Source organism: Microbacterium sp. SORGH_AS_1204, assembly GCF_030818935.1.
Classification (GTDB): Bacteria; Actinomycetota; Actinomycetes; order Actinomycetales; family Microbacteriaceae; genus Microbacterium.
Window position 1 is genome coordinate 227,938 of sequence record NZ_JAUTBD010000001.1, and the last position, 56,820, is coordinate 284,757.

Annotated in this window: 54 protein-coding genes (2 of these 54 cut by a window edge); 23 read left to right on the forward strand and 31 right to left on the reverse strand. The window is 68.6% G+C overall.

Features of this window, described 5'->3' with window-relative positions; translation table 11 throughout:
* From hemE to QE410_RS01020, 5 genes are all read left to right on the forward strand, one after another.
* Positions 1-930, forward strand: the 3' portion of a protein-coding gene (gene hemE, locus QE410_RS01000; RefSeq protein ID WP_307326820.1) for a uroporphyrinogen decarboxylase. The gene continues 171 nt to the left of window position 1, outside the view; the window shows 930 of its 1,101 coding nt (coding positions 172-1,101); its start codon lies off the left edge, out of view; its stop codon occupies positions 928-930.
* Positions 923-2,428 (forward strand): protoporphyrinogen oxidase, encoded by a 1,506-nt coding sequence (gene hemG / locus QE410_RS01005; protein ID WP_307326822.1) that lies wholly within the window; start codon positions 923-925, stop codon positions 2,426-2,428. The genes hemE and hemG overlap by 8 nt, the downstream gene beginning before the upstream one ends.
* Positions 2,429-2,539: 111 nt before the next feature.
* Positions 2,540-2,941 carry a hypothetical protein gene (locus QE410_RS01010; protein ID WP_307326824.1) on the forward strand — a complete coding sequence of 134 codons (402 nt, stop codon included), beginning with the start codon at positions 2,540-2,542 and terminating at the stop codon, positions 2,939-2,941.
* Between the two features lie 5 nt (positions 2,942-2,946).
* Entirely contained in the window at positions 2,947-3,357 is a 411-nt protein-coding gene (locus tag QE410_RS01015) for a phage holin family protein (RefSeq protein WP_307326826.1), read from the forward strand.
* Positions 3,347-3,625: a hypothetical protein gene (locus QE410_RS01020; RefSeq protein ID WP_307326828.1), complete on the forward strand. Its 279-nt coding sequence runs from the start codon at positions 3,347-3,349 to the stop codon at positions 3,623-3,625. Before QE410_RS01015 ends, QE410_RS01020 begins: the two co-directional genes overlap by 11 nt.
* A gap of 85 nt (positions 3,626-3,710) precedes the next feature.
* Here the strand turns inward: QE410_RS01020 and QE410_RS01025 are convergent, their stop codons facing one another.
* A complete protein-coding gene (locus tag QE410_RS01025) occupies positions 3,711-4,787 on the reverse strand; it encodes an Ldh family oxidoreductase (RefSeq protein ID WP_307326829.1) in 1,077 nt (358 codons plus the stop codon).
* 73 nt (positions 4,788-4,860) lie between these two features.
* Here QE410_RS01025 and QE410_RS01030 point away from each other — a divergent pair, with 73 nt between their 5' ends.
* Positions 4,861-5,169, forward strand: a complete 309-nt coding sequence (locus tag QE410_RS01030) for a putative quinol monooxygenase (protein WP_307326832.1) — start codon at positions 4,861-4,863, stop codon at positions 5,167-5,169.
* Here QE410_RS01030 and QE410_RS01035 read toward each other — a convergent pair.
* Positions 5,166-5,867 (reverse strand): GntR family transcriptional regulator, encoded by a 702-nt coding sequence (locus QE410_RS01035; protein ID WP_307326834.1) that lies wholly within the window; start codon positions 5,865-5,867, stop codon positions 5,166-5,168. The genes QE410_RS01030 and QE410_RS01035 overlap by 4 nt on opposite strands.
* Before the next feature lie 93 nt (positions 5,868-5,960).
* Here QE410_RS01035 and QE410_RS01040 point away from each other — a divergent pair, with 93 nt between their 5' ends.
* The 3 genes from QE410_RS01040 to QE410_RS01050 are packed head-to-tail and all read left to right on the forward strand — an operon-like array spanning position 5,961 to position 9,565.
* On the forward strand, positions 5,961-7,394 hold the full coding sequence (locus QE410_RS01040; RefSeq protein WP_307326836.1) for a CitMHS family transporter: 1,434 nt from the start codon (positions 5,961-5,963) through the stop codon (positions 7,392-7,394).
* Positions 7,395-7,419: 25 nt separating this feature from the next.
* Positions 7,420-8,826 carry an NAD-dependent succinate-semialdehyde dehydrogenase gene (locus QE410_RS01045; protein ID WP_307326838.1) on the forward strand — a complete coding sequence of 469 codons (1,407 nt, stop codon included), beginning with the start codon at positions 7,420-7,422 and terminating at the stop codon, positions 8,824-8,826.
* A 4-nt stretch (positions 8,827-8,830) separates the two neighbouring features.
* A complete protein-coding gene (locus QE410_RS01050; RefSeq protein WP_307326840.1) occupies positions 8,831-9,565 on the forward strand; it encodes a cupin domain-containing protein in 735 nt (244 codons plus the stop codon).
* A gap of 55 nt (positions 9,566-9,620) precedes the next feature.
* Here the strand turns inward: QE410_RS01050 and QE410_RS01055 are convergent, their stop codons facing one another.
* Complete coding sequence (locus QE410_RS01055) at positions 9,621-10,043, reverse strand: MerR family transcriptional regulator (RefSeq protein ID WP_307326842.1); 423 nt, start codon at positions 10,041-10,043, stop codon at positions 9,621-9,623.
* A gap of 117 nt (positions 10,044-10,160) precedes the next feature.
* On the opposite strand from QE410_RS01055, the gene QE410_RS01060 reads away from it, so the two are divergent.
* Positions 10,161-11,096 carry an aromatic alcohol reductase gene (locus tag QE410_RS01060; protein WP_307326844.1) on the forward strand — a complete coding sequence of 312 codons (936 nt, stop codon included), beginning with the start codon at positions 10,161-10,163 and terminating at the stop codon, positions 11,094-11,096.
* Between the two features lie 21 nt (positions 11,097-11,117).
* Here the strand turns inward: QE410_RS01060 and QE410_RS01065 are convergent, their stop codons facing one another.
* A complete protein-coding gene (locus QE410_RS01065) occupies positions 11,118-11,531 on the reverse strand; it encodes a nuclear transport factor 2 family protein (RefSeq protein WP_307326846.1) in 414 nt (137 codons plus the stop codon).
* A gap of 171 nt (positions 11,532-11,702) precedes the next feature.
* A complete protein-coding gene (locus QE410_RS01070) occupies positions 11,703-12,650 on the reverse strand; it encodes a sugar kinase (protein ID WP_307326848.1) in 948 nt (315 codons plus the stop codon).
* Positions 12,651-12,774: 124 nt separating this feature from the next.
* Between QE410_RS01070 and QE410_RS01075 the strand changes: the two genes are divergently transcribed.
* The 3 genes from QE410_RS01075 to QE410_RS01085 are packed head-to-tail and all read left to right on the forward strand — an operon-like array spanning position 12,775 to position 15,199.
* Positions 12,775-13,797, forward strand: a complete 1,023-nt coding sequence (locus QE410_RS01075; protein ID WP_307326850.1) for a zinc-binding dehydrogenase — start codon at positions 12,775-12,777, stop codon at positions 13,795-13,797.
* Positions 13,794-14,555, forward strand: coding sequence for an SDR family oxidoreductase (locus QE410_RS01080; RefSeq protein ID WP_307326852.1), 762 nt, complete (start codon positions 13,794-13,796; stop codon positions 14,553-14,555). Before QE410_RS01075 ends, QE410_RS01080 begins: the two co-directional genes overlap by 4 nt.
* A complete protein-coding gene (locus QE410_RS01085; RefSeq protein WP_307326854.1) occupies positions 14,552-15,199 on the forward strand; it encodes a bifunctional 4-hydroxy-2-oxoglutarate aldolase/2-dehydro-3-deoxy-phosphogluconate aldolase in 648 nt (215 codons plus the stop codon). The genes QE410_RS01080 and QE410_RS01085 overlap by 4 nt, the downstream gene beginning before the upstream one ends.
* A 4-nt stretch (positions 15,200-15,203) precedes the next feature.
* Here QE410_RS01085 and QE410_RS01090 read toward each other — a convergent pair whose 3' ends face one another.
* On the reverse strand, positions 15,204-16,049 hold the full coding sequence (locus QE410_RS01090) for an amidohydrolase (RefSeq protein WP_307326857.1): 846 nt from the start codon (positions 16,047-16,049) through the stop codon (positions 15,204-15,206).
* Positions 16,046-17,035, reverse strand: coding sequence for an aldo/keto reductase (locus QE410_RS01095; protein WP_307326859.1), 990 nt, complete (start codon positions 17,033-17,035; stop codon positions 16,046-16,048). Before QE410_RS01095 ends, QE410_RS01090 begins: the two co-directional genes overlap by 4 nt.
* Positions 17,036-17,077: 42 nt before the next feature.
* Between QE410_RS01095 and QE410_RS01100 the strand changes: the two genes are divergently transcribed.
* Positions 17,078-17,407, forward strand: coding sequence for an L-rhamnose mutarotase (locus QE410_RS01100; RefSeq protein ID WP_307326861.1), 330 nt, complete (start codon positions 17,078-17,080; stop codon positions 17,405-17,407).
* A gap of 21 nt (positions 17,408-17,428) precedes the next feature.
* Here the strand turns inward: QE410_RS01100 and QE410_RS01105 are convergent, their stop codons facing one another.
* The 6 genes from QE410_RS01105 to QE410_RS01130 all read right to left on the reverse strand — a co-directional run bounded on the left by QE410_RS01105 (position 17,429) and on the right by QE410_RS01130 (position 22,597).
* Positions 17,429-18,187, reverse strand: coding sequence for a FadR/GntR family transcriptional regulator (locus QE410_RS01105; RefSeq protein ID WP_307326863.1), 759 nt, complete (start codon positions 18,185-18,187; stop codon positions 17,429-17,431).
* 10 nt (positions 18,188-18,197) lie between these two features.
* Positions 18,198-18,503, reverse strand: coding sequence for a hypothetical protein (locus QE410_RS01110; protein ID WP_307326865.1), 306 nt, complete (start codon positions 18,501-18,503; stop codon positions 18,198-18,200).
* Positions 18,500-19,363 (reverse strand): mandelate racemase/muconate lactonizing enzyme family protein, encoded by an 864-nt coding sequence (locus QE410_RS01115; RefSeq protein WP_307326867.1) that lies wholly within the window; start codon positions 19,361-19,363, stop codon positions 18,500-18,502. Before QE410_RS01115 ends, QE410_RS01110 begins: the two co-directional genes overlap by 4 nt.
* Positions 19,364-19,394: 31 nt before the next feature.
* On the reverse strand, positions 19,395-20,285 hold the full coding sequence (locus tag QE410_RS01120) for a carbohydrate ABC transporter permease (RefSeq protein ID WP_307326869.1): 891 nt from the start codon (positions 20,283-20,285) through the stop codon (positions 19,395-19,397).
* Complete coding sequence (locus QE410_RS01125) at positions 20,272-21,147, reverse strand: carbohydrate ABC transporter permease (RefSeq protein WP_307326871.1); 876 nt, start codon at positions 21,145-21,147, stop codon at positions 20,272-20,274. The genes QE410_RS01120 and QE410_RS01125 overlap by 14 nt, the downstream gene beginning before the upstream one ends.
* A gap of 79 nt (positions 21,148-21,226) precedes the next feature.
* Positions 21,227-22,597 (reverse strand): ABC transporter substrate-binding protein, encoded by a 1,371-nt coding sequence (locus QE410_RS01130; RefSeq protein ID WP_307326873.1) that lies wholly within the window; start codon positions 22,595-22,597, stop codon positions 21,227-21,229.
* A 242-nt stretch (positions 22,598-22,839) separates the two neighbouring features.
* Between QE410_RS01130 and QE410_RS01135 the strand changes: the two genes are divergently transcribed.
* The 3 genes from QE410_RS01135 to QE410_RS01145 all read left to right on the forward strand — a co-directional run bounded on the left by QE410_RS01135 (position 22,840) and on the right by QE410_RS01145 (position 28,490).
* On the forward strand, positions 22,840-25,587 hold the full coding sequence (locus tag QE410_RS01135) for a hypothetical protein (RefSeq protein WP_307326875.1): 2,748 nt from the start codon (positions 22,840-22,842) through the stop codon (positions 25,585-25,587).
* Entirely contained in the window at positions 25,574-27,277 is a 1,704-nt protein-coding gene (locus tag QE410_RS01140; protein ID WP_307326877.1) for a cadherin-like beta sandwich domain-containing protein, read from the forward strand. Before QE410_RS01135 ends, QE410_RS01140 begins: the two co-directional genes overlap by 14 nt.
* A gap of 124 nt (positions 27,278-27,401) precedes the next feature.
* Complete coding sequence (locus QE410_RS01145; RefSeq protein ID WP_307326879.1) at positions 27,402-28,490, forward strand: LacI family DNA-binding transcriptional regulator; 1,089 nt, start codon at positions 27,402-27,404, stop codon at positions 28,488-28,490.
* Positions 28,491-28,792: 302 nt separating this feature from the next.
* On the opposite strand, the gene QE410_RS01150 is transcribed toward QE410_RS01145, so the two are convergent.
* The 4 genes from QE410_RS01150 to QE410_RS01165 form a co-directional block, all read right to left on the reverse strand.
* The gene (locus QE410_RS01150) at positions 28,793-29,437 is read right to left on the reverse strand and encodes a hypothetical protein (protein ID WP_307326881.1); all 645 of its coding nucleotides are present in this window, start codon (positions 29,435-29,437) and stop codon (positions 28,793-28,795) included.
* Between the two features lie 949 nt (positions 29,438-30,386).
* On the reverse strand, positions 30,387-32,600 hold the full coding sequence (locus QE410_RS01155) for a LamG-like jellyroll fold domain-containing protein (protein ID WP_307326883.1): 2,214 nt from the start codon (positions 32,598-32,600) through the stop codon (positions 30,387-30,389).
* 316 nt (positions 32,601-32,916) lie between these two features.
* Positions 32,917-35,835, reverse strand: a complete 2,919-nt coding sequence (locus QE410_RS01160) for a ricin-type beta-trefoil lectin domain protein (RefSeq protein ID WP_307326885.1) — start codon at positions 35,833-35,835, stop codon at positions 32,917-32,919.
* A gap of 285 nt (positions 35,836-36,120) precedes the next feature.
* A complete protein-coding gene (locus QE410_RS01165; RefSeq protein WP_307326887.1) occupies positions 36,121-36,909 on the reverse strand; it encodes a DUF4239 domain-containing protein in 789 nt (262 codons plus the stop codon).
* Positions 36,910-37,047: 138 nt separating this feature from the next.
* On the opposite strand from QE410_RS01165, the gene hemQ reads away from it, so the two are divergent.
* The 6 genes from hemQ (at position 37,048) to cofD (ending at position 42,998) form a co-directional block, all read left to right on the forward strand.
* On the forward strand, positions 37,048-37,719 hold the full coding sequence (hemQ, locus tag QE410_RS01170; protein WP_307326889.1) for a hydrogen peroxide-dependent heme synthase: 672 nt from the start codon (positions 37,048-37,050) through the stop codon (positions 37,717-37,719).
* On the forward strand, positions 37,716-38,714 hold the full coding sequence (gene hemC, locus QE410_RS01175; RefSeq protein ID WP_307326891.1) for a hydroxymethylbilane synthase: 999 nt from the start codon (positions 37,716-37,718) through the stop codon (positions 38,712-38,714). The genes hemQ and hemC overlap by 4 nt, the downstream gene beginning before the upstream one ends.
* The gene (locus QE410_RS01180; RefSeq protein WP_307326893.1) at positions 38,711-39,523 is read left to right on the forward strand and encodes a uroporphyrinogen-III synthase; all 813 of its coding nucleotides are present in this window, start codon (positions 38,711-38,713) and stop codon (positions 39,521-39,523) included. Before hemC ends, QE410_RS01180 begins: the two co-directional genes overlap by 4 nt.
* Positions 39,520-40,503, forward strand: a complete 984-nt coding sequence (gene hemB / locus QE410_RS01185) for a porphobilinogen synthase (RefSeq protein ID WP_307326895.1) — start codon at positions 39,520-39,522, stop codon at positions 40,501-40,503. The genes QE410_RS01180 and hemB overlap by 4 nt, the downstream gene beginning before the upstream one ends.
* A gap of 177 nt (positions 40,504-40,680) precedes the next feature.
* Complete coding sequence (hemL, locus tag QE410_RS01190) at positions 40,681-42,021, forward strand: glutamate-1-semialdehyde 2,1-aminomutase (protein ID WP_307326897.1); 1,341 nt, start codon at positions 40,681-40,683, stop codon at positions 42,019-42,021.
* Positions 42,018-42,998, forward strand: a complete 981-nt coding sequence (cofD, locus tag QE410_RS01195; protein ID WP_307326899.1) for a 2-phospho-L-lactate transferase — start codon at positions 42,018-42,020, stop codon at positions 42,996-42,998. The genes hemL and cofD overlap by 4 nt, the downstream gene beginning before the upstream one ends.
* Positions 42,999-43,142: 144 nt before the next feature.
* Here the strand turns inward: cofD and cofC are convergent, their stop codons facing one another.
* The 14 genes from cofC to QE410_RS01265 all read right to left on the reverse strand — a co-directional run.
* Positions 43,143-43,778: a 2-phospho-L-lactate guanylyltransferase gene (gene cofC, locus QE410_RS01200; protein ID WP_307326902.1), complete on the reverse strand. Its 636-nt coding sequence runs from the start codon at positions 43,776-43,778 to the stop codon at positions 43,143-43,145.
* 709 nt (positions 43,779-44,487) lie between these two features.
* Entirely contained in the window at positions 44,488-45,498 is a 1,011-nt protein-coding gene (fgd, locus tag QE410_RS01205; protein WP_307326904.1) for a glucose-6-phosphate dehydrogenase (coenzyme-F420), read from the reverse strand.
* Between the two features lie 8 nt (positions 45,499-45,506).
* Positions 45,507-46,337 (reverse strand): carbon-nitrogen hydrolase family protein, encoded by an 831-nt coding sequence (locus QE410_RS01210; protein ID WP_307326906.1) that lies wholly within the window; start codon positions 46,335-46,337, stop codon positions 45,507-45,509.
* A complete protein-coding gene (locus QE410_RS01215) occupies positions 46,334-47,701 on the reverse strand; it encodes an aminotransferase class III-fold pyridoxal phosphate-dependent enzyme (RefSeq protein WP_307326908.1) in 1,368 nt (455 codons plus the stop codon). Before QE410_RS01215 ends, QE410_RS01210 begins: the two co-directional genes overlap by 4 nt.
* Positions 47,698-48,258, reverse strand: coding sequence for an amino acid synthesis family protein (locus QE410_RS01220; protein ID WP_307326910.1), 561 nt, complete (start codon positions 48,256-48,258; stop codon positions 47,698-47,700). Before QE410_RS01220 ends, QE410_RS01215 begins: the two co-directional genes overlap by 4 nt.
* Positions 48,255-49,106 (reverse strand): nitrilase family protein, encoded by an 852-nt coding sequence (locus tag QE410_RS01225; protein ID WP_307326912.1) that lies wholly within the window; start codon positions 49,104-49,106, stop codon positions 48,255-48,257. Before QE410_RS01225 ends, QE410_RS01220 begins: the two co-directional genes overlap by 4 nt.
* 55 nt (positions 49,107-49,161) lie before the next feature.
* Entirely contained in the window at positions 49,162-50,304 is a 1,143-nt protein-coding gene (locus tag QE410_RS01230) for an ABC transporter substrate-binding protein (protein ID WP_307326914.1), read from the reverse strand.
* 81 nt (positions 50,305-50,385) lie between these two features.
* Complete coding sequence (locus tag QE410_RS01235) at positions 50,386-51,141, reverse strand: ABC transporter permease (protein WP_307326916.1); 756 nt, start codon at positions 51,139-51,141, stop codon at positions 50,386-50,388.
* Between the two features lie 50 nt (positions 51,142-51,191).
* Positions 51,192-51,986: an ABC transporter ATP-binding protein gene (locus QE410_RS01240; protein WP_307326918.1), complete on the reverse strand. Its 795-nt coding sequence runs from the start codon at positions 51,984-51,986 to the stop codon at positions 51,192-51,194.
* Complete coding sequence (locus tag QE410_RS01245; RefSeq protein ID WP_307326920.1) at positions 51,983-52,831, reverse strand: ABC transporter permease; 849 nt, start codon at positions 52,829-52,831, stop codon at positions 51,983-51,985. The genes QE410_RS01240 and QE410_RS01245 overlap by 4 nt, the downstream gene beginning before the upstream one ends.
* Before the next feature lie 258 nt (positions 52,832-53,089).
* Positions 53,090-53,911, reverse strand: coding sequence for an IclR family transcriptional regulator (locus QE410_RS01250; protein ID WP_307326922.1), 822 nt, complete (start codon positions 53,909-53,911; stop codon positions 53,090-53,092).
* On the reverse strand, positions 53,908-54,915 hold the full coding sequence (locus QE410_RS01255) for an LLM class flavin-dependent oxidoreductase (RefSeq protein WP_307326924.1): 1,008 nt from the start codon (positions 54,913-54,915) through the stop codon (positions 53,908-53,910). Before QE410_RS01255 ends, QE410_RS01250 begins: the two co-directional genes overlap by 4 nt.
* Positions 54,916-54,936: 21 nt before the next feature.
* Complete coding sequence (gene hydA, locus QE410_RS01260; protein ID WP_307326926.1) at positions 54,937-56,361, reverse strand: dihydropyrimidinase; 1,425 nt, start codon at positions 56,359-56,361, stop codon at positions 54,937-54,939.
* Between the two features lie 126 nt (positions 56,362-56,487).
* Positions 56,488-56,820 carry the 3' end of an NAD(P)/FAD-dependent oxidoreductase gene (locus QE410_RS01265; RefSeq protein WP_307326928.1) on the reverse strand. 1,191 nt of this gene lie beyond the right edge of the window, so 333 of the gene's 1,524 nt are visible here — the last part of the coding sequence; its start codon lies beyond the right edge, outside the window — the gene reads right to left on this strand; the stop codon is at positions 56,488-56,490.

Below are 56,820 nucleotides of genomic sequence, written 5' to 3' on the forward strand. Positions count from 1 at the left end.
ACGCTGCAGCCGATCCGTCGTCACGACGTGGATGCCGCCATCTTCTTCAGCGACATCGTCGTGCCGCTGCGCTTGGCCGGTGTCGACGTGGTCATCGAGCCCGGCCGCGGCCCGGTCTTCGCCGATCCCGTCCGCACGGCCGACGATGTGGCGCGCATCACCGCGATCGACCCCGCCGACGTGGCCGCGGCCGCCGAGCCCGTCCGCGAGGCCGCCCGCCGCGTGGTCGCCGAGCTGAGCGACTCGGTGCCCCTCATCGGCTTCGCCGGCGCGCCGTTCACGCTCGCCGCGTACCTCGTCGAGGGCGGACCAAGTAAGGAGCATCTGCGCGCTCGGGGCATGATGCACGCCGACCCGACGTCGTGGCATCGCCTGGCCGGCTGGCTCGCGAAGGTGTCGCGCGCGTTCCTCGACGCGCAGATCGACGGCGGGGCGCAGGCCGTTCAGCTGTTCGACTCGTGGGCCGGGTCGCTTTCTCCGGCCACCTTCCGCGAGTTCATCGCGCCGCACTCGCACGAAGCGCTCGAGGGCATCGAGGTGCCCCGCATCCACTTCGGCGTCGGCACGGGCGCGTTCCTCGACGACATGCGCCTCGGCGGTCTCGCCGATGCGGTGGGTGTCGACTGGCGGATGCCGCTCGACGAGGCCGCGGCCCTCGTCGGCCCCGACGTGACGCTGCAGGGCAACATCGACCCCGCGCTGCTCGGCGCTCCCTGGCCCGTGCTCGAAGCCCACGTCGACGACGTGCTCGCGCGCGGCCGCGCGGCGCGCGCCCACATCCTCAACCTCGGTCACGGCGTGCCGCCCGACACCGACCCCGACGTGCTGACCCGCATCGTCGCGCATGCGCACGGGCGTGACCCGGCCCCTCGCGCCGACGCTCTCGCCGCCGGCGACGACACGGTCGGCGGGGCACGCACGCATGAGTGAGGCGCTCGAGCGGCTGGTGCAGCGCGCGCACGAGACGCGCGTCATCGTCGTCGGCGGCGGGATCGCCGGACTCGTCGCCGCCCGCGAGTGCGCCAAGGTCGGACTGCAGGTCACCGTGCTCGAGGCCTCCGACGTGTTCGGCGGGGTCCTGCGCACCGCCGAGGTGGGCGGACTCACGCTCGACGTGGGTGCCGAGAGCTACGCCACCCGCGGCGGCGTCGTGCGGAAACTGCTCGCCGAGGTCGGCCTCACCGACAGCATCGTGTCGCCGAATCCTGCGGGGGCCTGGGTCGCCGGTGTACCCAAAGTGGGTGCGGCGCCGCTGCCGAAGGGCGGAGTGCTCGGCATCCCCGACAACCCCTTCGCTCCCGACGTGCGGCGCATCATCGGCTGGTCGGGCGCGTGGCGGGCGTACGTCGACCGGGTGCGGCCCCCGCTCACCATCGGCCACGCGCACAGCCTCGGCAAGCTCGTGCGCTCGCGCCTGGGCGCGCGCGTCCTCGACCGCCTCGTCGCCCCCGTCACCAGCGGCGTCTATTCCGCACGCCCCGACGACATCGACGTCGACCTCGCCGCCCCCGGCCTGAACGCCGCGCTCACCCGCACCGGCTCGCTCACGGGCGCCGTCGCCGAGCTCCGCGCACAGCGGGCGGGAGCGCGGCCCGCCGATGCCCCGGCATCCGATGTGCCGGTCGCCTCCGGCTCGGCGAAGGCCCCGGCCCCGGGCGGTGCCGTCGAGGGTCTCGCGGGCGGGATGTCGCGCCTGGTCGATGCGCTCGTCGCGGGCCTCCGCGACAGCGGCGTCGATCTCCGCACCGGAGTCGGCGCCGAGAGCCTCACCCGCACCGATGTCGGGTGGTCCGTCGCGACCTCGGTCGACGACGCGCCGCTCGCCGCCCGCGCCGTGATCGTGGCCCTCCCCGAGGGGCCGGCGCGCGCGCTCCTGGCCCCGGTGGTCGCCGGACTCGAGGCGGGCGAGCCGGTCGCCCCGGTCGTCGAGGTGGTGACCCTGGTGGTGAACGCCCCCGTGCTCGACCGCGCCCCGCGGGGAACCGGCGTGCTGACGGTGCCCGGCAGCCACACCGCCAAGGCCCTCACCCATTCGAGCGCGAAGTGGGACTGGGTTCGGGATGCCACCGAGCCCGGCATCCATGTCGTGCGCGTCTCGTTCGGCGCGCAGGGCGAAGAGCCCGCGACCGCCGCCCTCGACGACGACGGTGCGGCACGCCTCGCCCTGGCGGAGGCCGCCGCACTCCTGGGCGTCGAGCTGCCGGCATCCGCCCTCGTCGCCTCCCACCGCTCGCGTTACGTGCAGTCGCAGCCGGCCGCCACCATCGGACGCGCCGCCGTCACCGCCGCCGCACGCGGTGCGGTGCGCGCCGTGCCCGGCCTCGGCGCGACGGGCGCGTGGATCGCCGGGACGGGGTTGGCCCAGGTGATCCCCGACGCGCGCGACGAGGCCGATCGCGTGCGCAGCGCCGCGCTCTGGCAGAGCTGAGCACCGTCGCGATCGACCATGCGCGCGCCGGTGTCAAGGGTGGATGCCGGAGACGGCATACATGACTACTGTGAGATTCGACCAGCACTCGATCGAGCGTGAGGAGACCCCATGAGGGGCAAAGCAGCACTCGTCGTCGGACTCGTGGCGGGCTACGTGCTCGGAGCACGCGCCGGCCGCCAGCGGTACGAGCAGATCAAGGAGCAGGCCGACAAGGTCTGGAGCCAGCCCGCCGTCCAGGGACAGGTCGAGAAGGTGAAGGCGCTCGGCGTCTCCGCCCTCACGTCCGTCCCCGGTGTGGTGTGGAAGGGCGCCAAGTCGGTCACAGGCGCAGCGTCCGGCTCGGGCACCGTCCAGGAGCGCGCCGAGCGCGCCGGACGCGCGGCGAAGCGGTCGGCCCACGAGGTCGCCGACGTCGTGGAGGATTCCGTCGACGACGCCAAGCGGGCCCAGAAGACGGCCACCGCGCGGGCCAAGGCGGCCCAGAGCGGCTCCGACGCGTCGGGAAGCTGACGCGCATGACCACTCCTCGCGGATTCCGCGACCGTTCCGACGACAGCATCTTCGAGCTGATCGGCGACATTCCCGAACTCGTGCGCAACCTCGTCGTCGCCGAGATCAACGGCGCCAAGGCCTGGGCGCAGCGCACCGCGAAAGATGCCGGGATCGGTGCCGGCTGGTTCGTCGGCGCTCTTGTGGTGCTCTTCTGGGCCGTGCCGGTGTTCTTCGCCTTCGTCATCGCGGGGCTGTCGTCGTGGTGGCCCGTGTGGCTGTCGGCGCTGGTCGTGTTCGGCGTCATGGTCGTGATCACCGCGATTCTGGCGCTGCTGGGCTACCTGCGGTTCAAGAAGCTGTCGAATGGCGAGAACCCGGGCAAGGCCATCGCCGAAGACGTTCGCATCGTCAAGGAGGCCCGCGATGAGTATTGATCGTCCCGTCCCCGTGCCCCGCACCGCCGTGCCCCTGGGCATCAGCGATCCCGTCGAGTCGGCTCGCGCCGAGCTCAAGGCGGCGTTGGCGGCCATCGAGGTCAAGGCGAACGTGCCCCGCCGCGCGAGCGACGCCGTCGACCGCACCGTGCACGAGGTGCGCGCCAAGGCGCAACGCAACCCCGGTGCCGCCGCCGCGGCCGTGGCGGGTGTCGCGGCCGCCGTCGGCTTCGCCGTGTGGGGGATTGTCCGCGCGTACACGCGCTGAGCATTCGAGAAGCGGTCCGTCTCCGAGGGGGCGGACCGCTTCGTCGTCCCGCCGGCCGGGCCGGGGGTCCGGCCGGCGCCGGAGATCAGGCGATCGGCGACACGTTCTGTTCGAGACCGACGCGTCGAAGGTCCTCGACGGTCTGCTCCGGGAGCAGCAATCCGCCTGCGGCGACGACGGCGGCGGCGGCACGGTCCTCGATTTCGCCGGGGTAGAACACTTCGCTTTGTCCGTGAGCGAGCGGGACGGCCTTCACTTCGTCGACGAGGGTGGCGACACGTTCGTCGTAGGCGGTGACGTCCGTGGCTGTGTCGACGTCGATCGCGATGAACATGTGTCCGGCACCGCTGCGCTTGTCCGGCTCGTAGGGTCCGTGCACCTGTGTCCCCACGGCGCTGCCGGTGAGGGCTCCCGAGAGGACGTCCATCATGAAGGTGATGGCGTAGCCCTTGTGCTCGGCCATCGGGAGGATGACACCGTGGACGGCCTCGGCCGCGTCCGTTGTCCGCGCCCCTTCCTGCGTCAGTGCCCAGTTTTCGGGGATGGGTTCGCCCTTTTGGCGGGCGAGGTAGATCTTCCCGCGTGCCACAGCGGTGTTGGCGATGTCGACCACGACGACCTTGTCGCCGTACGGAGCCGCAATCGACCACGGGTTCGTGCCGAGACGCTTCTCGCGACCGCCCCAGGGCGCCATCGCGGGCGACGCGTTCGTGGTCAGAATGGCAGCGCAACCGTCCGCGGCGGCGCGGCGCGTGAAGTACATCGCCGTGCCGAAGTGGTTGGAGTTGCGCACTCCCACCAGCCCCACGCCGTGCTTCTTCGCCCGGCTGACGGCCTCGATGCGGGCCCGCTCCGTCAGCACCTGTCCGATGCCGTCGTGACCGTCGAGGATGAGCATCGCGCCGGTGTCGACGACGGGGGTCGGGTCGGCGACGGGGCGCATGGCGCCGGTACGCAGTCGTTCGAGGTACCACGGGAGCCGCAGGACGCCGTGGGACTGGTGGCCCCACTCGTCCGCCGCGACGAGGGAGTCTGCGATCAGATCAGCGTCGGTAGGGGGCACCTCGATGCTCTGGAACACGTCGCTGACGAAGGCGCGGAGTTCGGCGGGGTCGACGCGGGAAGCCGTGAGCGTGGGGGGATCTGCAGGCTGAGCAACCATGATCTGCCTTTCTGATATCCGAATAGGTACACCAACAGGTATACACTACGAGCGAAGACATGAGGGGAAGAACATGCACGCGGTGTGGGTCGAGCTGGAAGTGCTGCCGGGCAAGCTCGCGCGGTTCAAGGCGGCGATTGCCGCGAATGCCGAGGCAACGGTACGAGACGAGCCGGGATGCGTGTACTTCGACGTCATCGAACTCGATGCCGAGCGTCAGCGCTACGCGTTCTACGAGGTCTACCGTGATCGCGACGCTTTCACCGTCGAGCACCGCGGCGCCCCGCACTATGCGGCGTGGAAGACGGCGGTCGACGACACGGTGGTGCCGGGCTCGCAGACCATCACGGAGGGGGCGCGCCTTTTCGGCTTCGCGCTCTAAGAGACCAGAACCTCGCCGGAGTCACCGGTGAGAAGCTGCCGGAAGATGGCCTGATCGACGTGATGCAGGTGCGACACCATGGCGGCAGCGGCCGCATCCGGGTCGCCGTCGATGATCGACGTGCACATGCGAATGTGCTCGTTCACGGATTCTTGCAGGCGAGAACGATCGCTGTGAGCGATGTATCGCAACCGTGCGCTGTGCGGGCGCAGATCGGCGATCGCTCGAGCGAGGTAGTCGTTCGGCGTGTGACGGGCGATGATCCGGTCGAACGCCGCCGTTGCGTCGCGGAAGCGTTCGGCGAAGGAGTCATCGTAGGAGGCGCCTCGCAGGGAGACGAAATCGTCGAGAAGGCCGAGGAACTCGTCTCGGAGTGACGCATCGGCCTGGGCCTTGTTCGCGACCGCGCGCACGGCTTCCGGTTCGATCAGCCGGCGGAAGTCGAACAGAGCGCGAGCGCTGCGCAGCGAGATGCGCGAGACGGTCGGAGCGCGTCGCGGCTCCAGATCGATCAGCCCGTCCGCCGCGAGCCGACGGATCGCTTCCCGAACGGGGGTGCGAGAGGCGCCGGTGTAACTGACCAATTCGATCTCGGACAGACTCTGCCCGGGAGAGAGAGTGCCTCGCTCGATGTCGTGACGAAGCTGTGCGTACACCTTCTCGGATTTCCCACGCCACGCGCCTAGTTCTTCAACCATACGCTCAGCATAGTTGTCAGAGGGGTATACCTACGTGTATAACTTCTGGTGGCGGCACTGCGGCCACCCCCAAATCCCGTAGGAGGAGCGACGATGCTCGTTGTACTCGGCTTCGCGATGATCGCGGTCTTCATGACCCTGGTCATGACCAAACGCGCCACGCCCATAGCCACGCTGATCCTGGTGCCCATCATCTTCGGGCTCTTCACCGGGGCAGGCCTGGGCCTCAGCGACATGATCATCGAATCGTTCCTGAAGCTGGCACCCACCGCCGGGTTGCTGTTCTTCGCGACCATGTTCTTCGGCACCATGATCGACGTCGGTCTGTTCGATCCGCTCATCCGGCTGATCCTTCGTTTCGTCGGCGATCACCCCACCCGCCTCGTCGTAGGTACGGCGCTGCTGACCTCGATCGTGTCGCTGGACGGCGACGGATCGACGACGTTCATCATCGTCACGTCCGCATTCCTGCCGATCTACCTGCGCCTCGGCATGAGCCCGGTCATCCTCACCGTGGTGGCAGCCATGTCCAACGGTGTGCTGAACACCGTCCCGTGGGGCGGGTCCACCGCCCGCGCCGCCGCCGCATTGAACGTGTCGCCCATCGACATCTTCGTGCCGATGATCCCCTCCATCGCCGCCGGCGTCGGCGCCGTGCTCGTCTTGGCTTATCTGATGGGTCGCTCCGAGACCAAGCGCCTCGGACGCCTCGAGCTCACCGAATCCCCGGGCTTCCTCCGAAAGGCCGACGTCGTCGGTGAAGAGATCCGCTCGGGCTCGTCGCGCCTGTTCCGCGGCGGCACCGCCCAGGAAGGCGGCACGCCCAAATGGAACTCCTCCGTGGTCGTGACCAACAACTTCGCCGTTCCCGTCGACGATGAGGGCAGGAACATCCTCGACCGGCCCAACGCGCGCCCCAAGCTGATCTGGTTCAACCTCGTGCTGACCCTCGCGGTGATGACCGTGCTCGTCATGGACATCACCGAGCCGGTCGTCATCTTCCTCGTCGCCGCTGCCCTCGCGCTGGTCGTCAACTTCCCCCGCATCCAGGAACAGTCCGCCCAGATCAAGGCGCACGCCTCATCCATCGTCTCCGTCGTCGGCATGGTCTTCGCCGCATCCGTGCTCACCGGCGTCATGAACGGCACCGGCATGGTCGAGGCGATGGCCGGCTGGCTGGTCAGCGTCATCCCCTCGGCGTTGGGACCTTTCATGGCCGTCATCGCCGGCATCCTCAGCATCCCGTTGACGTTCATCATGACCAACGACGCGTTCTACTTCGGCGTCCTGCCGATCCTGGCGGAGACCGCCGGGCACTACGGGATCACCCCCGTCGAAATGGCCCGAGCCTCCCTGGTCGGTCAGGCCCTTCACCAGTCGAGCCCGCTGGTGGCGTCGTTCCTCCTCCTCATCGGGCTCGCCAACGTCAACCTCGGCGAGCACTTCCGCAAGGTGATCTGGCGCGGCGCCATCGTCGCGCTCATCATGCTCGCCGTCGGCGGCTTCATCGCCTATCCCCTCTTCTAAGCCCCGCATCCAGAAAGGCACCATCATGGCCATCCACTCGGTGAACCCCGCAACCGAAGAGGTCGTTGCGAGTTTCGAGCTCCACACCCCCGACGAGGTGGAGCGCAAACTCGCCGCCGCGGCCGCCGCCCAGCGTGCCTGGCGACGCGAGCCCATCGAGGTGCGCACCGGGCTGCTCACCCGCATTGCCGAGGTGCTGCGCGAGGACAGCGAGGAGTACGCGCAGATCATCACGCGTGAGATGGGCAAGCCCATCGCCGAATCCCGTGCAGAGATCGAAAAGTGCGCGGTGACCTTGGACTATTACGCCGCTCAGGCGCCGAAGTTCCTCGCCAACGAGCGCATCGCCTCCACCGCCAGCGAAAGCGCCGTCGTCTTCGACCCGCTCGGAGTGGTGCTGGCGATCATGCCGTGGAACTACCCGTTCTGGCAGTTCTTCCGTTTCGCCGCCCCCGCCCTCGCCGCCGGAAACACCCCGCTGCTCAAGCACGCCAACAATGTGCCTCAGTCAGCGCTTGCGGTCGAAGACATCGTCCGTCGCGCGGGGGCACCCGACGGGCTCTGCACGTCGCTTCTCATCGACGCCCGCGATGTTGCGGCCCTCATCGAAGATGACCGGGTTGCTGCGGTCACCCTCACCGGGTCCACCGCGGTGGGTCGCATCGTCGCTTCCCAAGCGGGCACGGCACTGAAGAAACAGGTGCTGGAGCTTGGGGGCTCCGACCCCTACATCGTCCTCGCCGACGCCGACGTCGCCGAAGCGGCCAGGATCGCCGTGAAGGCACGCTTCACGAATGTCGGTCAGAGCTGCGTGAACGCCAAGCGGTTCATCGTCGAGGAGGCCGTGGCGGACGAGTTCGTCGCGAGATTCGTCGAGCATGCCGCCGCGTTGAAGGTGGGCGACCCCACCGAGGACGACACCGACCTCGGTCCCATGGCGCGCGGCAATCTGCGTGATGAGCTGCACCAGCAGGTACTGCGGACCCTCGAGAACGGCCACACCGTTCTGAAACTCGGCGGAGAGCCCCTCGACGGCCCTGGCTTCTACTACCCGCCGACCGTGATCGACCACGTTCAACCCGGCGACACCGCCTTCGAGGAAGAAACCTTCGGACCCGTGGCGGCGATCATTCGCGCCCGCGACGTCGACCACGCCCTCGACCTCGCCAACGACACCGAGTACGGTCTGGGCGCGGCCCTGTGGACTCGGGATCTGGATCTCGCTCGTCGCCTGGTCCGCGAAATCGATGCCGGCGCCGTCTTCGTCAACGGCATGGTCGCCTCCGACGCGCGCCTGCCCTTCGGCGGCATCAAGGCCTCAGGCTACGGCCGCGAACTCGGCGACCACGGCCTTCGCGAATTCGTCAACATCAAGACGATGTGGATCGGGCCCGCTGCCGCGCCGACAAGCGGCGAGAAGATCGGAGAGTGAACGCATGAGCATCGAGGGCATCACGTCGCAGACGGCTCACGTTTTCCGACCGGGCGAACTCCCGTCCAAGAATCGCGGCGGTGGAGCGAGGACCGTCCCCCTCGTCACCGCCGCTCGGGGCGCCACCACCTACCTCAACGGGGTGACCGTCTTCGAGCCCGGCGCTGCCATCGGCCACCATATTCACAACGTCGCCGAATCTGTGATGGTCATCGCGGGCAACGCCGTCGTCGACATCGACGGTGAGCGCACACCGCTGGCCACCTTCGACACCACCTTCGTTCCCGCCAACGTCCCCCACCATTTCGAGAACGTCTCGGACACCGAGGAGATGCGCATCTTCTGGACGTACGGGTCTCTCGATGCCACCCGTACGCTCACCGCGACCGGTGAGCACGGTCGCGTCGACGCCGAATCCGCCGCCACCAGCGACGTTGTCCGAATGGTGACGGAGGTGGCCACGATCTCCGTGCTCGCTGGTCACGAGGGGGATTTCGAGCGGGCCGTCGCGGAAGCGGCGCCCCTGTTCCAACGGGCTGCGGGGGCGCGCACCCTCCGCCTCGAGGCATCGGAGGAACGCCCGCGCACCTACCGGCTCTTCGTCGGGTGGGAGAGTATCGGCGATCACGAGAATTTTCGCGCCTCCGCAGCGTTCCCCCTCTGGCGAGAGCTGATCGGCCCGCACCTGGACGGGATGCCGCGCGTGGAACACCTGCGTAACGTCCTCACCGCGTTCTGACCCTGATCCCCGCACTCGACCGCTGCCGCTCCGAGGGAAGGCCCTCGTCACCCGATCACAGCGCTGTGCGCGCTGACAGGTGATCGGACGCGAGTTCCTCGCGAGCGCCGGCGAGGAGGTCCGCGTACCCCGCGCCTTCGAGGTACGAGGTGACCGCGTCTCGGCTCCTCTCGAGGCACACGATGCGATTCTCGACGACGCGGAGTTCCCGCGCGAGCTCCTCCGCGGATGCTCGACCGCAGACGTCGGAACGCTCCGCTGGTCCGGGGGTCTCGATGTCCAGGACGATCTTGATCATCCGGGTGGAAAGGCCCGCCTCGATGAGCGCTCGGACATGACGGGCGTGATCGACCTGCTCTTCGGAGTAATCCCGGTACCCGTTTGCAGAACGCGACGCTGCGATGAGGCCCTGCTGTTCGTAATACCGCAACATGCGCGCCGGCGCTCCGACCGCTTCTGCCGCCTCGCTGATCTTCATCCCGTGCCTGCACCCCCCCGTCTGCGTCGACTTGACCTTGACAGTAATGTCAAAGTTTAGCCTTCTGTGCGTCTGAGCGATCCCGACCGTCGGGACCGGAGAGAGGAGCAGATTTCCATGCGCAACGGAGATGGACAGTCGCGGAGGATTCTCGTGATCGGAGCGGGCGAGCTGGGGATGCCGGTCCTTCGCAACGTCACCCGGCGCGCAGCTGCGGTCGAAGGGTCTTCCGTCGACGTTCTGCTGCGAAGCACCACGACGGAAGCAACCGCGCCGGCGAAGCAACGCGATCTGGAGGAGATCCGTCGACTCGGCATCGGCGTCGTTCGCGGCGATCTCGTGAAGAGCAGTGTGGAGGGTCTCGCCCAGCTCTTCCGAAACTACGACACGGTGATCGGCTGCACCGGCATCACCGCCGGGCTCGACACGCCCATGAAGGTGGCGCGAGCCGCCCTCCTCGCCGAGCTGCCCCGGTACTTCCCGTGGCAGTTCGGTGTCGACTTCGATGTGATCGGCCGCGGGAGCCCGCAGGACATCTTCGACTCCCAGCTCGACGTTCGCGACCTGCTCCGCTCGCAGCGCGATACCGAGTGGGTGATCATCTCCACCGGCATGTTCATGAACTATCTCTTCGACGCCGACTCCGGCATGGTCGACCTCGCCCACGACACCGTCAACGCGCTGGGGACGGCAGACACCACCGTCACCGTCACGACCCCGGAAGACATCGGGGTGCTCACGGCGGACATCGTGTTCGCCACACCGCGCATCCGCGATGAAATCGTCTACGTCGCAGGGGACACGATCTCGTACGGCCAGCTGGCCACCGCTCTCGAGACGGTTTTGGACAGGCCATTCGAACTCCGAGTGTGGTCCGAGCCGACCCTCATGGCCGAGTTGGCTGCCGATCCCGACGACATGACCCGCAAGTACCGCGCGGTGTTCGCCCAAGGTCGCGGTGTCGCGTGGGACAAAGCGAACACCTACAACGAGCGCCACGGCATCTCGACGACGACCGTCAGCGAGTGGATCCGCGCCCATCTCGCCGCGTGAGTCCCGGCGGGCTCTCGCCAGTCAGGGAGCCGTGTCCTCGGCCGCCCGCTGCTGTCGCTCCCACGCGGGCCGGATCGGGTACGTGTCGTAGACGATGTGCAGATGCTGGATCCGTCCATCGACGTCGAGCTCGGCGAGGTCGACGACGGAGAACGGGGCGGGGGTGCCGTCTGCGAGCGTCCAGTGGAAGTCGAACCAGAACGCGATGGTCGGCTCTGCTTCCGCCGGGCTGACGAGGGTCCGGCGGAGGGTGAGTGCTGACCCAGCCGTGTCGGCGAACAACACCGGATAGAACTCTCGCGCCGGACGCTCACCGTACAAGGGGGAACTGACGACGCCATCCGTCGCGAAGAGATCGAGAACAGCGTTCACGTCAGCCGAGGAGAGGGCGGCCAAGTACGCGTCGACGAGAGAGGTGTGAGATGAGGGCGGCATCACCGACTCCTGCTTTCTGACCATGACGGAACGACCCGGAACGGGCCTCCCGATCCAGCATGCCGCAGCGAGGGGCCGACGACGACCGACGGAATCTTCGCCCCTCGGCGAGGAGTCCCACCCGTTGGGGGCCGAGCGCCCATTGTGAATGGAGCTTCGGGTGAGGCACGGTCACCGCTGAACGGGGTCGACGCTGTTCAGAAGTGCCAGTTCCTCACGGCGGGGCAGGCTCTCCCAGTCGCCGGGTCCGAGGCACGCGAAGGCGCCGCACTGCACGCCGAGCGCCAAACGCTCCGACAGGGTCGCACCGCGCAGCAGTGCCGCGAGGTAGCCGGCGACGAATGCGTCACCCGCACCGACCGTGTCGACCGGATCGATCGCGACAGCCGCGGCGGACGCCTTTTGCTCGCCCTCGTGGGCTACGGCTCCCGCCGCGCCGCTCTTGACCACAGCCTGGCTCGGACCGAGGGCGAGGAGGGCCGCGGCGTACTCCCCCGGAGAGAGGGCCGGTCCGCCCAGGAGCAGGCGTGCCTCGTCGTCACCGGCGAACACGATGTCGCTCGACGCGGCGATCTGGCGGTAAAGCGGCTGCGCGTCTTTCCCTCCCCACATCGACGGGCGGTGATTGACGTCGAAGGCGACCAGGACGCCGAGCCCGCGTGCGCGGTCCGCGACCGACAGCACGGTTTCGCGGGCGGTCGTCGAAAGCGAAGCCGTCACTCCGTTGACCAGGACGAGGCGGGAGCGGGCGATGTCTTCGTCATCGATGTCATCGGAGGAGAGGGCGCTGCCCGCGCTCTCTCGGCGATAGAAGGTCACGCGGCCGTGAGCGGGTGTTCGGCGCTCCTTGAGCATGAGGCCGGTCGGGCGAGTGGGATCGACGATGACGCGGGTCTCCACGGCCTCGCCGCGGATATCGCGTTCCACACGTCGTCCCAGCGCATCGTCGCCGACGCGGCCGATCCAGGCGCTGCTCACTCCCAGCCGGCGCAGTCCGATGGCGACATTGCTGTCGGCTCCTCCGACGCCGATCGATGCACGCGAGACGGTTTCCCAGCCGCCCAGATCGTCGGCGCGCACGAGGCCCATGGTCTCGCCGAATGTGAGCACGGATGCCATGTCCTCATCCCTCCCGTTTGTCCTGTCCTCGTCGACCTGATGCGCCGGAGTCACTCATCATACATAATATGTAAGCAGGTCCGTCGCTTCGGAGTGCGGGCCTTGTCCACGCAAAGGAGCTCTCATGCGCGCAGCCGCGTACACCGGAGACGGAGTCGTCTCGGTCACCGACGTCACACCGGTCGAACCCGGCCCCGGAGACGTCGTCATCGACGTCGCCTACGTGGGGGTGTGCGGCACCGACCTGCACATCATCCACGGCTCGATGGACGCCCGTGTCTCCCGACCGCTCGTCTTCGGCCACGAGATGAGCGGAACCATCCGTCGGCTCGGCTCCGACGTGACAGGGTGGTCGGTCGGCGACAGTGTCACCGTCATGCCGCTGGACTGGGACGGCACCTGCCCCGCGTGCCGCAACGGCAACGAGCACATCTGCCAGAACCTCGACTTCATCGGCATCGACTCCCCCGGGGCGCTCCAGCAGACCTGGACCGTGCCGGCATCCACCCTCGTCCCCCTGCCCGCGAGCCTGTCCCTGCGCACCGCGGCGCTCATCGAGCCCGTCGCCGTGGCCGTGCACGACGTGCGCCGCTCGGAGCTACGGGCCGGTGACCGCGCCGTGATCATCGGCGGTGGCCCCATCGGCGTGCTCATCGCCTCGGTCGCCCGCCAGGCGGGCGCACAGGTGGCCGTGCTCGAGCTCGACCCCGCTCGCCGCGCGCTCATCGAGCGCCTCGGCTTCGTCACCGTCGACCCGAGCGCCGTCGACGCCGCCGCGTGGGTCGAGGAGTGGACGGGCGGTGCCGGCGCCGACGTCGTCTTCGAGGTGTCGGGGGCCGCGGCCGCCGTGCGTTCCGCCACCGGCCTCGCGCGCGTGCGCGGCACGATCGTCATCGTCGCCATCCACCCCACCCCGCGCGAGATCGACCTGCAGCGCGTCTTCTGGCGCGAGCTGCGCCTCCTCGGCGCCCGCGTCTACCAGCGCATCGACTTCGAACGGGCCATCGAGCTTCTGGACTCGGATGCCATCGACGTCGAGGCCGTGATCACCTCGGTGTACCCGCTGCCCGACGTGACCTCGGCCCTGAAGGAACTCGAGAGCGGCAAGGCGCTGAAGGTCCTCATCGACGTGCAGGCCGACGCATGAGCGCCTCCCCCTTCGACCTGACCGGACGGACCGCGGTCGTCACCGGCGCCTCACGCGGGATCGGTCTCGGCATGGCCGAGGCTCTGGCTGCGGCCGGCGCCGACGTGATCGCCGTGGCATCCTCGCCCCTGCCGGAGGGAAGCGCCGTCGAGCGTGCGGTGACCGCGCACGGGCGTCGCTTCATCGGCCGCCATGCCGACTTCGCCGACCTCGACGCCGTCGCTGCCCTCGGCGACGAGCTCGCCGACCTCGACGTCGACATCCTGGTGAACAACGCCGGCACGATCGAGCGTGCCCCCGCGGTCGAGCACCCGCTCGAATCGTGGAAGCGCGTGATCGACGTCGACCTCACGAGCCACTTCGTGCTCACGCAGAAGGTGGCGGCGCCCATGCTCGCGCGCCGCGACGGGCGCGTCATCTTCACCGCCAGCCTGCTGAGCTTCCAGGGCGGCATCACCGTTCCGGGCTACGCCGCCGCGAAGTCCGGCATTGCGGGCCTCACCCGCGCCCTCAGTAACGAGTGGATCGGTCAGGGGGTGACGGTCAACGCGATCGCCCCCGGCTACATCGCCACCGACAACACGCAGGCGCTGCAGGACGACCCGGATCGCTCGCGCAGCATCCTGGAACGGATCCCGGCCGGCCGGTGGGGACGCGCCGAAGACCTGGGAGGCGCCACGGTGTTCCTCGCCTCGGCCGCCGCCGCCTACGTCTCCGGCATCGTCCTCCCGGTCGACGGCGGATGGCTCGCCCGATGACCACGGGGCTCGATGGCGTCGGCATCGTCCCCGTTCTGACGGCACCCACCGTCGAGGCCGCAGTCGTGGCGGGACGCGCCCTCGAGCGCGGCGGCATCACCTGCGTCGAGATGACCCTGCGCACGGCGGCCGGGCTCGAGGCCATCGCGGCGCTGTCGCGCGAGACCGACCTGCTGGTGGGTGCCGGTACCGTGCTGTCGCGGAGTCAGGTCGGGGTGGTGGCCGCCGCCGGAGCCCGCTTCGTGGTGAGCCCCGGGTTCGACGAGGACGTCGTGGATGCCACCCGCGCCGCCGGCATGGTGTCACTGCCGGGGGTGGCGACGGCGACGGAGATCCAGCGGGCCTTAGCCGCCGGCATCGACACACTGAAGTTCTTCCCGGCCGACCGGCTCGGCGGTCTGTCCACCATCCACGCCCTGGCCGCTCCGTTCACCGGCGTGCGATTCGTGCCGAGCGGCGGGGTGAGCGACGGCAACGCCGCCGAGTACCTCGCCCATCCGGCCATCGCGGCGGTCAGCGGGTCATGGATCGTGCCGAACGACGCGGTGGCGGCAGAAGACGGCGACCGCATCGAGAGCCTCACGACCGCCGCGGTCGCCGCCCTCGTGGCATCCGGACTTCCGGCGCCCCGACGGATCGCCTGAGCCGTCAGAGGCCGTAGACGCGCGCCGCCGTTCCCCCGAGGACGGCGGCGCGTTCTGCGTCGTCGAGGGATGCCAGTGCCTCGGTGACCGCGTCCCACGCTCGCGCGTAGCCGCCGGCGAGCAGCACGACCGGCCAGTCGCCGCCGTAGAGGAGGCGATCGGCGCCGAAGAGTTCCAGAGCGTCCTCGATGAACGGCGCCACCTGCTCCGGCGTCCATGCGTCGAGCGGACCGACCGCGGAGGACAGCCCCGACACCTTCGCGGTGCTAAGCGGATCGGCTGCGATCTCGGCGAGCACGGCACGCCATTCCCGCCGGGCCTGCGCGGTGCCGCCGATCGGGGGTTTGCCGAGGTGGTCGACGACGACCCTAAGGCCCGGCGTCGACGCGATCAGTGCGACCACGTCGGCGAGCTCGTCGTGCGCCGAGGTGACGACATCGAGCGGCAGGCCCGCGGAGGCGACGGTTGCGACGTTCGCCCGCTGGAGGTCGCCGAGGATCCAGCCCGGAACCCCCTTCACATGCATGAGGTTGCGCAGGCCCACGACGAGGGGCTCCGCCCGCAGCTCGTCGAACTGCGCCGCGAAGGCCTCCGGCTCGGCCGCGAGATCGGCCCAGGCCACCACGCCGCGCACCCGGGCATGCGTCCGGGCCTGATCGAGCATGTTCTGCGTGTCGACCGCGGTGTCGGCCGCCTGCACGAGGACGACGCCGTCGATCCCCCGCGCATCGAGCGTGGGGGTGAGGTCGTCGAGGGTCATCGTGCGGTGCAACGCGGGGACCGACGCGTCGGGCCAGTCGTAGCCGCCGCGCGCCAGGTCCCACACGTGCACGTGGGAGTCGATGATCATCGTGCGCTGTCGTGGTCGGCGGCGGCGAGCGAGGCGGCACGCTCGTCGAGACGCTCCCACAGCTCCGCGGGGATCTCGACCCGGGCGCGCTCGACGCCGCTCGTGACGTGCTCGACGGTGCGCGCCCCGAGGACGACCGAGCGAACGGCCGGGTGCCGCAAAGCGAACTGCACGGCGGCGTCGGGAAGGGTCACGCCGTACTCCCGGCATAGCGCCGCCATGTCGCGGGCGCCGCTGATGAGAGCCGCGGGTGCCTGCGAGTAGTCGAAGCGGGCGTCGGCGGGCACCTCGGGCGAGCTCAGGAGCCCGGAGTTGTAGACGCCCGCGGCGACGATGGCGACATCGTGCTCCACGGCCAGCGGCAGCAGCTCGCGCTCGGCGGTGCGGTCGAGAAGGGTGTAGCGCCCCGCGAGCATCACCACGTCGATGTCGCACTCGCGAATGAACGCAGCCGGCATCTCGGCCTGGTTCATCCCCACGCCGATCGCACCGATCACGCCTTCGTCGCGCAACTCGCGCAACGCCTCGATGCCCGTCGTCGACGCGGCGTCCCAATGCGCGTCGGGATCGTGCAGGTAGGCGATGTCGATCCGGTCGACGCCGAGACGTTCGAGACTCTCGTGGATCGACCGTCGCACGCCGTCGCGGCTGAAGTCCCAGACGCGCTTCGTGGTCGCCGGCACGATGAAGCCGTCGTCGTCGAGCTGGCCCTCGCCCTCGGGGTTGTCCACCAGCAGGCGACCGGCCTTCGTCGACAGGACGTATTCGTCGCGCGGACGGCTTCGCAGGGCCGCACCCATCCGGCGTTCCGAGAGACCGAGTCCGTAGTGCGGAGCCGTGTCGAAGTAACGGATGCCACGCTCCCACGCCGCATCGATGGCTGCGGCGGTCTCGTCGTCGGTCGTCTCTCGGAACAGATTGCCGAACTGGGCACCGCCGACGCCGACACTCGTGAGGGGCAGGCCGTTCAAGCGCGCTGCGGTCATGGGAACTCCTTCGTTGCGTAAATAATACGTATCATGTCTGGCATGGCAAAGGTGCAGAGAGTCGGTTCGGTCATCGGACTCCGTGAGGCCGCGGTGGAGGAGTACGAGCGTTATCACCGCGAGGTGTGGCCCGGGGTTTTGGAGGCGATCTCCGGGGCCGGGATCCGGAACTACTCCATCTATCGCTTCGGAACGCTGCTGTTCTCGTACTGGGAGTACGAGGGCGATGACTACGAAGGCGACCTCGCGGCCATCGATCGCCTTCCCGAATGCGTGCGGTGGAACGACCTCATGGCGACGCTGCAGATTTCCGTCGAGGGTGCCCAGCCGCGGTCGTGGCTCGCCCTGCCCGAGGTCTTCCACCTCGATTGAGGCGCACCTCGTCAGAGCCGGTTACGGGTGCAGGTGGTGGTCGCCGTCGGGCAACCGACGGCGACGCCACGACCCGAGGATGTGCTCCTCCATCGCGACGCGAGCGGCGACGGGGTCGCCGGCGTTCATTGCCTCGAACACGCGCTCGTGCTCGTCGAGCGTGCGCTCGATGGCATCCACGGGGTTGTTGCCTTCCCAGCGGAGCGACTGCCGAGGACGCACGAAGAAGGACCGCGCGATGGTGCCGGCGATTCGATTGCGACTGGCCGACATGGTGGCCATGTGGAAGTCTTTGTCCGCCTCGAGGAACGCAGCATTGTCGTGCTGCAGACGCCGCATCGATTCGAGGTGACCACGGATGATGTCGATGGACTCGGGGCTGCCGGCTTTCGCCACCTCGCTGGCCATGACGCCTTCGAGCGCGGCGCGCACGACACTCACCTCGTCCAGGACGCCGAGTGATTCATCATGACGAACGAGTGCGTCGAAAACCGCGGGGTCGAGCACGTTCCAATCGTTGAAGTGCCGCACTTGCGTTCCGCGTCCCTGGGCGACGACGACGAGGCCCTTCTCCTGCATCCGCTTGATGCACTCGCGGATGACCGTGCGGCTGACGCCGAATTCGTCACAGAGCGCCTGCTCGGGAGGGAGGAACTCGTCCGCCGCCACCGCGCCCGTGACGATCATTTCGACCATCTCTTCAAGCACGCGGACGCCGATGCGATCGATGTGTGCCCGCTTCGGGTTCGCGATGTGCGCGTCGAGCGGGGCGGAGGGCATGACGAGCACTCTACTCCGGCTCCGTCTCCCGGGGAGCGAGGCGCACGCCCAGGTCCAGTCCCGCTCGGTTACTGCGCACATGGGGCCCCCCGGCGCCGCCCCAGACGAATTCCGCTGTTCCATTGAGGACCGACGCGTCGAGGGAGATGCCGCCGCCCGGGAGATCGCCCAAGACGAGGCCGCCGTCGGCCACCTCGTAATCCCGGTGGACCCCCGCGGGCGCGGAGAGAGCCGTGACCTCGGTGAGGAGGTGGTTCGGCACCGCCGTGGCCACGTTCGCCACGGCGTAGTTCGACGTCATGCCGATGGGGCTCACGGGCAGGTCTCGCGCATGCGCGGCGACCGCGACGCGGAGGGCGTGGGTGATTCCCCACACACCGCCGACGACTGAACGATGTCGACGGCCTGGGCGTCGAAGAGGTGACGATACTGCTCCAGCCCGGTGAGATTCTCCCCGGTGGCCACCGCCGGAACGATGCTGTCGCGTAGGCGACGCAGCCCTGGCGCGTCCCAGCGTCGCAGCGGCTCCTCGATCCACGAGAGGTCGATGGTCTCTTCGAGATGGCCGATATAGCGCACGGCCTGCGACAGGTTCCACGATTCATTCACGTCGAGCATCAGAAGCGGGTCGTCCGTGGCTTGACCGAGGATGTCACGCACGAGCGAGAGGCGGTGAGCGTCGCGCCTGACGTCGCGCCCTCCCTTGAGCTTGGCAGCGGTGAAGCCGCGTCCGCTCATCTCCGTGTAGTAGGCATTCAAGCCGTCGGAGTCCAGCGCGATGTCGAGGCCCGACGCGTACCCCGGCACGAACCGATCCCGTCCGCCGAGCAGACGCCACAGCGGCTGTCCGACAGCCTTGGCCTTGATATCCCAGAAGGCCGAGTCGAGCGCGCCGATGCCCCCGAAGATCGCACCGCCGTGACCGTTCTTGAACATCCGAGCGATCATTCGGTCGTACAGCGAGGCTGTGGCCCGAGGGTCTTCGCCCTCGACGGCCTCGAACAGTTGCGGGATGCCGTCGTGCATTCCCATCCCGATGCCCTCGATGCCTTCATCGGTTTCCACGACGACGATCGGGAGTGCGGTGATGCCGGAGGGGATGAAGCCGTTGACGTCGCCGACGGGACGACCCCAATCGAGGGAGGTGTTGATGAGTCGGTAGCCGGTGATCTTCATGGCCGTGTGCCTTTCCGTCCGCCCAGGGCGGTCATTCCTTCGTCCCGCCCGCGGTCATGCCCTCGACGAGGAAGCGCTGGGAGAAGAGGAAGACGATGAGAATCGGTGCAACCGAGACGAGGGTCGCGAGGGCCATGACCGGCAGATCGAGCGTCACCGATGCAGCCGAGGTCGGGTTGAACAACGGCACGTTCGACAAAAGCTCCGCGAGACCCACCTGGATGGGTGCTTTGCGTCCGGGCTCCATCACGAAGGGCAGGAAGTAGTTGTTCCAGTTGCCGACGAGGTTGAAGAAGCCGACGAGCGCGATCACGGGCGTCGCGAGGGGGAGCGCGACCGAACGGAAGACGCGCAGCTCCGTCGCGCCGTCGATGCGCGCCGCGTTCAGGAGATCCTTCGAGACGCTCGTCGTGAAATAGATGTAGGTCAGATACACGCCGAACGGGAAGAACGAGAACGGCAAGATCACCGCCCACGGGGTGCCGACCAGTTTGAGCGCGCTCATCTCGAGGAAGACGGGCAGCACCAGCGCTGTGTTGGGGATGAGCATCACGACCAGGGTGACGATCAGCAGAACCCCTCGGCCGCGGAACTTCGTCATCGCCAGCGCGTATCCGGCGGGGATCGTCGCCAGCAGGGTGATCACGAGCGCAACGCCCGTGTACAGGACCGCGTTCGCGGTCCACTGCCAGATGACCCCGTTCTGGAATTCCGCGAGCCGCGCCCAGTTGTCGGCGACGGTGGCGAACGACCCGAAAGAGAACGGCGGCTGGCCGGTCAGCTCCGTGGGGGACTTCGTCGGTGCCAGCAGCAGCCACACGATAGGCAGGCCGAACACCAGGACGAAGAAAAGGATGATGACGGTGACCAGGGCGCGGCCGAGGAACCGGGCCGGGGTCAGCGCGCGCTTAGTCGCGTTCAAAGAGTCCCCCTCGGAAGACGAAGAAGGCGGCCAGGCCCGCTGCGACGACGAGCAACAGCAGCGAGATCGCTGCCGAACCATTGAAGTCGTTCTGACGGAACGCGTAGAGGTAGGCCACCTGATTGAGCGAGTAATCCAGACCGACGACGCCCTTGCTGGCCTGAGAGAGCACTCGCGGCTCGACGAAGAGCTGCGTGCCGGCGGCGAGCGACATGACGGCCATGTACGAGATCCACTTGCGCAGCAGCGGGATCTGGATGTGCCAGGCCGTGGCGATCGGGCCCGCACCGTCGATGCGGGCCGCCTCCATCACCTCGACGCTGATGTTGTTGAGAGCGCCGTACATGATGACGATCCACCCGCCCGCACCCGCCCAGAAGGCGATGACGGTGAAGACGACGGGGAGGTTGCCCTCGTTGCCCACGACGTCGACGAAGGTGTTGAAGCCCATCGCGCGCAGCAGGCCGCTCACCGGGCTGACGGTCGGGTCGAGCATGAAGAGCCACAGCAGGACGCTCGAGGCTCCGGCGAGAGCGCCGGGGATGTAGAAGATGAAGCGCGCGGTCGACGAGAGCCAACGCACGCGGACGGCATGCACGATGACCGCCAGGATCACCACGAAGATGATGAGGCTCGTGAGCCAGATCGCGACGAAGACGGCGACATGGCCGACAGCAGGGAGGAATCGATAGTCGGCGATGACGCGCCGGAAGTTTTCGAACCAGACGAACGCGCCGTCGCGGGTGAAGGCGAGGAAGGCGGCGTAAAGGGTCGGGAAGACTCCGAAGGCCAGGAGCAGAAGGACGTAGCCGCTGATCATCAGGTAGGCGAACGTCGATCGAGCTCGACGCAGGGAGAACATGGTCACTCCATTCGGGGGAGACAGGGCCGGCCGCAGCCGCATCGCGACTGCGGCCAGCCCGGGGGAGGATGCGGGCCGACTACTGGCCGATCGTGTAGCCCTGCACCTGTGCCTGGTTGTCCATCTCGGTCTTCCACGCGTCGGCTGCGCTCGCGACGGTGTCACCCGCGGTGATGATGGGGAGCACGACCTTCGAGTAGGCCGCTTCGATGCTGAAGCTCGGGTAGCCCCAGTCCTGCCAGACCGAGGAGGCGGCGGTGGAAAGGGCACCCTCGAAGTCGCCCACGTAGAACCCGCTCGCGGCCTGCTCTTTCAGCCACGCGTCAGCAGTCGACTGGTAGGCGGGCAGGCCCGCCGCGAGCTCGACGGCCTGGTCGGAGCTGGTCACGAACTCGAGGAACTTCTTCGACGCATCCAGGTTCTTCGAGTGGCTGGACGCGTACCAGACCCCGCCGCCGACGTTGCCCGTGACCTTGTCACCGTCCGACCAGGTCAGCGGCGCGCCCACTCCGACCGTTCCCGCGGAGTAGTTCAGGCTTTCCGGGTTCTCGAACAGGGCGCCGGAGTACCAGGCCGGTCCGGGAATGCCGAGCAGCTTGTCCTTGTACTTCGTGACGAAGTCGGTGCCGAAGACGCTGTCGGTCACGAGCGTGCCGTTGCCGAGCATGTGATCGATGAGGTCGGTCACCTTCTCCGAGTTCGGATCGGTGAAGTTCGACGAGAAGGTGGTGCCCTCGGCCTGGAAGATCGGGGCTTCACCGCCCCAGTAGTACACGTACGGGGCCTGGAACGAGTCGCCGACCGAACCGAGGATGAAGCCGGGGTGCTCGGCAGCCAGTTTGTCGCTGAGGTCTTTGTACTCTTCCCATGTCGTGGGCACCGAGTAGCCGAACTGATCGAACAGGGCCTGGTTGTACCAGAAGACGACGGGGGCGAGGTCGTTGCGCACGCCGTAGACGGTGTCGTCCACGGTCATCGGCGAGAGCGCGCCGTCGGTGAAGCCATCGAGGAAGGACTGATCGAAGTAGCCCTTGTTCAGCGGGGCGGCGAAAGCCTGGACGCCGTTGTTCTCTTTCGCGGCCCACGCGGTGTCGTTCTGCTGTGAGGAGAACACGACGTCGGGCCATCCCTCTCCTGCCTGGTCGAACAGCGCGACCTTCTGCTGGAACGAGCCGGATCCTCCGGAGCCGCCGTCATAGGTCTCGACATTCACGGTGATGTCGGGATTCGCTTCCTTGAACGCGTTCGCAATGGGCTCGCGCGACGAGTCCACCCAGACGGTGATGGCGCTGGACGCGTCCTGCTCGACGGCGGTGAAACCGAGGGCGCTGCTCGACTCCCCTCCGCCGGAGGTTCCGGGGCTGCACGCGCTGAGCGCGAGAGCGGTCACGACGGCGAGACCGCCGGCGAGGGCGAGTCGGCGGGGGACGCCGGGAAACTGCTGCGGCATTGCAAAACTCCTGTCTTCTTCGACGAGGTCGGGTGACCGATCACGAGAGTACAACATACGTCATATGTCTTTGGTAACGAAACGACAACGAGACGATGCCGATGTGATCGCCGGCGCGCGCGACGATGGACGGCCCCGCTCGTGGGCGGTCGTCCCTCACGTCTACCCTTGTTTTTCCCGGAGTCATACGTAATATGTGTGAGGTCCCATTCGGGTCACCACGCACTCAACGAGGAGTCAACGTGCAGCGTCACGCATTACGTGTTCTCACAGCCCTATCCGTCACCTCGGCCCTCGCCGTCGGGAGTCTGGTGGTCGCCGCCCCCGCCTCGGCTGCGGCTACCACAACGGTCTACGTCTCACCCACCGGGAACGACTCGGCCAACGGTTCGACCAGCGGCACCGCGTTTCACACGCTGACGCGGGCTCAGCAGGCCGTGCGCGATGCGAACGGCTCCGGCAACGTCACCGTTGTTCTGGCGGATGGCACCTACCCGCTGACGCAGCCCCTGAAGTTCGGCACCGCAGATGGCGGTCGCAATGGGAATTCAGTCACGTGGAAAGCGGCAGACGGCGCGAAGCCCGTCATCTCCGGCGGCAAAACGGTTACCGGCTGGTCCGACGCGAACAACGACGGCATCTGGGAAGCATCGCTGAACTCGGCCATCGACTTCCGGCAGCTGTACGTCGACGGCGCGCAGGCGCTGCGTTCGCGCATGTGGGTCGACTACGGCAAGTTCAGCTTCTCCCGCTCCGGCTTCACCGTTGACTCGGGGTATGTATCGTCCGGTCAGGTCGGCGATGCCTGGGCCAAGCTCAAGGCCCTCCCCGCTGCTCAGCAGAAACGAGTGGAGCTGCGTAGCCGAGCCTCGTTCACGGACCGCTTCGCGCCGTTCTCGTCCATCTCGAACAATGTCGTCACGATGCGTCAGCCGTCCTGGGACAACCAGACCTGGGGCTGGGACACGATCAACAAGCCGCTTCACTCTCCGGCATTCTCGATGCGGAACGCCCTCGCCTTCGTCGACGAGAACAACGAGTGGTTCTACGACACGGACGCGAAGAAGCTCTACTACAAGCCGAATGCCGGCGTGAACCCCAACAACATCTCCATCGTGGCTCCCCAGATGGAATCCCTCGTCCAGATCAGCGGCGATTCCGCCGCCTCGCAGGTGGGCAACCTCAGCTTCGAGGGTCTGTCGTTCCAGCACTCGAGTGACACCAGCGCCAACGGCGACGACGGCTACGCCAGCCAGCAGAACGGCTCTGTCCTCCGCGGCTACCTCTACGCCCTGACCGACCCCGCAACGGGCGACCTCCCCACGTCGGATCAGCGCCAGTTCGACCCGGCCAACGATCAGGCGCCGCTGGTCCGGACCATCAGAAAGGATTCCGCGGGTACCTACCGCTACATCGATGACAACTCCGTCGTCGCTTCCGCGGATCAGAATCGGCTCATCCGTCTGCGGGACTATCCGACGATGCCGCTGAACGACGTGCAACTCGCCGCGTGGAATCAGAACAACCCGAACAATCAGAAGCGGGCCTGCGCGCAGGGGACCTACTCGATCGACTGTCTCGTGTTCGAGTCGAACCGCAACCTCTTCCTGCAGACTCCCGCCGCTGTGCAGGTCTCGGCGGCCAAGAACGTCTCGTTCACCCGGAATGAGTTCACTCACCTGGGATCCAAGGGCCTCGGCATCGGAATGAACGATGAGGCTCACGCGTCCGGTGTCGGCCTCGGCGCGCAGAACGTCTCCGTCGTCGGCAACACGTTCTTCGACATCGCTGGTTCTGCGATCGTCGCTGGTGGCACCACCCTGGAGGCGGCACGTCCCAGCGAGGCTCGCGCGAACAAGAACATCACGGTCTCGAACAACCGCGTGAAGAAGATGGGGCAGGACTACTTCGAATCCTCCGCGATCCTCGCCACGTACATCGATGGGGCGGAGATCAGCAACAACGAACTCTCCGACGGCCCCTACGACGTCGTCGACACCGGCTGGGGTTGGGGCGTTCCCGACGCTGGCGGCAACGCGGTGTACCAGGGCCGCGGTTCGTACATCTTCTGGCCGCGCTTCGCCGACAACAATCCGACGATCGCTCGCAACATGCACGTCGCCAAAAACGTCATGTGGGACTTCAAGAAAGAGGGGAACGACGGCGGCGTTCTCTACCACCTCGGCGCCGCTCCCGGCAGCAGCTGGGACAGTAACTACCTGCGCGGTGGAGACGGCACGAAGCTGTACTTCGATGAGGGCACTCGCTATATGACGGCGAAGAACAATGCTCTGGACGACACCTACTATCAGGTCTTCGCGAACGGCTTCAACGAGAACCAGGGAACCCCGGCCGACAACGTCGGGAACTCGACGCGTGACAACACGATCGACGGAACCTGGTGGCTGGGTGGCGGTATCAACGCGGGCCCGTGGTGCGCCAACTCGGCGAAGTGCGACGCGCGTGGCCAGTACTACAACAACCGCATCACGAACAACTCGCAGCTCGGTATCAAGGAGTTCCCCCTCGCCGCGCAGAAGGTGGTTGCGGAGTCGGGTATCCAGGCGCAGTACCGCAAGCAGGGCGACTTCGTCGGTCAGCCTCGCGGACTCGACCTGTCGATGGCGCGCGACGCGTCGGGAGCCCAGATCCTGACAGCGGCGATCGCGAACTTCGGCTCGGTTCGTCTGACTGACATCGCCGTGCAGGTCAGTGCCCCCGGGGCCACGCTCACCTCCCTCACCGCGGCGCCGGCGAGCCTCGAGCCGGGTGTCACCGGAACGGCGACCTGGAAGATCTCCGGACCGGAGCCCATCACCAGCGCCACGGTATCGGCCAACGTGGCGTCGACCCGACAGGAGTTCGGCGCAACCACCCGGGAGACCGTGAACAAGTCCCTCTCGGTGGTGCTGGGAGGCTCGATCGGAACCGGTCTGCTCACCGCGGCCCCGGCGAACTATGCCGAAAAACCAGGCCGTGCAGACGGATGATTTCATCGCACTCCAGAACAAGGGGCGCGATATCGGCGAAGGCGGGGACGAGTACACCACCGCGTACAAGAAGGACATCCTTGCTTCGGGTGGCTCGGTCACCACGAAATTCGAGGGAGCGACCTCGGGTTACTACCGGGCGGGTATCTCCGTTCGCAACGATCTGAGCAAGATGGCGAATGCGGCCTCGACCGAGAAGTCTCTCGGCTACGCGCACCTCGCGATCGAGCCAAACTTCGTGGCTCTGCGGTACGACGCAGACGGCGACGGTGTCATCGACAGCCAGGCCGCGGCGGCGGCCACGACGACCCGTCCGATCTGGGTCCGGCTCACGCGCACCGACGACACCGTCACGGCGGCGTACTCCAGCGACGGGACCAACTTCACCAACCTCGGGCAGGCGCCGCTCACGGGGGCTGACGCCAGCCTCGATGCCGGTGTCGTGCAGTCCAGCGCAGGGCGCGCGGGGAACTCCGGCGAACTCGGAACCTCCATCGCTCGCTACAGCGCGCTTCGATTCTCGGACGGTACCTACCCGGCCGACTCGGAAGCGGCGCAGCAGCAGATCCTCGACGCGAAGAAGGCTCAGCGTGACAACGAGTTGAACATCGACTCGTTCGCCGCCTGGGGCAACAGCACACAGGAGTCGGCTCGCAACTTGAAGACGCTGCGGTCGAACAGCGGCACGTGGCTGAACCAGCAGTACCGAGACGCGGACCGTTCTCTGGGATCCTTTTTCCAGATGGAGATGACGGTGGATCCGCAGGCGCCGAAGAACTACCTCGGTGTCAGGTACAACGGGGGTGACGCGGGACGATCCTTCGATGTGCTGCTGAACGGTACGAAGCTGAAGTCCGAGGTGGTCAACAATTCGCAGGGCGGCGGCTTCTACACCCAGTGGGATGAGATTCCCGCGTCGATCCTCCAGGGAATCGCCGCAGCCGACAGCTACAAGAAGAACTCCTCGGGTTCGTACGTGTTGGACGCGAACGGGAACAAGATCCCCGTCGTGACCGTGCGGTTCGAGGCCAACGGAACGAGCTTCGTGGGCGGCGCCTACGGCCTGTTCACCGCTCGTGCCCTGGGGTACGCAACGGATGCGAAGCTGTCGAAGCTCTCCTTCGACACGGGGACGCTCAGCCCGGCCTTCTCCGGGAACACCAAGGCGTACACGCTGACGGTGCCCGCCGACACGGAGAGCGTCACCTTCGACGCCGACCCGGCTGTGCCGAGCGGCCTGGTGAAGCTGGGTGACGTGCTGATCGATGACACCAAGACCCGCACGGTCACGCTGGTGCAGGGAGGGACGACGCGCATCACGCTCAACTCCTTCGCGCAGGATCATTCCACGACGACGCAGTATGTGGTGGATGTGGTCAGGCAGGCGCCGGCCCCGCAGCTGAGCGTCACAGCGACCGCGTCGTCGCGGTGTGTCGCCGGCAAGGTGCTCCTCACCGTCACGGTGAAGAACACCAGCACGCGGACGGTCAACGCGTCCGCATCCACTCCGTGGGGAACGCAGTCCTCGGCGAACCTCGCCGCGGATAAGAGCAAGAGCTTTGCCTTCTCCACGCGCGCGGGATCGATCGTCGCCGGTCAGGCGACGGGAACGGTGTCGGCGACGATCGACGGTGCGCCTGTAACCGCTTCGGCCAACGCCGCTTACACAGCGCGCACCTGCGGTAACTGACCCGCTGGCGGGGTTGCGGTCGACCGGCGCACCGGTCGACCGCAACCCCGCCGTTTCGTGAACAGTCATCGTGCGCACTGCGCGAGCCGTGCCCTGCTGGGCTCTTTCGAAGTGGACGGTCGTGGTGAAGAAACCCTCTCCGAGCGGCTCGCGGCGGCCCAGCATGTACGACGTGGCGCGTCGCGCCGGCGTCTCGCACATGACGGTGTCACGGGTGTTGAACGACCACCCCAACATCCGCGAGAGCACGCGCGCGCGGGTGCTGCAGGCCATCAAGGAGATGAACTACACGCCCAGTTCCTTTGCTCGCGCCCTCGCCGTCGCCGCCCGGCGGGCCCGGCGCATCGGTGTGCTGATCGATGGTCCGGTGCAGAACGGCCCGAACAGCACGCTGCGTGCGCTGGAGAAGGCGGCCCGAGAGGTCGGGTACGCCGTCAGTGCCTTCTCCATCGGTCACGACGACGCGTCGCAGATGGATTCGGGGGTGGTGGAGTTGGTCACGAGGGGCGTGGACGCCCTCTGCGTGATCACTCCCCGGGATTCGTCATTCCACCATCTCCGCGAGCAGACGACGGGTCTTCCCACGATCGTGATCAAGGCGGAGGCCGACCGGTCGTGGCACACCGTGGGTGTGGACCAGCGGTTGGGCGCGCGTCTGGCGGTGCAGCACCTGATCGATCTGGGGCACCGCACGATCGCGCACCTGGCGGGTCCGATGGACTGGTTCGACGCGCGCGAGCGCGCGCAGGGGTGGCGCGAATGCCTGGCCGAAGCGGGCCTGGCGGAGGGTCCCTATGTGCTGGGCGATTGGACCTCGGATTTCGGGTTCGAGTTCGGGCGGACGTTCGAGCTGGGGGAGACGACGGCGGTGTTCGCGGCGAACGATCAGATCGCGCTCGGCGTCGTCCACGGGCTGCATGGTCGTGGCATCCGTGTTCCCGACGACGTCAACGTCATCGGCTTCGACGATCTCTCCGACGCGCGGCACTTCCTCCCGCCGCTGACCACCGTGCGCCAGAACTTCGCCGAACTCGGCAAGCTCGCGCTCCAGCAACTCATCGCCGCCATCGAGGGTGATACCGAGCCCCGTCACGACACCATCCAGCCGCAGCTCATCGTGCGCGGATCGACCAGTTCGACGGCGCCCGCGCGGGGGCCTCGCGCGGTGCCCGGTGCGCACTCCCGAGACTCCTCCGCGCCGAGCCGCCTCTGAAGCGTCGTCGGCACTGTCCGCTACCGCGCAGTCCCGGGCGCGCGCATCGGCTTCCGCCGGGAACACGTGGAGTCCTCGACGAACCTGCTCGCCTCCGGCGGCGTCGCCAGCACCCTGTCGAGTTCGCGAACACGGTGCCCGGCACGTGAGACAACGGTCGACGCCGCGTTCTCACGCCCCGGGGCATGGACACTGCGACGACCGCCGATCGTCGGTGTCCGCGGCGACGCAGTGTTCTCTCTCACACATGCGTCAGAGGGCGGGCTCCGAAGGAACCCGCCCTCTGACGAGGAGCGATCAGCTCAGTCGATGACGTCCTCGAAGAGCGAGAGCGTCAGGGTCGACGAGTACGACCCGGGAGCGACGTCGGCACCGGTCTTCAGGTAGAGCGACGCATCGGCCGACCACGATGTTCCGCCGGCGTCGACCAGGGCGGCCGAATCGAAAGCGCCGTACAGCAGCTCTTGGCTGACCAGACCCACCGCGTTGGGGCCGGTGTCCTCGACCGTGTCGACGGCATCGCCCTCGAGGACGAGACCATCCTCGTCGTCGATGACATTCGGGGCCCACCCGAAGTGGTCGGCGCCGATCGTGGGCTGACCGTTGCCGCCGACGAAATCGGTGGCCTGACCGAGGACGTACCACCACCGGTTGGCGCCGATGTCGGCCACGTCGCGGGTGTCAGTGACGGTCACGGTCGGCAGGGTGCCGTCGAACTGCCGCACGTCGGCCTCACCCGAGGCCACCTCGCTCAGCGTCGCCGAGGTGCCCGCCACGGTCATGCTCAGCGAGCCCGGTGCGACGACAGGGGCGATGTCGACGTTGACGTCGACATCGCTGTCGCCGTATTCGTCTGCAGCGAAGGCCGCACCGGCGGTGCCGGCGAGTATCAGGCCGCCGGCGGCGGCCACGGCGAGACGGGCGGGGAAGCCCTGAGACAACTTCATCGTGTACTCCGTTCATGGATCGACGCGGGTGTCGATCGCGGGAAAGACCACCGGGCGGTCCGGTCGTCAGGGATGGGGATCTGGTTCTCTCGCCGTCCGCTGCGCAGGGTGGAGGTGGACGGCGAGCATGCGCACGGGGTGGGACGCCTCAGTCGATGCATCCTCGTCCCACCCCGTCCGCTCCTAGTTCTGCGCCGCGTAGGGCGCGTCGACCGAGGTCTTCATGCCGGTGGAGGCGGTCGTAGCGGAGACAACGGCCTTGCCTGCGGGGATGGAGGTCGCGCGGGAGTTGAAGGCGGCGGTGACCTTCGCGTTCGGCTGAACGTCGGTGAAGCTCTTCGAGCCGTAGGGCGTGACGATCTCGATCAGCGCGGGTGCCTGTGAACGGTTCACGGCTGTCACCGTGACGTACGCCTTGCCCCCGATCTTGCGTATCGATGCCGTAGCCTCCACCTTCGGTGCAACCGACTCGTCGGACGCGGTGATGCCGGAGACGGTCGTCTCGGACGGGGCGACCAGATCGTCGGCGGCGTAACCGTCGTAGGCGACGGCGAGTGTGCCGGCGATGTTGTCGGGCACAGTCGCCCGCGCTTCTCCGTTCACGACCTTGACCGTCTGCGACCAGCTCGTGTCGGTCGAGCCGCGCAGCGCGAAGACGACGTTGCCGGCGAGGGTTCCCGAGTCGGAGGCGGAGACTTTCGCCGTGATGACGCGCGTAGCGGGGTTGTAGCTCGCCGTCGTCGTCGAACCGACCGCCTTCACGCTCGTCCAGCTCTTCACGGCATCCGAGATGGTCTGAGGGATGGTGAAGAAGACGCCGTGACGATCCTCTTCGGGCATGCCGTCCGCATATACGCGACCGGTCACACCGGGGCCGGGTGCCTTCGGCGTCATCCAGCCGGGCGTCTGCGACAGGCGGTTGTTCCAGTTGGTCGCTTCGAGCTGCTTTTCACTGGTCATGAAGGGCAGGTACCGCTGACGGTAGTTGGCGAGCTCGTCGGGTCCGTCGGAGAGGATGACGAAGCCGTCCTTGGCCGCGTTGTTGTTCGGGTCGTTCGGCAGAAGCTTGACGGACGCGGGGCCCTCGAAGGGCAGAAGGTTCTCGTCGAGCAGCTGCCAGGTGCGGTTTCGGGTCATTGGCGGGCGACGTCTCGTTCGTGATCGAGCTGAGCACCTTGCTGCGCTCGAGGAACGTCATCTTGCCGTTCGGCAGGTAGGGGCCGGCCGAACCGCCCTCCTCGTTCTTCGTCAGGCGGTAGTAGTAGTCGCCGATCTGGAACACATGGGCGTCCAGGCGTCCGTATCCGGTGTCCTGCCACCCGACCGGGGGAGAGGTGAACGTCTTGAAGTCGCGTGTCAGCACCGCCATGAGCTGCGTGTAGCCGTAGCCGTTCTTGCCGGGCACGGCGGTGTTACGCGAGCTGTCGGTGAACTCGGTCGAGGAGAAGAAGACGATGTACGACTGCAGATCTTCGTCCCAGAACGACTCGGGAGCCCAGGTCATGCCGGAGGTGGGTGCGTTGACGACGATTCCGCCGTTGCCGTCCCCGTTCGTGCGCTTCCAGTGCACGAGGTCGGGGGATTCGTACACCTCGAGCTTGAGGGATCCGCGGCTGCCGAAGTAGCCCCAGTTGCCGCCGTGAGCGTTGGTGTCGAGGTCGGTCGACATGAGGTAGTACTTGTCGCCACCCACGGACTTCTGGATGTAGTGGTCGCGCAGCCCCAGCTCGTCGGCGTCGCCGGTGACGGCCGGCTCACCGTTGTTGCGCGTCTTGAACGAGAAGAAGTTCGCACCGTCCGTGGAGGAGACCCAGGCGCGCTGCGATTTCAGTTCAGGCTCGCCACGCATCGTCACTGCGGCGTAGTTGGTGTCGGGCGCGGTGCGCGTAGCTTCCTTCACCGTGACCGAAATGGGGTCGCTGGTGATCGTCAAGCCGTTCAGCGTCGCCGTGGCGCGGATCGTCGCCGTGCGGTCGCCGTCGCCGTAGGGAGCGCGACCGATGACGCCGCCCCCCTGGAACGGGTCGGCGAGGGCGACACCCGGGTCGACCTGCGGGCCGGTGCCGGTGACGACGGAGGCATCGGTCGTCGTCCAGGTGATGTTGGAGCCGAACTCCGCACCCTTCACGAGAAGCGGCAGGTTCTCCGTGGTGGTGGTGTTGACAGCGGCCACCGCGGCTCGCAAGTCCTCATTCAGCGCGGCCTGACCGCCGTCGACGACACGCACGGACGCGGTCGCCGTGAGCGCGGTGTCGAACACTGACGTCGCGGTGATCGTCGCCTCGCCGAGACCCTTACTGGTGACCATGCCGGAGGCATCGACGGATGCCACCGCGTCGTTCGACGAGCGCCAGCGCACAGCGCCAGGGGCTCCGTCGGGCCGACCCACCCCCGTGAGCTGGGTCGCGCGGCCCACCGACATCGTCACGGAGTTGTTCGAGACGCGTTCCCCGCCGATGGCGAGGCCGCTGAGGGCGACGGGCAGTTCGATGCCGTCCCAGACGGATATCTCGTCGAGGTCGCCCTTGAAGTAGCGATCGCCGCCGTAGAAGGAACGACCGACGTAGCCGGTGGAACCCTGCAGATCCGACATCGTGAACGTCACATCGGCTTTGTAACCGGCGAGCTTGCCATCGACGAAGATGGCGATGAGTCCCGGCTCGACGACAAGACGGTAGGTGTGCCATCCCGGCGAAGCCGCGAACGAGAAGCCCTGTTCGTTGCGCCAGCCGTCAGTGGCTATCGCCACGCGGCCTCCGCCGTTGTCGTCGACTTTGATCAGGAGGTAGCGGTTGTCGTCCCTGCCGATGCCGAAGGTGAAGAAGCCGTTACCGCTGGAGCTCGAGTCGGCGTCGAACTCCATCGTGAAGTCGTTGCCGACGGTCGAGAACACCTGATCGGGGATCCTGGCGTACTGGCCGTTCGCGCCGGAGAGCTGCAACGCGGCCGAGTCGTGGCCGGTGGGGGTGCCGTAGGCCGGGTTTCCAAACGTCGCGAGGTTGTTGCCCTTGCCGGACGAGTCCCCGCCGCGGTTGTTCGGGTCGTCGAAGGTGTACCGAGCGACGAGGCCGTCATCGGCGGCACCGAAGGCCGGTGGTGCGAACGGGGTCATCAGAATCCCCGTGACCACCACCATGGCCGTCAACGTCGTCGCTTTTCTCATGTGATCCTCCTTGATCCACATCTCGCCTCGGGCGCGTGCGGGCCGTCCGGAAGCAACGACGCAAGGCACGGCCTGAGAGCGCTAACGAGCAAATCATATGACGTGTGAAGTAACACGTCAACGGTTTTGCATTCTGCCGAGTGATGGGAACCGAGGATGTCACCGTCGCCCGTTCGAACGGATGGGACAGGCGAAGGGGGATTGACCCGCTCTGCCCACGCGCCCCGACCGTATGGCGCCATCGGCGACGCCGCGGAGCGAACCGAGGGGCCGGCTCGTCACCGAGCCGGCCCCTCTTGCCACCCTCCGCCGTGTGTCAGTTACACGTTCGGGCCGCGTATGGCGCGGATGCCGACACGGAAGCGTCGCTGCCATCGACCGTGGCGGACACCGATGACGTCGCCTCGCCCGCCGGGATGGTCTTCGCCCGCGTGGTGAAAGCGAAGCTCGCCGTCTTCCCGGCGCCGAGCTCCTGCGACGACTGCGTCCCCCACGGAGTCGACGCCGACGCTTTGACCGGGAGCGCATTCGTGTTCTTCACCGTCACCGTCACGACCGCTTTCCCGGCCATGCATCGCGAGGACGCGGACGTCTCCACGGCGAGCTTGGCGCGCGTGTAGTCCGAGACCGGGAAGTCCCAGCGTTGATTCGACGCACCGGTGCACGGCGAGAGAACCGCGCCGGCCCCGTTGTTGAGGTTCCCGTTCGAGGTGACGAGGCAGAGACCCGAGTCCACCCCCGTGATGGTGCCGTTCTGGGCCAGCGTCCACTTCTGCGGTGCAGACGCCGCACAGTCCTGAAGCACGACTCGCGTCCCCGCGGTTCTGTTGCCGCCCTCCGCGGTGAGGCACTTGCCCAGCACGCTGATCTCGCCTCGGGACGTGTGCGTGAACAGCTGGTTCGGATCGCCCTTGCAGTTCCACAGAGCGACCTGCGTGCCGTTGCTCGTCGACGAACCCGGCGAATCGAGGCATTTCTGGGCGTCGAGCAGTGTCATCTTCTGGTTGCGGGGGGCGGGGGCCGTTCGCACAGCCGTCGCTGACGACGTCGACGCCACGGAGCCATCGGACTTCACCACGTACAGCTTGTAGTCGCCTCTCGCAGTGGGGACCGTCAGAGAGCTCGCATCGCCGGGCGCCGAGGTCATCGTCGGCCCGGCGGAGAACGTCGTCGTCCCCGCAGGGGCGAGCCATAACGTCGCCGAACGGTCGCCGACGCCACGGGTCGGAATGGCGGAGTCCGAATCGGTCACGAGGACACTGGCGGGCATCGCGAAGTCGGCCGTGCGTGCGGTCTGACCGAGCAGGGAACGGTAGTCCGGCTGGAGCCCCGAACCGACCGCGGCGTTGTATGCCGGCGCCGGCCACACGAAATCAGGCACGACGATGACGTCGTCGATCGTGCTGGCGGGAACCGGCCGGTCGAAGATGCTGTTGATGGGGCCGTACGTGTTCCGGATGGACAGATCGTGCTGCTTGCCCCAGTTGCCGGAGTTGATGACGTAGGCGATGTCCCGGGGGGCTTCGAACACGTTGTTGTTGTAGGTGATGTTCGCCGAACCCTCATCGGGGTGAAGGCCGTAGGTGTGGCCGGAGCGGATGCCCTTCGTGAAGTTCTCGCTGATGACCGATCCTCTTTGGTCGCCGAGGGAGTACAGCGGGCCGGAGTCGCTCAGGAAGCGCATGACATCGATGAACTCGTTGCGCTGAACGCTGTTGTTGCGGGCGACCGTGGTGGGATTGCCCGGATTGATGGAGTTGTAGCTGCCGTCGAAGTTCCACCATCCCCACCCGAGCGACACACCCGCCCACGATGTCTTCTCGATGCGGTTGTTCTCGATCTGGACCGTGTCGAGGAAGTATCCGGCGACCGCGGGCGAGCCCCAGAAAAGTACCGCCGTGTCGAGGGTGTAGTTGTTGCGGACCGAGATGTTCTTCGGCGCCCCTTCCACCCCGGGTGCGAAGCGCTCACCGTTTTGCGGGGTGCCGTCGCCGATGTAAACGTGCTGCGGGTCGCCGATGCTGATGGCTGTGCCCCCGATGTCGACGGCTGCGTTGCCTTCGATCTTGCTGTCGACGACGTCGTTGATGAATTGGATGCCATCTGCACCGGTGTGCTCGATGTGGTTGCCGAGGAATTCGACTCCCTGGGCGCTGGTGACCTCGACGGCGCCCGGCTCCAACTGCACGTTTCGATACGTGTACTCGTGGAAGTTCTTCCTGCCGTAGAAGGTGTTCACGAGATTGCCCTGAGTCACCTGCTTGAACGAAGAGCCGTCGACCTTCGCGAGATTCCAGTCGGAATGCCGGATCGTGAGTCCACTGAAGGTGAGGTTGGTGGCCCGCTGCGAGGTGCTGGTACCCGCCACGGACAGGACCGTCTCCGTTCCTCGCGGGGCCATCACGGACGCCGTCGCGAGGTTCGTGTTGCCGTCTTTGTAGAGGTACACCGTCTGAGCCTCGCGATCGAAGAAGAACTCTCCCGGCTCGTCCAGCAGTTCGTACGCGTTGGAGACCTTCTGCCACCCCGTGGCTCGAAGCGCCGCGTACGCAGCGCCCTGCGCGATCGCCGCACCGGGCTGTTGGAACAGAAGCTTGCGCTGCGAGCCGTCGGCGGTCGTCGTGACTTCACGGACACCGGTGATGGCGGTCTGCCATGTCGTCTGCGTCATGACCTCCACGTCCTGCTGATTGCGCGGGATAGCGGGAATGGCATCCAGTCCGTAGCTCGAACCATCGCATTCCTGGCCGGACTCCCACGCCCAGGGCGCTTGGCCCGCGGTCACCGTGTACTGACCCTGGCACTCGTTCGCCCACACCCACTTGCTGGCCATCTGCATCCGGGCGCCGTCCACATAGAGGGAGCGCAGCTTGTCGGCACGGGAGAGCGGGGCCTTCCAGATGGTGTCCGACACCCGTGACCACCCCGTGACGGCTTGGCCCGCCTCCAGCACCGGCTTCTCGTTCTGGTAGGCCGCGTAGGTGATGCGGTGGCCGTTGCTGCCGGAGTCGTCGGCGGTGAATTCGATCGTGCTTACCACCGGATAGGTGCCTCCGCGCAGATACACCGTGATGTCGCTGTCCATGGAGTCATTGAGGCCGCGTACGACGTCTCGGGCATGCTCGAGGGTGCGGAAAGGCGAGTTCAGAGACCCATTGCCGCCGTCATCGCCCTGAGGTGAGACGTAGAGCGACACGCTGTCGGCTGCCGCCGCGGAAAGGGATACGGCGGTCATGCCGCCTGCGATCATCGCGGCGACCAGGCCGCCGGTCGTCAGGCCGCGAATGACCTTCCGCGGACGTCTCACTCGGGGCGTTCTGCCCCCTGCTGCGGGGGTTGGTGATGCGGGATAGGGCACGGTGACTCCTCATCGAGTTCGTGAACAGGAAAGTCACCATGAGGGCGACTGCAAACATAATAGGTCTTACTCCTGCTCGCGGGAATGCCTCTCATCCCCCGCCCTCGAGCAGGGGTTCATCCGACGCGCGGCGTGCAGGGCCGACTTCAGCCGGGCGCGGGCTTACGGCTCGGCCGCGAACAAGCCCTGCAGCAGGTCTTCGAAGTACTCCGGCGTCACCGCGATCGGGCCGGCGTAGGCGTGGTCGAAGCCGGCGATGGCGTACAGCAGCAGCGCCACGAACAGCGCGAGCATGCCCGACATCAGCAGGTGCACCCGGAGGTTCCGCACCTCGATCAGGCCGATGAGGATCGCATTCAGCACCGCCCCGACCGCGAGCACGATCCACAGCACACTCGGCAGGGCCAGGTGCGTCAGGGCGATGCGTTCGCGACGGTTCTCGACGAGCATGTGGAACTGGTCGAGCGACTGCTGCACGTAGAGGATCTCGACCGGTGACGTCGGCTGCACGGCGGCGATCGACTGCTGCATAGCCGTGATGTTGGCATCCGTCTCCGCGGGGATCTCCAGTCGCCGCTGCATGGGCCAGTCGAGGTCGATGACGTCGCGCGTGTACTGGTTGATCTGCTGCTGCACCTGGCTCGACTCGGGTTCGGGCAGCAGCGCCGCCGTACGGTACAGCGCCGCCAACGTCGACGACTCCTCGAGCACGACGCCGTCGACCTCGGTGAAGTTGCCGTAGGCGGCGGCCGCGATGAGCGCGAGGGTCACGCCGTAGAAGACGCCGTAGGCGCCGACCGCGTAGCTGAGCACGCGGTCCCATTCCTCACCCTGCGGTGCGACCGCGGAGACCCATCTGCGCAGGATCAACAGGATGCCGCACGAGCCCCCGACCACGACCACGATGAAGATCGGCAGACCGACGGACATCGGCAGGTCGTAGAGCCACATCGCGCACCCCTTCGCGCGGCATCCCCCGACGCCGTCGTCGCACAGTACCAACGCGCGGCGACGCGCCGCACCTGTCGGTCGTTCACCGACGAGTCAACCGGTTTGGCCCGCCGCCGCAGCGAGACGAGACTAGGAGTCATGTCCCACGACAGCGACTCTTCCGTGTACACCCTGTGGGCGGTCTTTCGCCGCGATCCCGAGAACCCGGTCACCGCCTCCGAAGCGACCGAACTCGCCGACCTGGTCTCGCTCATCGAGGCCGACGGCGTCACGGTCCGAGGTTTCTACGACGTCAGCGGCCTGCGCGCCGACGCCGACCTGATGGTCTGGCTGTACGGCGAAGACCCCCAGGCCCTGCAGCGCGACCTGCGGCGCCTGCGCCGCACCGACCTGCTCAAGAACCTGCTCCCGACCTGGAACGCCATGGGCGTGCACCGCGACGCCGAGTTCAACCGCTCGCACGTGCCGGGCTTCCTCCGCGGCATCGAGGCGCAGCAGTGGCTGTGCCTGTACCCCTTCATCCGCAGCTACGAGTGGTACCTGCTGCCCGAGGCGGAGCGGCGCGAGATGCTCATGGAGCACGGCAAGAAGGGCTCGGCCTACAAGGGCGTCATCGCCAACACGGTGGCATCCTTCGCCCTCGGCGACTACGAGTGGCTTCTGCCCATGGAGGCCGACGTGCTCACCGACCTCGTCGACATGATGCGCGACCTGCGCTACACCGAGGCCCGCCGCCACGTGCGCGAGGAGGTGCCGTTCTACACCGGGCGTCTGGTCACGCTCGACGAGATTCCCGAGATCCTCCAGTGAGCGCGCCCCTGCGCCTCGGCACGCGGCGCAGCGCCCTGGCCATGACTCAGTCGCAGATGGTGGCCGACGCGGTCTCTGCGGCCTCCGGTCGCGCCGTCGAGCTCGTGCCGATCGTGTCGGAGGGCGACGTCAACCGCGCCTCGTTGTCGCAGCTCGGCGGGCGCGGTGTGTTCGCCAACGGTCTGCGCGAGGCTCTCGCCGCCGATCGGTGCGACTTCCTCGTGCACTCGCTGAAAGACCTGCCGACCCTGCAGCCCGAGGGACTCGTCATCGCCGCGACGCCGGCTCGCGAAGACGCACGCGATGTCGTCGTGACCCGCGACGGCACCCCGCTCGGGGCGCTCGCCCCCGGTTCGCGGGTCGGCACCGGCTCCCCCCGCCGCATCGCACAGGCTTTGCGGCACAACCCGCGCGTCGACATCCGTGACATCCGCGGCAACGTCGACTCGCGCCTCGCGCGGGTGCGAGACGGAGAGCTGGATGCCGTGATCCTCGCCGCCGCGGGCATCTCTCGCCTCGGCGGCGACCTGGGCGGTCTGCACGCCGAGGAGCTGGGACTCGCGGAGTGGCCGACCGCTCCCGGCCAGGGCTCGCTCGCCGTGGAGACCCGCGCCGACATCGACCCCGAGATCCTGGCCGCCCTCGCGCAGCTCGACGACGAGGACACCCGCGTCGCCGTCACCGCGGAGCGCACGGTGTTGTCGGCGCTGGATGCCGGCTGCAGTGCGCCCGTGGGTACGCACGCCGCGATCGCCGACGGCGACCTGCGCCTGCGCGCCATCGTCTATGCGCTCGACGGCTCGCACCGGATCGGCATCGACCGGACGGTGCGTCTCGACACGGGGTATGCTCGGGAACCTGGCAGTGGCAATGATGCGGATGCTGCCGACGACGGGGAATCCATCACGCGTGCCGCGCGGATGGGCCGAGAAGCCGCGCGTCGGCTGCTCGAACGCGGGGCGGCCGACCTGGTACCACGAGAGTCGACCACATGAATGAAGGCCACCGGCACACGCCGAACCCGACGACGGGCAGCGTGCCCAAGCCCCTCTCCGGGCGGCGCGTGCTCGTGCCGCGCGGCGGTCCCTGGGGTGACGGCGTCGCGGCTCGCCTGCGTCAGCTCGGCGCCGTTCCGGTCATCGCACCGTTGATCAACTTCGCGCCGACGAACGATCAGGCCACCCTCGACGAGGCGCTCGCCGATCTCGCCGCGGGCGCCTTCGACTGGCTCACGCTCACCAGCGCCACCACGGTCGACGTGCTCTACGCCTACAAGGCGGTCATCCCGGCGCAGACGCGCGTCGCCGTCGTCGGCGAGACCACGGCCGCGGCGATGCAGGCCGTCGGCTACCGCGTCGATCTCGTGCCCGAGCGCGACAACTCCGCGCAGGGCATGGCCGAGCAGATGATCGACCTCGAATCCTCGCCGCGCACGGTGCTCACCCTGCGCAGCGAGATCGCCAAGCCGGTGCTCACGCGTCTGCTCATCGAGGCGGGCCACGACGTGCGCAGCGTCGTGGCGTACCGCACCGTCGGCGTGCCGGTCAGCGAGAAGATCGCCGGCGACGTGCACTCGGGTCGCATCAACGCCATCCTCGTCACCAGTGGTTCGGTCGCGGAGCAGGTGGTCGAGCAGTTCCCCGACATCCCGGCATCCACCGTCATCGCCGCCATCGGACCCCGCACCGCGAAGGATGCCAAGCGTGCCGGGCTCAGCGTCGACGTCGTCGCCGAACGGCAGACGGTCGACGCGCTCATCGAAGCGGTCGCCCGCTTCCCCGTTCCCACCGAATCGACCCCATGAGCTTCCCCGAGCACCGCCCGCGGCGTCTGCGCCGCACCCCCGCCGTCCGCCGCCTCGCCCGCGAGACGCACCTCGTGCCGTCGCAGCTCGTGCTGCCGATGTTCGTGCGCGAGGGCATCACCGAGCCCAGCCCCATCGGCTCGATGCCCGGCATCGTGCAGCACTCGCTCGACTCGCTCCGCCGTGCCGTCGCCGAGGCGGCCGAGGAACGGATCGGCGGCGTCATGCTCTTCGGCGTGCCCGAGACGCGCGACGCGGTGGGGTCGGGAGCCGACGACCCGAACGGCATCCTGAACGTGGCGACCGAGGCCGTGGTGGCCGAGGTGGGCGATGCGCTCGTCGTGCAGACCGACCTGTGCCTCGACGAGTTCACCGACCACGGGCACTGCGGCGTGCTGCAGCCTGACGGGGCGGTCGACAACGACGCGACCCTCGAGCGCTACACGGCGATGGGTCTGGCCCAGGCCCGCGCGGGCTCCGCGATGCTCGGGCTGTCGGGAATGATGGACGGCCAGGTGGGCGCGGTGCGCGAGGCGCTGGATGCCGAGGGCTTCACCGACACGCTGATCCTGGCGTACTCCGCCAAGTACGCCGGGGCCTTCTACGGGCCCTTCCGCGAGGCCGTCGACTCGCAGCTGAAGGGCGACCGGCGCTCGTACCAGCTCGACCCCGGCAACGGCCGCGAGGGCGTGCGCGAGGCGCTGCTCGATGTCGACGAGGGCGCCGACGTCGTCATGGTCAAGCCCGCGCTGCCCTACCTCGACGTGCTCGCCGACGTTCGCGCGTCCGTGGACGTGCCGGTCTGGGCGTATCAGGTGTCGGGGGAGTACGCGATGGTCGAGGCCGCTGCGGCGCACGGCTGGATCGACCGCCGCGGCGCGATCCTCGAGAGCCTGCTCGGCATCCGTCGCGCCGGCGCCGACGCGATCCTGACGTACTGGGCGGTCGAGGCCGCCCGCTGGCTGCGCGCCGAGCTGTAGCCGCTTGCGGCGTGAGCCCCGGGCCCCCCCGGCCTCGGGTCCCGCCCTCGCCCCCCGGCCTCCGGTCCCGCCCTCGGCCCGGCCTCCGCCGGTGAGGGGTCAATCTTTGTCGCCGAGACGGGCCGTAAGCGACAGTTCTTGACCCCTCACGCGGGGGCACCCGGAAGAATGGATGCCATGACCGATCTCAACGACCAGTGGTTCGCCCGCGCCAAAGACGTCATCCCGGGCGGCGTGAACTCGCCCGTGCGGGCGTACGGCTCGGTCGGCGGAACGCCGCGATTCGTGCAGTCGGCGTCGGGGCCTCGGATCACGGATGCCGCGGGCCGTGAGTACGTCGACCTCGTCGCCTCGTGGGGTCCGGCGCTCCTCGGCCACGCGCACCCCGAGGTGGTCGGGGCGGTGCAGGCCGCGGCATCCCGGGGTCTGTCGTTCGGTGCACCCACGGGGGCCGAGGTGGAGCTCGCCGACCTCATCGCCCAGCGCGTGCAGGTCGACGACCTCAAGCCCATCGAGAAGGTGCGTCTGGTGTCGACCGGCACCGAGGCGACGATGACGGCCATCCGCCTCGCGCGCGGCGTGACGGGCCGTGACCTGCTCATCAAATTCGCCGGGCACTACCACGGGCACTCCGACGGGCTGCTGGCCGCCGCCGGTTCCGGTGTCGCCACCCTCGCCCTTCCCGGTTCGGCCGGCGTTCCCGCGCCGATCGCCGCGCAGACGCTCGTGCTGCCCTACAACGACCTCGACGCGGTGCGCGAGGCCTTCGAGGTGCACGGGCAGAACATCGCCGCGATCATCGTCGAGGCGGCATCCGCGAACATGGGCGTCGTGCCGCCGCTGCCCGGCTTCAACGCCGCGCTCGCCGACATCGCGCACGGCAACGGCGCGCTGCTGATCATGGACGAGGTGCTCACCGGGTTCCGCGTGCACCCCGCCGGCTTCTGGGGCCTTCAGGCGTCGCAGGGCGAGCGGTACCTGCCCGACATCCTCACGTACGGCAAGGTCGTCGGCGGAGGGATGCCGCTGGCCGCCCTCGCCGGCCGCGCCGAGGTCATGGACCACCTCGCCCCGCTCGGCCCGGTCTACCAGGCGGGCACGCTGTCGGGGAACCCGCTGTCGGTCGCCGCGGGTCTCGCGACGCTGAGGCTCGCAACTCCCGAGGTGTACGCGTCCGTCGATGCCGCCGCCGCCCGGGTCGCCGACGCGCTCGGTGCCGCGCTGACGGCCGAGGGGGTCGTGCACGCCGTGCCGCGCGCCGGGTCGCTGTTCGGGGTGGCGTTCCTGCCCGAGGTGCCGCGCGACTACGCCACGGCGCTCACGCAGCAGTCGTACCGGTACGCCGCGTTCTTCCACTCGATGCTGGATGCCGGCGTCTCACTGCCCCCGAGCGTGTTCGAGGCGTGGTTCCTCACCGCCGCGCACGACGAGGTGGCGCTCGCGCAGGTGCTCGACGCGCTGCCGGCGGCGGCCAAGGCCGCGGCGGAGGCACTCGACCCGACGCTGCTCGCGCAGTGACGGTCTCGCTGCCCGGGGTGGCCGCCCCTCGTGTGGTCGTGCTCGCCGGTGGAGTCGGGGGGTCGAAGTTCATCCTCGGCGTCCGCGCTGCGCTCCGTCGCCTCGACGCGCCCGAGGCCACCGTCGTCGTCAACACCGGCGACGACCTGTGGCTGTCGGGCGTGCGACTGCAGCCCGACGTCGACTCGATCACGTACGCCCTCGCCGGCGTGAACGACACCGAGCGCGGCTGGGGCCGCGCGGGCGACACCGAGCGCGTCAACGAGGAGCTGCAGGCCTGGGGGTCGGGCTGGCCGTGGTTCACGCTCGGCGACCTCGACCTCGGCACGCACCTCGCCCGCACCGGCTGGCTTCGTGAGGGGCTCACCCCGACCCAGGTGCTCGCGCGCATGGCCGAGCGGTGGCCGCTCGGCATCCGGATGCTCCCCATGACCGACAGCGAGGTCGACACGCACGTGCTGCTCGACGACGGGGGGCGCCTGCACTTCCAGGAGTGGTGGACGCGTCACCGTGCGCAGCTGGCTCCGTGTGCGTTCGAGAACCCCGGGATTGCGGATGCCCTGCCCGCACCGGGCGTGACGGATGCCATCGCGCAGGCCGACGTGGTGCTGCTGGCGCCGTCGAACCCCGTCGTCTCGATCGGCCCGATCCTCGCGGTCCCGGGTATGCGCGAGGCTCTTCACGCGACATCGGCCCGGGTGGTGGGGGTGTCGCCGATCATCGGCGGGCGTGTCGTGCGCGGCATGGCCGATGTGTGCCTGACGGCGATCGGGGTCGAGACCTCTGCCGCCGCGGTCGCGCGGCACTACGGCGCGCGCTCCGCCGACGGGGTGCTCGACGCGTGGCTGCTGGCGGAAGAGGATGCCGCAGCGGCGGAGGAGGTCGAGGCGAGCGGGGTGCGCGCGGTCGTGGCGCCGCTGTGGATGCGCGACGAGCAGACGTCGGCGGCGATCGCGGAGGCGGCGCTGCGGGCCTGAGCGGCTGGCCGCGTAGCTGGTTGGCGCGGCGCGGTGCGGTGCATCGGATTCGGAAGCAGGCAACGGAATTCGGATGCCGAGAAGATTTTCATCCGGATGCGGTGCACGTCTCCGGATCAGCGACCGGTATCACCCCGCGGTGGCTCAGGCCGCGGCGGCGGCCAGCACCGCCGAGGTGCGCGGGCCGACGCCGAGGGCCACGGCCTCGGACAGTTGGGCGGCGGTGTCGACGTCACGACGCAGGGTCGACTCGCGATCGACGGCGAGGTCGGTGCAGCCGAGCAGGCGGTGACGGGCGGCGGAGTCGTCACCGAATGCCGACACCCACACCGCCCCGGCGCGGGCGGTGACGAGGGTGGAGCCGGTGGCTTCGGCATCCGGAACCAGACCCCGCTCGACGGATGCCGCGAGCTCCAGCGCACGATCGAGGTCGGCGGGGCGCAGGGCGGGGAGATCGCCGAGGAGGGCGGCGCGTGGCGTGCCCTGTCCGGCGGCGGCGGCGCCGAGGGCGATGGCGGCGTCGAGGCCGCGCGTGTCGCCCTCGGGCACGACCTCGACCGTGCGCGCGCGGCGGAGTTCGGTGCGCACGCCCGCGTCGTCGGTGACGACGATCACCCGAGCGACGCGGGTCGCCGCGGCGGCGGCGGTGATGGTGTCGATGGCGATCGCGCGGGCCAGAGCTTCACGGTCGGTGCCGACGTCGGTCAGGCGCGATTTGCCCACGGCGGCGGGTTTGACCGGGACGATGATCGTCCAGCCGGAGGCGTCAGGCGTGTTCACGTTTCCATTGTCTGTCGGGGCTGCGACATTCGCGGATGGGGGTAGCGGGCGCGCCCGGGATCGTGCATTCGGGTCGGTGGACTTCGGCCCAGGGGGCGTGCGCATCGGCGGAGTGGGCCGGGGCGCACCGGGGTGTCGGCGGCGCCCGGCCGGGGCGTGCATAACAGCGGAGTTTGAGCGGGAAACGCCGTGGGGTCGGGGTCGGTTGCGGCGTGTCGGGCAGGATTTCTGCCGTTGTGCTCGCCGCGGTGTGCGCGGGTGGGTGGGGCGGTCGGTGGTCGCGCCGGGTGGCTGGCGGTGCGCGGCCGGCGACGGCGCGCGGCAGGGTGTGCACAACGGCGGAGTTCAGGCGCGGCACGCCGAGCGGACGGGGTCGGTGGCGGCGTGTCGGGCAGGATTTCTGCTGTTGTGCTCGCAGCGGTGTGCGCGGGTGGGTGGGGCGGTCGGTGGTCGCGCCGGGCGGCTGGCGGTGCGCGGCCGGCGACGGCGCGCGGCAGGGTGTGCACAACGGCGGAGTTCAGGCGCGGCGCGCCGAGCGGATGGGGTCGGTGGCGGCGTGTCGGGCAGGATTCCTGCCGTTGTGCTCGTCGCGGTGTGCGCGGGCGACCCCTCAGCGACCCTCAGTGGGCGACCCCTCTGCGGGTGCGCGCGGGCGACCCCCTCAGCGGGTGTGCGCGGGCGGCCCCGGCCGCCGGCGCGCGCAGTCCCCTCAGGCGAAGCGCTTGCGCAGGCGGGGGAGGATCTCGTCGCCGTACATGCGCAGGAACTCCTCCTGGTCATGACCGGGGTCGTGGAACACGAGGTGGCGGAAGCCGAGGTCGACGTAGCGCGCGATGCGCTCGACGTGCTCGTCGGGGTCGGTCGAGACGATGAAGCGGGATGCCGCGCGCTCGATCGGCAGCTCGTTCGCAAGACGCTGCATCTCGATGGGGTCGTGCACGCTCATCTTCTCTTCGGCGGTGAGGGCGAGCGGCGCCCAGAAGCGCGTCTTCTCCAGCGCGGTGTCGTGGTCGGGGTGGTACGACACCTTCACCTCCATGAGGGTGTCGACGTCGTGGCGGGTGCGACCCGCCTTCGACAGGCCGTCGTCGAGCGCGGGAAGGAGCTTGTCGGTGTAGAGTTTGGGGTCCTTGCCGCTGGTGGTGATGTAGCCCTCGGCGATGCGACCGGCCAGGCGCGTGGCGGCGGGACCGGACGCGCCGATGTAGATCGGCACCTTCTGCTCGGGGCGGTCGTAGATGGTGGCATCCTTCACCGAGTAGTAGGTGCCCTCGTACGTCACCCGCTCGTCGGCCCACAGCTCGTTGATGATCGTGATGGCCTCTTTGAGACGCTGGAAGCGCTCGGGCGGCTCGGGCCACTCGAGGCCCAGGGTGACCTCGTTCAGCGCTTCGCCGGTGCCGACGCCGAGCACGACGCGGCCGGGGTACATCACGCCGAGGGTCGCGAACACCTGGGCGATGACGCCGGGGTGATAGCGGAACGTCGGGGTGAGCACGCTCGTGCCGATGATGACGCGGCTGGTGCGAGCGCCGAGGGCGCCGAGCCACGGCAGAGCGTTGGGGGCGTGGCCGCCGTCGTGCATCCACGGCTGCAGGTGGTCTGAGAGGAAGACGGAGTCGAAGCCCACCTCCTCGGCCAGCACACCGAAGTCGAGCAGCTCATTGGGGCCGAACTGCTCGCTCGAGGCCTTGTAACCGAATCTCAGCGGAATGCTCATCGCTGTCCTCACTTGGCGACGGCGAGGCCGCCGTATAGGTCGTGGCGGCGATCCCGCAGGAACGGACGGGTCGCTCGTATGGACGCTACGTGGGCGGCATCCATGTCGGCAACCGCCACGCCGTCGCCCTCGTCGACGACCGCGAGGATCTCGCCGCTCGGTCCGTAGACCGCGCTCGTGCCGAAATACTCCTTCACGCCCTCGACGCCCGAGCGGTTCGCGCACACGACGTACATGCCGTTCGCGACCGCCTGGGCACGCAGCTCGAGCTGGAACACCTCTTTCATCGGCGCGCTCGCGCACGCCACGGGGAGGGACAGCACGACGCCCCCGTCGAGGGCGACCAGACGGCCGAGCTCGGGGAAGTGGCGTTCGTAGCAGATGATCGTGCCGACCGCTCCGACCGTCGTCTCGACCGCGGACGGCGGCTCCTGACCCGGGCGGAAGTAGAACTTCTCGGGAAAGCCGTTCGAGAACGGCAGGTGCGACTTGCGATAGACCTGCGCGAGCTCGCCGTCGACGTACGTGCACGCGGTGTTGGCGTAGACGCCGGGCACCTCGCGGCTCTCGAAGATCGACGACACGATGCTCACTCCGTGGCGGCGCGAGGCTTCGCGCACCATGGTGTTCGACGGGCCGTCGAGCGGCTCGGCGTGCACGAAGAAGTCGGGGTCGGGCTCGGGCTGCACGAACGGCGCCGCGAACAGCTCCGGCAGCACGATCAGGCCTGCACCGTCGGCGACGGCCTCGCCGATCAGGCGATCGGTGGCCTCGAGCACGGCGTCGCGATCGCGACCGGTGGCCAGCTGCAGCGCGGCGACCCGCGCGACGGCGCTCACGCCAGACCCATCTCGGTCGACAGCTCGCCGATGACGTCGTCGAGCACCGAGAGCGCGAACGAGATCTCGTCCTCGGTCACGATGAGCGGCGGGGTCAGACGCAGCACGTTGTTGTTGGCGCTGAGGTACAGACCTCGGCGCCATGCCGACGCGACGAGCTTCTGCATCGGCGCTGCGGCGGCCCCGACCGCGCCGAACGGGACGAGCGGTTCGCGGGTAGCGGGGTCGGTGACGAACTCGACGCCGTAGAACAGGCCGATGCCGCGCACGTCGCCCATGATCGGGTAGCGGCTCTGCAGGGCGCGGAGTCCGGCATCCAACTGTGCACCGCGGGCGCGGACGCTGTCGAGGACGTTCTCCTCTTCCATGATGCGCAGCGATGCCAGGGCGCTGGCGGCCGCGAGCGGGTGACCGGCGTAGGTCTGTCCGCCCCAGAACTTGTTCTCGTTCAGCCACTGGCGCGACCGCTCGCCGACCGTCATTGCTCCGAGCGGCACGTAGCCCGAGTTCAGGCCCTTGGCGCTCGTGACGATGTCGGGCACGACGTCCCAGTTCTGCACGGCGAAGTACTCGCCGGTGCGGCCGTACCCGGCCATCACCTCGTCGCAGATGAGGAAGATGCCGTACCGGTCGCACACCTCACGCAGCGACGCGAGGTAGCCGTCCGGGGGGACCAGGATGCCGTTGGTCCCGGTGACCGTCTCGATGACGATCGCTGCGATGGTCGAGGGGTCTTCGTACTGCAGGATCTCCTCGAGGTGCGGGGCGCCCAGGCACACCGGGTCTTCCTCGGGCGGTCGGCCGCTCGGGGTGCGGTAGACGTAGGGGTCGAGGAAGCGCACGACACCGGGAACGCCCGGGCCGCCCGAGTGGTGGTGGCGGGGGTCGCCGGTGAGCGAGAGGGCACCCGCGGTGGCGCCATGGTATGACCGGTAGCGCGCCATCACCTTGGGGCGCCCGGTGATGTGCTGCGCCAGACGCACGGCGTTCTCGTTGGCCTCGGCGCCGCCGGTGGTGAAGAAGCTCATCTCGAGGTCGCCGGGGGCGATCTGCGCGATGCGCTCCCCCAGCTCGGCGCGGGCGCGCACGGCGAAGTTCGGGCCCATGTACGCCATCGTGCGGACCTGCTCGACGATGGCCTCCACGAGCTTGGGGTGCTGGTGGCCGAGGTTGAGGTTCACCAGCTGCGACTGGAAGTCGAGATAGCGGTTTCCATCGGTGTCCCAGAACCAGCTGCCCTCCCCGTGCGAGATCGCTGCCTGAGCGGGCTTTCCCTGCACCGACCAGGAGCGGATGACGTAACGCTGCTCGGCTTGCTGGATGCGGGCGGTCGTCCAGGTGTCGGTCGCGGTGTCGAGGCTCACCGGGCCACCTCCGCCCCGAAGCTCGCCAGGCGCGCCAGCGGACGGCCGGCGTTGGCGGCGACGCAGGCGACCACGATCTCATCGGGGCGGGGGGCGCCGGGGATCACGAGGGTGATCGTCTGGTGGTGCGAGCGGGTCTTGGCATCCAGCTTGTGCTTGAGGGGAACGTCGATCGCGGACCCGGTCAGCCCGACCTTCTCGGCCGCCGGGAGGAGTTCGGTGCCGCCCGCGGCGGTGCGGAACTCGTTGCCGAAGCGCAGGTTGTGGATCAGGGCCGAGCCGTGCTCGACCTCACCACCCAAGCCTACGAGCGCGGCCTTGCCGAACGCCTCGACGGGAGCGTCGAGCAGCTCGACGCACGCCGGTCCCAGCAGACGGCCGATCTCGGCGCCGATCTCGTCGGCCGTGGTGACCAGGTCGTGCACGTACCCGCTGCCGTACGGGTTGGCGATGACCGCAGCCACCCACGCCACGACGTGGGTCGACGGAAGCTCCTGACCGTTCTCGCGAAGCGTCTCCTCGCGGTGGCGGACGATCTTTCGGACGGAAATGGTCATTGCGGTGCTCGTTTCTCTGGTGTCTCGATGAGGTGGTACGCCTCGGGACGGCGGTCGCCGAGGGGACGGTTGAAGGGGTCGGCGCGGCGCGACTCGCGAGATCCGATCGGATCGATGCGCGCCGTCACGACGGCGGGGGTATCGGGGGCGGGACCGGCGAGGATCCAGCCGTCGTGACCGACGATCACGCTGGCGCCGATGAACCGCTGGCCGCGTTCGGTTCCCACGCGGCTGCACGCGGCGACGAAGACCTGGTTGGAGTGCGCGTTGGCCATCGCCATCATGTTCGCCAGCGACGGTCCGGGCTGCTGTCGGGGATTCGGGACCCAGTCGCTCGGGGCCAGCACGAGATCGGCCCCCTGCAGGGCGAGGCTGCGCGTGCTCTCGGGGAACCACGCGTCGTAGCAGATCAGCATGCCGACGCGTCCGAACGGGGTATCGACCACCGGGAAATCGTCACCCGGGTCGAACACCTCCTTCTCGGAATTCCACAGGTGCACCTTGCGGTACACCGACTCCACACCGGCGGGCGAGATGAGCACCGCGCTGTTGTAGACGCGGTCGCCATCGCGCTCGCTCACCCCGCCGCAGATCCAGACGTCGAGCTCGCGGGCGAGGTCGTGCCACGCGGTGACGGTGGGGCCGCCGGGGATCGGCTGGGCGGCGGCGAGAGACTCGGCGTAATCGTCGAAGGCCCAGCCGGCGCTGGCGCACTCCGGCAGGACGATGACGCGCGCGCCGAGCGCGGCGGCATCCCGGATCGCCGTCTCGCTGAGGGCGATGTTGGCGTCGATGTCGCCGATGCGCGGATCGATCTGCGCACAGGCGATGGTGAAGTCGGTGCTCATGGTTCTCGCTCTCACGGGGGCGGGACGCGATGCCCCGCCCCCGCTCGTCGGTCGGTTACTTGCCGCCCTCGGTGAGGGTCACGGTGGCGGGCGTCCAGTCGGCCCCCGTCACGTCGACGCCCTTGTCTTCGAGGAGCTCGAGCGCGGCGGCGTTGAGATCAGTGCGGTAAGCGTCGCTGCCGGGGTCCTTCGTCAGGACGCCGCCGTCGATGCCGACCTGCACCGTGCGCTTCCAGTCCTCCTCCGACAGCGTGCCGACGCCCGACGTGGAGGGCCAGATGAGCTTGTTGATCTCGTTCATCATCCAGGCCTGGTGCGTACGGCCCAGGGCGCTGCCCTGCGCGACGACCAGGTCGACGCAGGCATCGGCGTTGTCGCGGCAGAACGCCCAGCCCTCGTCGGTGCCCGCGAGGAATCGGGTGGCGATGTCGGCGTTGTCGCCCTCCGCGAGCCACTCGCCGCGGGCGTACACGCCGTCCTCGAGGGTGCCGTAGCCGAGCTTCTGGAAGTCGAGGATGCTGAAGTCGGACGGCTGATAGAGCTCACCGGTCTCCGGGTTCACCGTCTCGAGCAGCTGCGCGTACTCGTTGTAGGTCTTTGCCTGCACGGAGTCGGCCTCGCGGTTCAGAAGCATCGACATGTCGAACGGCTGCTGAAGGACCGTGACGTCGGTGGTCGGCTCGACGCCCTCGGAACGCAGCGCGGCATACAGCGTCAGCTCGTTGCCGCCGCCCCAGCTGCCCATCTTGGTGCCCTTGAGATCGGCGATCGAGTCGATTCCGCTGTCGGCCCACGAGACCTGCAGGTAGGCGCCGCGCTCGAACGTCTGGGCGATGTTGACGACGTCGGCACCCTTCTCGCGCGACGCCATGCTCTTGATGACGTGGCTCACGGCGAACTCGGCGTTGCCGCTGGCGAGCACCTGTTGGGGGACGACGTTCGTCCCGCCCTCCTGGATGGTGACGTCGAGGCACTGGTCGGCGTAGTAGCCCTTGTCCTTCGCGGCGTAGTACCCGGCGAACTGCGCCTGGGTGACCCACTGGAGCACGACGGTGACCTTGTCGACCGAGGCGCAGTCGGCGTCCGCGGACGGGGCGGCCGCTTCGGACGAGCCGCCCATGCCGGCGCAGCCGGCGAGGGAGAGCAGCAGGCCTGCGGCTGCGGTGGCCGCGGCGAGGCGGCGGGGGGTAAGGGTCATGACGGGTCCTCTCGGGTACGGGTGGAGCGTTCGGGTGCGCGTGCGGTGGTACGGAGGGTGGAGCGGTCGGATGCGGGCGGGTCAGGATGCCAGGGCGCGACGCCAGGGCACGATGAGCGCTTCGAGGAGCGCGACGAGCGCGTAGAGCGTCAGTCCGATCGCGCTGGCGACGGCGACGGCCGCCCAGGTGAGGTCGAAACGCGAGACGGCCGCGCTGTTGGCGATGACGACGCCGAGCGCCTGCGCGGTACCGCCGAAGTACTCGGCGACGATGACGGCGATGACCGACATCGTCGAGCCGATGCGGAGCCCGTCGAAGAGGGAGGGGAGCGAGCCGGGGAGCCGGACGAACCAGAGCAGCTGGCCGCGGGTGCCCGACAGCGAGTCGAGCAGTTCGCGGTGCAGCGGATCGACGTGCAGGAGACCGCGCGTCGTGTTGACGACCACGGGGAAACCCACGGCGACGGTGGCGACCGCGATCTTCGACATGAGGGAGGTGCTCCCGAACCACGCGTTGAAGATGGGGGCGAGCGCGATGATCGGCGCACAGCTCGCGACGGCGACGAGCGACAGCACGACCTTCGCGACCCCCTCGAAGAGTGTGATGACGACCGCGCCGACGACGCCCAGGACGCCGCCGAGCACGACGGCCGAGATGATCGCCGTCGTCGTGGGAACCGCCGACGCCATCAAGTGGGGCGCGTCGGAGACGAGGGCGGCGGCGATCGTGGTGGGGGCGGGCAGGAGGTAGGCCTGGATGCCACCGACGCTCACGACGCTCTGCCAGAGCGCGAGGACGAGCGCGCCGAGGACGGCCGCGGGAGCGAGCGTGCGCACGAGACCCCTACCGGCGGAGAACCGGACGGGACGCACCGGGGACAGGGCGCTCACGAGGCGGCGCTCTCGTACGGATCGAGCACAGCGTGCAACGCGGAGCGCACGCGGCTCTCGGCGGCGTAGAACTCGGGGGCCACGCGGGTCTCGTCGGTGCGGGGGAACGGCAGGTCGATCGCGATCCGCTCGGCGATGCGTCCGGGACGCGGCGACATCACGACGACCTCGGTCGAAAGGAACGTCGCCTCGGGGACGCTGTGCGTGACGAACACGATGGTCGTGCCGGTGGCCCGCCAGATGCGCAGTAGTTCGCGCTGCATGTGCTCGCGGTTCATCTCGTCGAGCGCGCCGAGCGGCTCGTCCATGAGGAGCACCCGCGGCTGCATCGCGAGGGCGCGGGCGATCGCGACGCGCTGCTGCATCCCGCCCGACAACTGGCGCGGCCGATGATCGGCGAACGCGGTGAGGCGCACGAGCTCGAGCATCTCGTCGGCGCGGCCGCGGCGCTCGGCCCGCGGGACCCCCTGCACCTGGAGGGGGAGTTCGATGTTGCGCCGCACGGTGCGCCAGTCCATGAGACCCGGCGCCTGAAAGGCCATCCCGTACTGGCGGGTGCGGCGTGCGTCGCGCGCCGACATCCCCGCAACCGTGACCGTTCCCGCCGTGGGCGGGATGAGATCGCCGATCACGCGCAGCAGCGTACTCTTGCCGCAGCCGGACGGCCCGAGGAGCGAGACGAACGCGCCGGAGGGGATCTCCAGGTCGATGTCATCGAGCGCCAACGTCGTTCCGGACGACGTGACGAACTCTTTCGAGACGCCGGATAGCTGGATGGCGGGGGCGGTCATGAGGACCTCTTCCTGAGGGTGAGCCACTCGACGAGGACGATGATCTGGACGAAGACGATGCCGGCAAGGGAGGCGACCAGGATGGCCGCGTAGAGATTGGCCGGAGCGAGCGAGTAGTAGTAGGCGGCCGTCAGGATGGCGCGCCCGATACCGGCACCCGTTCCGGCGGAGAGTTCGCCGACGATCGCCCCGATGACCGCTGCGGTGGCGGCCAGGCGAAGGCCGGTGAAGAAGCTGGGCAGTGCGCTGGGGATGCGCACGTGCACGAGGACCCGCCAACGCGGAGCGGAGATCGAGCGCAGGAACTCCACGTGCAGGGGGTCGGCCGAATTCAGGCCCGTCAAGGTGTTGAGGGTGACCGGGAAGAACGAGAGGTAGGCGGCGATCACGGTCACCGCGATCCAGCTGGGTAGTCCCGCGCCGCCGACCCACACGACGATGATGGGCGCGAGCGCCACGAGCGGGATGGTCTGGCTGACGATGAGCCACGGAAGCGTCGCTCGACCGAAGAGCGGGATCTCGCGCAGCACCACCGCGAGCACGGCACCGATGGCGGCGCCGATGAGCATGCCGTAGAGCGACTCGCGCAGCGTCACGCTGGTCTCGACCAGGTAGTACGACAGCAGCGACCCGCCACCGGCGGCGCTCGCCGGGGACGCCAGGGCGGACACGATCTGTGCGACGTGGGGCATCGCCGCGTCGGTCGTGGCCACCGGGAAAGGGATGTTGGTGCCCGGGAGGACGTCGCCGAAGGCCCGCCCGAGGGCTTTGTACCCCTCCCAGACGAGGCCGACTGACCCGATCAGGGCGGCCGCGATGGCGACGCTGCGCAGAGGGCCGGACACGCGGGCCACTCGGCGAGACGGCGCTGCGGCCGCCATGCGCGACGGGGATGCATCGCGGGGGCGGGTCGCGAGGTGAGCGGTCATCTCTCTCCAGTGGTTCATTCAGCGAACCGACGGTTCGCTCTTGTGACCATCATGGGGGAGTGCCGTTTCCGCGAGGGGCGGCCGACGTTACTGATGTGTTTCGAAGTGCTCCCCGAAGGAGGCGGCCCCCGGCGCGAAGCTCGCACCGGGGGTCGGAGAGGGGGAGGAAGTGTCTCAGGAGGATCGCGTTGTTCGCCCGTCCAGGTCGGTTCCCGCGCGCTGCAGCAGTCGGGCCAGGCTCGCGGCCCGCTCGGTCACCGCGGCGATGGCGTCGTCGATCCGTTCGTCGAGGCGGTAGTTCGGGCCGCTCGTCCACACCGCGTATCGGGCGGCGCCGTCGATCATCACGGGTGCGGCGATCGCCGTCAGACCTTCTTCCAGCTGGCTGCGGGTCACCGCGTATCCCTGCGCGCGAACCGTGTCGATCTCGGCGAGGAAGCCTTCGAAGTTGGTGAAGCCCGCGGGCAGCCGGGCGGCCGCGGCATCCCTCTCGAAATCGTCGCGAGCGAGCTCGGGGTCGTTCCACGCGAGCAGTACGCGCCCCGTGGAGGTCCGCCAGCTCGACAGCAGACGCGGAACCGGTCGAGGCGCGTGGCCGATGAGGTGCGGTCCACTGGCCTCCATGAGCACGGTGACCTGCGAGCCCGTCAGTGTGTCTATGCCCGCTGTCTCGCCGGTCGCCGCCGCGATGTCGGCGAGCACGTCGCGCACGTAGCGCGTGAGTGATCCCCCCGTGACGACGCTCTCGGTCATCAGGATGAGGTCGAGCGACAGGCGGGACCGTTTGGTCACCGGATCCGATACGATCCACCCCTCGCGCTCGAGCGTCGTCAGGATGCGATAACAGGTGGCCTTTGCGACACCGCACGCGCGCGCGAGCTCCGACAGGCCGAGCCCCTCCGGATGCGCGGCGACCGTCCGCACGATCGCCACGGTCTTCTGGATCTGCCCGGCATCCGCTCCGCTGCGCGCGGGAGCGTCGGCGACCTCCGTCACGAGAACGCCTTGCCGAGCGCGGCGATGGTCTGCATCTTCGTCGGTCCGAGGGGGTTCAGCACCGGCACCCGTACGCCGGCCGCGACGTACTCCTCCAGCTTCTCGGCGGCCTGGGCCGTCGACCCGGCGGCGCAGACGCGGCGCACTGCCTCGTCGGGTACCAATCGCATGGCGCGCCGGATGTCCTCGGGGCGTGCCGGCCACCCCGCGACCTCCTGGATGCGCGTGACGAGCTCGGGCTCGACGCCGCAGTGCTCGGCGATATGGGGCTGCTGCATGAGGTACAGCGTAAGGAACGCGCGGCACTCGTCCAGAGCCGCAGCGGGATCGGCGTCGTCGACGGCGACCGCTATGGCCTGCGTCATGTCGAGGGACGTGACCCCGTCGGTCCGCTTGGCGAGACCGGCGCCGATGTGCGTCGCCGCGAAGTCGAGGTAGGACACCGGCAGGAGGAAGTCGAGGTACACGCCGTCCATCGTCTGTCCCGCGAGTTCCAGCATCCGCGGTCCGACCGCTCCTGCATAGATGGGGATGTCGACGGCGACGTTCTCCGCGTACATGCGGTCGAAGCGCACGCCCTCCATCTGCACGAACTCGCCCGAGAAGGTCACTTCCTCGTTGCGGAAGAACGACTGCAGGACGCCGACGTACTCGCGCATCGCTGTCACGGGCTTGCGCAGCGGCGTGCCCACGCGGCTGGCGAGGGGCTCCCACCACGCGCCGAGCCCGCAGATGATGCGTCCCGGTGCCAGTTCGTCGAGGGTCTTGAACGTGACCGCCATCAGGGCCGCGTTGCGCGTTTTGTTGTTGACCACGCCGGACCCGATCCGGACGGTTCGCGTGCGCTGGGCCAGCAGGGCCATGAGTGAGATCGCGTCGCGGGTGAGTCGTCCCTCGGCGACCCAGAGCGAGTCGAAGCCGAACTCCTCGGCCATCTCGGCCGCCGCCCAGGTCTCGTCGAGGGTGAACCGTTCGCCCAAATGGATGCCGAGCGGAATGCGCATGAAGTGTCCTGTCGTCAGAGGTCAGTGAAGGGGGAGGGTGCGCGCGAGGTAGGTGCCGCGCCCGCGGACGGCGGCCTCGGTGGGCTCGCCCTCGACCGCGATGAGCTCGCCTCGGGCATAGACGGCGACGGGAACGCCGCGCACGGCCATCCCCTCGTAGACGCTGTAGTCGGCGAGGCTGTGGTGGGTCTTGGCGCTGAGGATGCGTTCGGCCTCGGGATCCCATATGACGATGTCAGCGTCCGCGCCCGCGACGATCGCGCCCTTGCGGGGCAGGAGCCCGAAGGTGCGCGCCGGCGCCGTCGCGGTGAGTTCGACGAAGCGCTCCAGTGAGATGCGACCCGTCCCGACCCCCGCGGAGTACATCACCATGAGGCGTTCCTCGACGCCCGGGACGCCGTTGGGCGTCGCCGAGAACACACCGTTGCCGATGTCTTTCTGTGGCATCGCCGGGTCGGTGGTGTGGAGGGCGAAAGCGGCGTGGTCGGTGCCGATCGTGTCGATCGTCCCGTTCGAGACGGCGGCCCACAGGTCGTCGCGGTTGGCCTGCTCGCGGATGGGAGGGGAGCAGATGTACCCGGCGGCCCGTGCACCCGCATCGGCGTAGTCCTCGTAGGCGGTGGTGAGGTACTGCGGACACGTCTCGGCGCGCACGTCCGCGCCCGCGTCTCGTCGCGCACGCACGACGCGGGCCGCCTCGGCGGCGGACACGTGGACGATGAACAGGGGAGTGTCGACGTGCTCGGCGAGGGTGATGGCGCGCTGGACCGCCTCGACCTCCGCGTCGGCGGGGTGGGCGTGGAGGTGCTCGTGCTCGGCCGTGCGGCCGGCATCCGTCAGACGCTTGACGGCGTCCGCGATCATGTGGCCGTTCTCGGCGTGCACCATGGGGAGCGCACCGCAGTCACGCGCCGCACGGAAGCCGCGGATCAGCACGTCGTCGGAGACCATCGAGCCGGGGTAGGCCATGAAGAACTTCCAGCTCGCGGCCCCGTGCTCCCGGGTCAAGCGCGTGAGGCGGTCGAAGGTGTCGTCTTCCCCGGCCGTCGCCGGAACGATGGGGTGGAAGCCGAAGTCGACCACGCACGACGCCTCGGCGGCCGCGCGCCGGGCGTGGAAGGCGTCGTCGATCGCGACGCCGGCCGGGGCGCGCACGAAGTCGACGATCGTCGTCGTACCGCCGCACGCGGCGGCGATGGTGCCGGAGAAGAAGTCGTCGGCGGTGCGGGTGGCGCCGCTGGCGACCCGGTGCTCGAGGTGGGTGTGCGTGTCGATACCGCCGGGCAGCAGGTACTTCCCCGTCACGTCGATTGTGCGGGCGTCGGTCGGTACGGACGCGCCGGGGGCCAGGACGGCGGAGATGCGCGTCGCCTCGACGAGAACGTCGGCGCGAACGCGACCTTCGCTGCTCACCACGGTGCCGCCGCGCAGGATGAAGGTATCCATGTCGCTCGGTTCATTCAGTGGACTGATGGTTCACTTAACGTAGAGCGCTCGCATTTCCTGCGTGTTTCCGGGCGCAGTCGCCCCCGCCCGTCGTGACGACGCGCGGAAACGGCCGGGTAGGTCGCCTTACGCGGGTGTGTGCGGGATGGTCTCGCCGGGGGCTGCCGTCGACGCGGGGGAATCCGCAGCTTGATCGCTGACGGGCTCGAACTCCGACCCGTCCGTCGCCGCGAGTCGCTCGCGGAACGCCTGCACCGTGCCGGGCCACAGCAGCGTCAACCGGCCCGAGCGGTCGTCGACGTACCAGTTGCGGCATCCGCCGGTGAGCCAGGGGGTGGATGCCGCGGCGGCGGCGATCTCGTCGGTGTAGGCCGCCTCGGCCTCGGGACGCACGCGCAGCACGGGCTCGGTGCGTCGGTCGCGCTCGCAGAGCGCGCGCACGACGTAGGCCGCCTGTTC

What these genes read in the sequence shown, in the direction of transcription:
- QE410_RS01025 (WP_307326829.1), bottom strand. Translation starts at nt 4,787, where the DNA reads ATGGTTGCTCAGCCTGCAGATCCCCCCACGCTCACGGCTTCCCGCGTC.
- QE410_RS01075 (WP_307326850.1), top strand. Translation starts at nt 12,775, where the DNA reads ATGCGCGCAGCCGCGTACACCGGAGACGGAGTCGTCTCGGTCACCGAC.
- QE410_RS01180 (WP_307326893.1), top strand. Translation starts at nt 38,711, where the DNA reads ATGAATGAAGGCCACCGGCACACGCCGAACCCGACGACGGGCAGCGTG.
- QE410_RS01165 (WP_307326887.1), bottom strand. Translation starts at nt 36,909, where the DNA reads ATGTGGCTCTACGACCTGCCGATGTCCGTCGGTCTGCCGATCTTCATC.
- QE410_RS01125 (WP_307326871.1), bottom strand. Translation starts at nt 21,147, where the DNA reads ATGTTCTCCCTGCGTCGAGCTCGATCGACGTTCGCCTACCTGATGATC.
- QE410_RS01085 (WP_307326854.1), top strand. Translation starts at nt 14,552, where the DNA reads ATGACCACGGGGCTCGATGGCGTCGGCATCGTCCCCGTTCTGACGGCA.
- QE410_RS01040 (WP_307326836.1), top strand. Translation starts at nt 5,961, where the DNA reads ATGCTCGTTGTACTCGGCTTCGCGATGATCGCGGTCTTCATGACCCTG.
- fgd (WP_307326904.1), bottom strand. Translation starts at nt 45,498, where the DNA reads ATGAGCATTCCGCTGAGATTCGGTTACAAGGCCTCGAGCGAGCAGTTC.
- hydA (WP_307326926.1), bottom strand. Translation starts at nt 56,361, where the DNA reads ATGGATACCTTCATCCTGCGCGGCGGCACCGTGGTGAGCAGCGAAGGT.
- QE410_RS01070 (WP_307326848.1), bottom strand. Translation starts at nt 12,650, where the DNA reads ATGGCATCCGTGCTCACATTCGGCGAGACCATGGGCCTCGTGCGCGCC.
- hemQ (WP_307326889.1), top strand. Translation starts at nt 37,048, where the DNA reads ATGTCCCACGACAGCGACTCTTCCGTGTACACCCTGTGGGCGGTCTTT.
- QE410_RS01220 (WP_307326910.1), bottom strand. Translation starts at nt 48,258, where the DNA reads ATGACCATTTCCGTCCGAAAGATCGTCCGCCACCGCGAGGAGACGCTT.
- QE410_RS01225 (WP_307326912.1), bottom strand. Translation starts at nt 49,106, where the DNA reads ATGAGCACCGACTTCACCATCGCCTGTGCGCAGATCGATCCGCGCATC.
- QE410_RS01115 (WP_307326867.1), bottom strand. Translation starts at nt 19,363, where the DNA reads ATGAAGATCACCGGCTACCGACTCATCAACACCTCCCTCGATTGGGGT.
- QE410_RS01065 (WP_307326846.1), bottom strand. Translation starts at nt 11,531, where the DNA reads ATGCCGCCCTCATCTCACACCTCTCTCGTCGACGCGTACTTGGCCGCC.
- QE410_RS01230 (WP_307326914.1), bottom strand. Translation starts at nt 50,304, where the DNA reads ATGACCCTTACCCCCCGCCGCCTCGCCGCGGCCACCGCAGCCGCAGGC.
- QE410_RS01015 (WP_307326826.1), top strand. Translation starts at nt 2,947, where the DNA reads ATGACCACTCCTCGCGGATTCCGCGACCGTTCCGACGACAGCATCTTC.
- QE410_RS01240 (WP_307326918.1), bottom strand. Translation starts at nt 51,986, where the DNA reads ATGACCGCCCCCGCCATCCAGCTATCCGGCGTCTCGAAAGAGTTCGTC.
- QE410_RS01020 (WP_307326828.1), top strand. Translation starts at nt 3,347, where the DNA reads ATGAGTATTGATCGTCCCGTCCCCGTGCCCCGCACCGCCGTGCCCCTG.
- QE410_RS01100 (WP_307326861.1), top strand. Translation starts at nt 17,078, where the DNA reads ATGGCAAAGGTGCAGAGAGTCGGTTCGGTCATCGGACTCCGTGAGGCC.
- QE410_RS01055 (WP_307326842.1), bottom strand. Translation starts at nt 10,043, where the DNA reads ATGAAGATCAGCGAGGCGGCAGAAGCGGTCGGAGCGCCGGCGCGCATG.
- QE410_RS01010 (WP_307326824.1), top strand. Translation starts at nt 2,540, where the DNA reads ATGAGGGGCAAAGCAGCACTCGTCGTCGGACTCGTGGCGGGCTACGTG.
- QE410_RS01160 (WP_307326885.1), bottom strand. Translation starts at nt 35,835, where the DNA reads ATGACCGCCGTATCCCTTTCCGCGGCGGCAGCCGACAGCGTGTCGCTC.
- QE410_RS01030 (WP_307326832.1), top strand. Translation starts at nt 4,861, where the DNA reads ATGCACGCGGTGTGGGTCGAGCTGGAAGTGCTGCCGGGCAAGCTCGCG.
- QE410_RS01095 (WP_307326859.1), bottom strand. Translation starts at nt 17,035, where the DNA reads ATGACCGCAGCGCGCTTGAACGGCCTGCCCCTCACGAGTGTCGGCGTC.
- QE410_RS01150 (WP_307326881.1), bottom strand. Translation starts at nt 29,437, where the DNA reads ATGAAGTTGTCTCAGGGCTTCCCCGCCCGTCTCGCCGTGGCCGCCGCC.
- QE410_RS01050 (WP_307326840.1), top strand. Translation starts at nt 8,831, where the DNA reads ATGAGCATCGAGGGCATCACGTCGCAGACGGCTCACGTTTTCCGACCG.
- QE410_RS01080 (WP_307326852.1), top strand. Translation starts at nt 13,794, where the DNA reads ATGAGCGCCTCCCCCTTCGACCTGACCGGACGGACCGCGGTCGTCACC.
- QE410_RS01255 (WP_307326924.1), bottom strand. Translation starts at nt 54,915, where the DNA reads ATGCGCATTCCGCTCGGCATCCATTTGGGCGAACGGTTCACCCTCGAC.
- QE410_RS01035 (WP_307326834.1), bottom strand. Translation starts at nt 5,867, where the DNA reads ATGGTTGAAGAACTAGGCGCGTGGCGTGGGAAATCCGAGAAGGTGTAC.
- hemL (WP_307326897.1), top strand. Translation starts at nt 40,681, where the DNA reads ATGACCGATCTCAACGACCAGTGGTTCGCCCGCGCCAAAGACGTCATC.
- QE410_RS01090 (WP_307326857.1), bottom strand. Translation starts at nt 16,049, where the DNA reads ATGATCATCGACTCCCACGTGCACGTGTGGGACCTGGCGCGCGGCGGC.
- QE410_RS01060 (WP_307326844.1), top strand. Translation starts at nt 10,161, where the DNA reads ATGCGCAACGGAGATGGACAGTCGCGGAGGATTCTCGTGATCGGAGCG.
- hemB (WP_307326895.1), top strand. Translation starts at nt 39,520, where the DNA reads ATGAGCTTCCCCGAGCACCGCCCGCGGCGTCTGCGCCGCACCCCCGCC.
- QE410_RS01045 (WP_307326838.1), top strand. Translation starts at nt 7,420, where the DNA reads ATGGCCATCCACTCGGTGAACCCCGCAACCGAAGAGGTCGTTGCGAGT.
- QE410_RS01105 (WP_307326863.1), bottom strand. Translation starts at nt 18,187, where the DNA reads ATGCCCTCCGCCCCGCTCGACGCGCACATCGCGAACCCGAAGCGGGCA.
- QE410_RS01155 (WP_307326883.1), bottom strand. Translation starts at nt 32,600, where the DNA reads ATGAGAAAAGCGACGACGTTGACGGCCATGGTGGTGGTCACGGGGATT.
- hemG (WP_307326822.1), top strand. Translation starts at nt 923, where the DNA reads ATGAGTGAGGCGCTCGAGCGGCTGGTGCAGCGCGCGCACGAGACGCGC.
- QE410_RS01130 (WP_307326873.1), bottom strand. Translation starts at nt 22,597, where the DNA reads ATGCCGCAGCAGTTTCCCGGCGTCCCCCGCCGACTCGCCCTCGCCGGC.